The sequence below is a fragment of the Streptomyces sp. NPDC055966 genome, assembly GCF_042269865.1.
Taxonomy (GTDB): Bacteria; Actinomycetota; Actinomycetes; order Streptomycetales; family Streptomycetaceae; genus Streptomyces.
In genome coordinates, this window is record NZ_JBHJYK010000028.1 from 1 (window position 1) to 56783 (window position 56783).

Below are 56783 nucleotides of genomic sequence, written 5' to 3' on the forward strand. Positions count from 1 at the left end.
AAGAACGTGGTGGCGGCCGGGCTGGCCTCCCGCTGCGAGGTGCAGGTCGCGTACGCGATCGGCAAGGCCGAGCCCGTCGGTCTGTTCGTCGAGACGTTCGGCACCCACAAGGTCGAGACCGAGAAGATCGAGAAGGCCATCGACGCCGTCTTCGACCTGCGTCCGGCCGCGATCATCCGCGACCTCGACCTGCTCCGCCCGATCTACTCCCAGACGGCGGCCTACGGCCACTTCGGCCGGGAGCTGCCCGACTTCACCTGGGAGCGCACCGACCGCGTGGACGCCCTGCGCAAGGCCGTCGGTCTCTGAGACGAGCGGCGACACGGCTGACACCGGCTCCCGGGACCACCGTTCGGTGATCCCGGGAGCCGACGCCGTCATGCGGTACATGGATGTGAACGGCAGGCCGCGGGCGGGCCGTTGTCAGTGGCGTTTGGTAAGAATGCAAGCGTGAGCAGCGAGAACGAGCAGGGGGGCGGGGACGCCGAAGGGGCGCCGCCGGAGCAGCTCGCGCTCATCCGGGAGAGCGTGCGCAAGGCGAGGACACCACGCGCCAAGCCGCGCACCTGGCGGGGCGCCGCGCTCGCCAAGGAGCTGCCCGTCGCCCGGGTCCTGGTCGACAAGGGCGTGCTGCACCTCGACCGGTACTTCGACTACGCCGTCCCCGAGGAGCTGGACGCGCAGGCGCAGCCCGGGGTGCGGGTGCGCGTGCGGTTCGGGGCCGGCCGGCACCGGGTGCGCGAAGGGCGCCGCGAGGGCGGCGGCCTCATCGACGGCTTTCTGATCGAGCGCCGCGCCGAGTCCGACTACTCCGGGCCGCTGGCCGCACTGGCCCAGGTCGTGTCCCCGGAGCCCGTGCTGAGCGAGGAGCTGCTCGGCCTCGCCCGGGCCGTCGCCGACCGCTACGCGGGCAGCCTCGCCGATGTGCTCCAGCTGGCCGTGCCGCCGCGCAGCGCCCGTGCCGAACAGCGGCCGTCACCGGACCCGCTGCCGCCGCCGAACCCCCCGACCGCCGGATCCTGGGGGCGGTACGAGCACGGGGGCGCCTTCCTGGAGGCCCTCGCCTCCGGCGCGGCGCCCCGGGCCGTGTGGAACGCGCTGCCGGGTCCGCTGTGGAGCGAGGAGCTGGCCCGGGCCGTCGCCGCCACGCTCGCCTCGGAGCGCGGCGCCCTCGTCGTCGTACCGGACGGGCGGGCCGCGGCCCGGGTCGACGCCGCGCTCACCGCGCTCCTCGGCCCGGGCCGGCACGCGCTGCTGACCGCCGACGCGGGACCCGAGAAGCGGTACGCGCAGTGGCTCGCCGTGCGGCGCGGATCCGTACGGGCCGTCGTGGGGACACGGGCGGCCATGTTCGCGCCCGTGCGCGACCTGGGCCTCGTCGCGGTCTGGGACGACGGCGACGACAGCCTGAGCGAGCAGCACGCCCCGCAGCCGCACGCGCGCGATGTGCTGCTGCTGCGCGCCGCGCTGGACAAGTGCGCCTTCCTGCTGGGCGGATTCGGCTGCACCGTGGAGGCCGCCCAGCTCGTGGAGAGCGGCTGGGCCCGGCCGCTGGTCGCCGGCCGTGAGCAGGTACGGCGGACCGCGCCCGTGGTCCGGACGGTCGGCGACGACGACCTCGCCCGCGACGAGGCCGCCCGCGCCGCCCGGCTGCCGACCCTGGCCTGGCAGGCGGCGCGCGAAGGACTGCGGCACGGGCCGGTGCTGGTGCAGGTGCCCCGGCGTGGCTACGCCCCCCGCATGGCCTGCGACCGGTGCCGGGCGCCCGCGCGGTGCCGGCACTGCGCCGGACCGCTCCAGGGCCAGGACGCGGGAGTGCTGCGGTGCGGCTGGTGCGGGCGTGAGGAGAGCGCGTGGCACTGCCCGGAGTGCGGCGGCTTCCGGCTGCGCGCCCAGGTGGTGGGGGCGCGCCGGACGGCCGAGGAACTGGGGCGCGCCTTTCCCGCCGTACCGGTGCGGACCTCGGGACGGGAGCAGGTGCTGGACACCGTGCCGGGCACGCCCGCGCTGGTGGTGAGCACCCCGGGCGCCGAACCCGTCGCCGAGGGCGGCTACGCGGCGGCCCTGCTGCTGGACGGCTGGGCCATGCTCGTCCGCCCCGACCTGCGGGCCGGCGAGGACGCGCTGCGCCGGTGGATCGCGGCGAGCGCGCTGGTCCGGCCGCAGGGCGAGGGGGGCACGGTGGTCGTGGTGGCCGAGCCGACCTTGCGGCCGGTGCAGGCGCTGGTGCGCTGGGACCCCGTCGGGCACGCGGTGCGGGAACTGGCCGAGCGGGCGGAGCTGGGCTTCCCGCCGGTGTCCCGGATGGCGGCTGTCACAGGAGCGCCGGCGGCCGTCGCCGGCTTCCTGGCGTCGGCCGAACTGCCGCCGGACGCCGAGGTGTTGGGGCCGGTTCCGGTGCCGCCCACGCCGCCCGGTCGGCCTCGCAGGCCCGGCGCCCCGCCGCCCGGCGAGCACTGGGAGCGGGCACTTGTGCGGGTGCCGCCGGGGAGCGGGGCGGCGCTGGCCGCCGCGCTGAAGGCCGCTCAGGCCGCGCGGATGGCGCGGGGCAGCGGGCACGCCGGCGGGGCCGCGGAGGCCGTGCGGGTGCGGATCGATCCGCCGGACATCGGGTGACGTGCGCTCCCCGGGAGACATGTGAGTGCCCTCCCGGACGTGGTGCCGGGAGGGCCGGGCGGCGCGGGCCGGGGCGCGTCGGCGCGTCGGCGTCAGCCGTTGCGCGGCCCGGGGAACGCCGTCGGGCGGGCGTCGTCGCGCAGGGCGGGGCTGCCCGCGGTCGGCTGGGTGGGCATGGAGCGGGCCGCGGGGACCGTGGGCACCGTCGGCAGGCCCGTGTTCACGCCGAGCGTGCGCGCGGCGGACGGCTCCGGCGTCCGTTCGGTCTCGGCGGTGGCCGCCTGGGCCGCGGCGCGGCGGGCGCCGTAACGGCGGTGCACCGCCTGCTTGGTGACTCCGAGCGCCGAGCCGACCGCGTCCCACGAGAAGCCGAGTGAGCGGTCGAAGTCCACGGCGGCCGTGACCAGGGTCTCGACGCTGTCGCGGAGTTCCTGGGCCAGGCGGACCGTCGGGGCGGGGGCACGTCCGTAGACGACGAAGCCCGTGGACGGGCCGGAGCGGCGCGGGCGGTAGACGTTGCCCAGCTGGGCGGTGAGCGTGCGCAGCGCGTCCACCTGTCGGCGGACCCGCTCGATGTCCCGCACCAGCAAGTGCAGGCTGGCCCGGGCCTGGGCGTCGTGGGTTGCGTGGTCGGCCATGAACAAGCCTCTCGAACCGGCGTTGAAAGGAATTGGGCCGCGAAAGCGGCCCGTTGTGGTCAACTCTTTCTTGACCAACGCGTGTGCGCGCCGCTGGTCACGGGGTGGGGGCGTACGGGCATATGCGTACGCCGGTCGGGCGGGCGCCCGCGCCCGGCAGCGGTGCGGGACCCCTGCCGCGCCCGCGCACCGCCCGTGTCTCCCGGCCGCGACGCCGACCTGTGCGGCTTCGGCCGTCGGCGGCCTTTCCCCGGTGGTCATAGACTGGTGCGCTGCCCGTCCAACCCCCGCCAGAGAGGCCCGATCCCGCCCATGAAGCTCGTCTTCGCCGGTACCCCCGAGGTCGCCGTTCCCGCTCTGGACGCCCTGATCGCCGCCGGGCGGCACGAGGTCGCCGCCGTCGTCACGCGGCCCGACGCGCCGGCCGGGCGCGGGCGCAGGCTGGTCGCGTCGCCCGTGGCCGAGCGGGCGCAGGAGGCAGGGATCGAGGTGCTCAAGCCCCTCAAGCCGCGCGACCCGGAGTTCCTGGAGCGGCTCACGCAGATCGCCCCGGACTGCTGCCCGGTCGTCGCCTACGGCGCCCTGCTGCCCCGGGTCGCCCTCGACATCCCGACGCACGGCTGGGTCAACCTGCACTTCTCGCTGCTGCCCGCCTGGCGCGGGGCCGCGCCGGTGCAGCACTCCATCATGGCGGGCGACGAGATCACCGGCGCCTCCACCTTCCTCATCGAGGAGGGCCTCGACTCCGGGCCCGTCTACGGCACCGTCACCGAGGAGGTCCGGGCCACCGACACCAGCGGCGACCTGCTCACGCGGCTGGCCTTCGCCGGCGCCGGGCTGCTCGCCGCGACCATGGACGGCATCGAGGACGGCACCCTGAAGGCCGTACCGCAGCCGGCCGACGGCGTCACCGTCGCGCCGAAGATCACCGTCGAGGACGCCCAGGTGGACTGGACCGCCCCCGCGCTGCGCGTCGACCGGGTCGTGCGCGGCTGCACCCCGGCGCCCGGCGCCTGGACCACCTTCCGGGGCGAGCGGCTGAAGCTCATCCAGGTCACGCCCGTGCCGGAGCGGACCGACCTCGCGCCGGGGCGGATGGCGGTCGGCAAGAACAGCGTGCACGTCGGCACGGGTTCGTACGCCGTCGAGCTGCTCTGGGTGCAGGCCCAGGGCAAGAAGCCGATGCGGGCGGCCGACTGGGCCCGCGGGGTGCGCATCACCGAGGACGAGACCCTCGGGGGCTGAGCGCCCCGCCGGAGGTGCCGCAATGCGCCGTCGGTCGTCTGCGGGTCCGCCGCGGCCGGTCTACCCGCGCGGCGGAGGTGACGGTGCGCGGACGTAGGCTGGAGACCGCACCTCCTTCCTCGTATCCGGAGCACCTTTTTCGTGAGTGAGCAGTCCCGGCGGCCCCATAGGCCCGCCAAGCCCTATCGCCGTCCGCAGAAGGACCCCGTCCGCATCCTGGCCTTCGAGGCGCTGCGCGCGGTCGACGAGCGGGACGCGTACGCCAACCTCGTGCTGCCGCCGCTGCTGCGCAAGGCGCGCGAGAAGGAGGGGCCGGAGAAGTTCGACGCACGGGACGCGGCCCTCGCCACCGAGCTGGTGTACGGCACGCTGCGCCGGCAGGGGACGTACGACGCCGTCATCGCCGCCTGTGTCGACCGGCCGCTGCGCGAGGTCGATCCGCCGGTGCTCGACGTGCTCAGCCTCGGTGTGCACCAGCTGCTCGGGACCCGGATCCCGGCCCACGCCGCCGTGTCCGCCTCCGTGGAGCTGGCCCGCGTGGTGCTCGGCGACGGACGCGCCAAGTTCGTCAACGCCGTGCTGCGCAAGGTGACCCAGCACGACCTCGACGGCTGGCTGGAGAAGATCGCGCCGCCCTACGACGAGGACCCCGAGGACCACCTCGCCGTCGTGCACTCGCACCCCCGCTGGGTCGTCTCGGCGCTCTGGGATTCGCTCGGCGGCGGGCGCGCCGGGATCGAGGACCTGCTGGAGGCCGACAACGAGCGGCCCGAGGTGACCCTCGTCGCGCGGCCGGGGCGGGCCACCGCCGACGAACTGCTGCGCGAGGAGGCCGCCGTGCCCGGGCGCTGGTCGCCGTACGCCGTGCGGCTCGCCGAGGGCGGTGAGCCGGGCGCGGTGGAGGCCGTCCGCGAAGGCCGGGCCGGGGTGCAGGACGAGGGCAGCCAGCTGGTGGCCCTGGCGCTCGCCAACGCGCCCGTCGAGGGATCCGACGCCCGGTGGCTCGACGGCTGCGCCGGCCCCGGCGGCAAGGCCGCGCTGCTCGCCGCCCTCGCCGCCGAGCGCGGCGCCACGCTGCTCGCCTCCGAGAAGCAGCCGCACCGGGCCGGACTGGTCGCCAAGGCGCTGGCCGGCAACCCCGGGCCGTACCAGGTCATCGCCGCCGACGGCACCCGGCCGCCGTGGCGGTCCGGGAGCTTCGACCGCGTGCTGATGGACGTGCCGTGCACCGGGCTCGGCGCGCTGCGCAGGCGGCCGGAGGCCCGCTGGCGCCGGCGCCCCGAGGACCTGGAGAACTTCGCGCCGCTCCAGCGCGCCCTGCTGCGCACCGCGCTCGACTCGGTGCGTGTCGGCGGCGTCGTCGGGTACGCCACCTGCTCGCCGCACCTCGCCGAGACCCGGGCGGTCGTCTCCGACGTGCTCAAGCAGCACCCGCAGACCGAGCTGATCGACGCGCGCCCGCTGCTGCCCGGCGTACCGGCGCTCGGCGAGGGGCCGGATCTCCAGCTGTGGCCGCATCTGCACGGCACCGACGCGATGTACCTGGCGCTCATCCGTCGTACCGGCTGAGGTCACGCGTTCACCGGGAGTCATCCACAGGCGGCCGCGTCAGTATGATGAACGGCCCCGCCTGTGGACGGACGCGAACATCAGTGCTCCGGACATGGCAGTCTTGGGGCATGGCCCAGATCAACCCCAGCATCCTGTCCGCCGACTTCGCCCGCCTCGCGGAGGAGGCCAAGGCGGTCCAAGGCGCCGACTGGCTCCATGTCGACGTCATGGACAACCACTTCGTCCCGAACCTCACGCTCGGCGTGCCGGTCGTGGAGTCCCTGGCGCGTGCGACGGACACCCCGCTGGACTGCCATCTGATGATCGAGGACCCCGACCGCTGGGCTCCCCAGTACGTCGAGGCGGGCGCCTCCTCGGTCACCTTCCACGTGGAGGCGGCCGCCGCTCCCGTGCGGCTCGCCCGGGAGATCCGCGCCAAGGGCGCCCGTGCCTCCATGGCGCTCAAGCCGGCGACGCCGATCGAGCCGTTCGAGGATCTGCTGCCCGAGCTCGACATGCTGCTGATCATGACGGTCGAGCCCGGCTTCGGCGGCCAGGCCTTCCTCGACATCATGCTGCCGAAGATCCGCCGCACCCGGGAGCTGATCGCCAAGCACGGCCTCCAGATGTGGCTCCAGGTGGACGGCGGTGTCTCCGCCTCGACGATCGAGCAGTGCGCGGAGGCGGGCGCGGACGTCTTCGTGGCCGGCTCGGCGGTCTACGGCGCGGCGGACCCGGCGGAGGCGGTGCGTGCCCTGCGCGCCCAGGCGGACGCGGTCACCGCCCGGTCGTCCTGGGCATGCGACCACTGAGCCACAGATACATGAACGGTTAAGTGAACGGCGCCCATCAGGGCAGATCAGTCGCCCCGAATCTGCAAGGATGAACGGCGAATCCAGAGTGTGAACAGCAGTGAGGAGATCGCCGTGTCGGGTATGTCGGCGGGCCGGTCAGCCATGCGGATGGGACCCGCTGAGCTGGTCCAGGCGGCGGCCATGGCCCGCCGCTTCTACCTTGAGGGGAAGTCCAAGATCCAGATCGCCGAGGAGTTCGGCGTCAGCCGCTTCAAGGTGGCCCGGGTCCTGGAGACGGCCCTCGAACGGGATCTCGTCCGCATCGAGATCCGCGTGCCGGCCGAGCTGGACGCCGAGCGCTCCGACGCGCTCCGCGCCCGGTACGGCCTGAGGCACGCCGTCGTGGTCGAGTCCCCGGCCGAGGCCGAGGAGACCCCCGACCCGGAGAACCTCGGCGAGGTCGCCGCCGACCTGCTCGGCGAACTCGTCGACGAGGGGGACGTGCTGGGGCTGGCCTGGGGCCGGTCCACCATCCACATGGCGGCGGCGCTCGACCGGCTGCCGCCGTGCACGGTGGTGCAGCTGACGGGGGTGTACGACGCCGGGACCGCCGAGCGCGGATCGGTGGAGGCGGTGCGCCGCGCCGCGCAGGTGTCCGGCGGGGACGCGCACCCCATCTACGCGCCGATGCTGCTGCCGGACGCGGCCACCGCGGCGGCGCTGCGCCACCAGACCGGGATCGCCCGGGCCTTCGAGTACTTCGACAAGGTCACGGTCGCCTGCGTCTCCATCGGCTCCTGGGAGCCGGGCATCTCGACGGTGCACGACATGCTCAGCGACGAGGAGCGGGCGCACTACGCCTCGCTCGGTGTCGCCGCCGAGATGTCCGCGCACCTCTTCGACGCCGAGGGGCGCCGGATCGGGCGGGACCTGGGGGAGCGGTGCATCACGGTCAAGACCGACCAGCTGCGCCGTATCCCGGAGGTCGTGGCGATCGCGGGCGGGCAGCGCAAGGCTCCCGCGATCGACGCGGTGCTGCGCTCCGGGCTGGTCACCAGCCTGGTCACGGACACCTCGGCCGCGGACTACCTGATGACGGCGGGACCGACCCCGAAGCCGGCCCTGAGCCGCGCGGACCCCGACGGTTCCTGACCGGCCCCTGCCCCGGGCCCGGCAGATCCGGCCCACTGGCCGACTCCGGTCGCCGGGCGCGGAGTTCGTGGCGGTGGGACGGCCGTGGCAGCATCATCCGCATGTTGCTGCGGTTCGTCCCCCCACCGTCCCGACGACGGGCGGTGCCCCGCCTGTTCGCGGGGCTGCTCGTCGTCCTCGCCGTCCTGCTGACCGGCTGCTCGTCGCACCACGCGAGCACCGGCACCGGCAGGAGCTCCGGTATCGGCAAGAGTGCAGGCCCTGCCTCGCACGCCCCTGCCGCCCCCTCGGCCACGCCCGGCTGGGCCAAGGGCATGGCCACCGTCCAGGCATCCGCGCTGCCCGCCGAGGCCCGGCAGACCCTCGCCCTCATCGACAAGGGCGGCCCCTATCCCTACGCCCGGGACGGCATCGTCTTCGGGAACGTCGAGCGGCACCTGCCGGGGCACCAGCGCGGCTACTACCACGAGTACACCGTCAAGACGCCCGGCTCGCGCGACCGCGGCGCCCGGCGCATCATCACCGGCAAGGCCGGGGAGATCTACTACACCGATGATCACTACAACTCGTTCCGGGCGGTGCTGAGATGAGCGAAGACCTGGCAGGGCGGCTCGTCGTCACCCTGGACCTCGACGGAGTCACCGACAAGGCCGGTCTGATGGACCGCGCCGCCCGGGCCCTGGCACTGCCCGACTGGTTCGGCCGGAACTGGGACGCGCTGGCGGACTCCCTGTCCGACCACACCGTGTGGCCCGAGGGGGCCGTCGAGCAGGGGCTGCTGATCGTCGTACGCGGCTGGCAGCCGTACGCCGAGGCGCGGCCGAAGGAGTGGCGGATCGCGCAGGACGTGTTCACCGAAGCGGTGGACCGGACTCCCTCGCTCACCGTCGCCCTCGCTGTTGGAGGATCCTCCTAGCTGATCCGCGGCGGGCCTGGATGTTCTGTGGGGGCATGACCCGGCCTCCGACATGGGACAATGAAGTACGTGCTCTTTCCCCCCGGCACACCTGTCGGGGGGTCACCTCTGATCGACTGGGATGTGCGGCACGTGCGTTTCCTCAATGACATCCAGCCCCCGTACGACCTGACGTACGACGACGTGTTCATGGTGCCGAGCCGCTCCGCGGTCGGTTCGCGTCAGGGCGTGGACCTCAGCTCGCCGGACGGCACGGGCACCACCATCCCGCTCGTCGTCGCCAACATGACCGCCATCGCCGGCCGCCGTATGGCCGAGACCATGGCCCGCCGCGGCGGCCTGGTGGTCATCCCGCAGGACATCCCGATCGACGTCGTCACCGACGTCGTCTCCTGGGTCAAGAGCCGCCACCTGGTGCTCGACACCCCGATCGTGCTTGCCCCCCACCAGACCGTCGCCGACGCGCTCGCGCTGCTGCCCAAGCGCGCCCACAACGCCGGTGTCGTCGTGGACGAGAACCAGCGTCCGGTCGGCGTCGTCACCGACGAGGACCTGACCGGCGTCGACCGCTTCACACAGCTCGAAGTGGTCATGTCCAAGGACCTGCTCCTCCTCGACGCGGACATCGACCCGCGCGAGGCCTTCAACACCCTCGACCAGCACAACCGGCGCTACGCCCCGGCCGTCGACAAGGACGGCAAGCTGGCCGGCATCCTCACCCGCAAGGGCGCCCTGCGCGCCACGCTGTACACGCCGGCCGTGGACGCGAACGGCAAGCTGCGCATCGCCGCCGCCGTCGGCATCAACGGCGACGTCGCGGGCAAGGCCAAGCAGCTGCTCGACGCGGGCGTGGACACGCTCGTCATCGACACCGCGCACGGCCACCAGGAGTCGATGATCAGCGCGATCAAGCTGGTGCGCGCGCTCGACCCGCAGGTGCCGATCGCCGCGGGCAACATCGTCTCCGCCGAGGGCGTCAAGGATCTCGTCGACGCCGGCGCGGACATCATCAAGGTCGGTGTGGGCCCCGGCGCCATGTGCACCACCCGCATGATGACCGGCGTGGGCCGGCCGCAGTTCTCCGCGGTTCTGGAGTGCGCCGCCGAGGCGAAGAAGTACGGCAAGCACGTGTGGGCCGACGGCGGTGTCCGCCACCCGCGCGACGTCGCCATGGCCCTCGCGGCCGGTGCGTCCAACGTGATGGTCGGCTCCTGGTTCGCGGGCACCTACGAGTCCCCGGGCGACCTCCAGCACGACGCCAACGGACGCGCCTACAAGGAGTCCTTCGGCATGGCGTCCGCGCGTGCGGTGGCCAACCGCACGTCGGAGGAGTCGTCCTACGACCGCGCCCGCAAGGCGCTGTTCGAGGAGGGCATCTCCACCTCCCGCATGTTCCTCGACCCGACCCGCCCGGGCGTCGAGGACCTGATCGACTCGATCATCGCGGGCGTCCGCTCGTCGTGCACCTACGCCGGCGCGGGCTCCCTGGAGGAGTTCGCCGAGAAGGCCATCGTCGGCATCCAGAGCGCCGCCGGTTACGCCGAGGGCAAGCCGCTGCACGCCAGCTGGAGCTGACCCTCAAGTCCATCGGGTCCCTCAAGTCCCTTCCGCACGGCCCCCGTTGATCCCGCCCCCGGGATCGACGGGGGCCGTCGGCGTGTTCAGGACTTCGCAGAGCGGACCGGTGGGGCCGCCGCGCAACGCTCGTCGCTCCGGGTGCAACGAATTGGCGTTCTGGGCGGATGAACGCAATGATCATCCGGGGACGCGCAAGGTTGCTGCATTACGCCCGTGAAGGCCGCCCCCGTAGGGTGCTGCGCTGTACGTGGCGTGGCGGGGACCCCGCTCGGTGGGTTCCTGCCCTGGCAGGGCTGCACCGGGTCCCCGTCCCGCAGTGACCGGCAGCGATAAGGAGCCAGCGCGTGCTCGACCAAGGCGCACCCCCGCACGACCGCCCAGCGACCGCCCCCGCGTCCCCGGGCGTCGCCGCGCGCCTCATGCGGCGCAAGCCTGTGGAACGCCTGGTCGCGGAGGGCGGCCAGGGTGAGGGAGGGCAGCTTCGGCGCTCCCTCGGGCTGTGGCAGCTGACCATGATCAGCATCGGTGCCACGCTCGGCACCGGCATCTTCGTCGTCCTCGGCGAGGCCGTCCCCAAGGCGGGTCCGGCCGTCACCCTCTCCTTCGTGATCGCCGGTCTCACCGCGCTGTTCTCGGCCCTGTCCTACGCCGAGCTGGCGGGCACCATCCCGGTCTCCGGTTCCTCGTACTCGTACGCATACGCAACCATGGGCGAACTGGTCGCCTGGGTCTGCGGCTGGTGTCTGCTGCTGGAGTACGGCGTCTCGGTGGCCGCCGTGGCCGTCGGCTGGGGCCAGTACCTGAACGAGCTGCTGGACGGCACCATAGGCGTCACCATCCCGGACGCCCTGTCGGCGCCGCCCGGCCAGGGCGGCATCTTCAACCTGCCCGCCCTGATCGTCGTCCTGCTCGGCATGGTGTTCCTGCTCGGCGGCGCCAAGGAGTCCGCGCGCGCCAACACCGTCATGGTGAGCGTGAAGATCGCCGCGCTGATCCTCTTCTGCGCCATCGGCTTCATGGGCTTCAAGTCCGGCAACTACGCCAACTTCATGCCGCTCGGCATGGCCGGAGTCAGCGCGGCCGGTGCCACGCTGTTCTTCTCGTACATCGGCTTCGACGCCGCCTCCACCGCCGGTGAGGAGGCGAAGGACGCACAGCGCGACCTGCCGCGCGCGATCATGCTGTCGCTGGTCATCGTGACCGCGCTGTACGTCCTCGTCGCGGCCGTCGCCGTGGGTGCCTGGCCCTGGAAGAAGTTCAAGGACTCCGAGGCCGCGCTCGCGCAGATCATGACCGACGTCACCGGGCAGAGCTTCTGGGGCACGCTGCTCGCGTTCTGCGCGGTCATCGCCATCGCCAGCGTCGTGCTGACCGTGCTCTATGGCCAGACCCGCATCCTGTTCGCGATGTCCCGCGACGGCCTGGTGCCCAAGATCTTCTCCAGGGTCCACCCGAAGACCGGCGCGCCGCGCGCCAACACGATCATCGTGTCCGTGTTCTGCGGTCTCCTGGCCGCCGCGATCCCGCTGGGCCAGCTGGCGGACGCCACCAGCATCGGCACGCTGTTCGCCTTCGCGTTGGTCAACATCGCCGTCGTGGTGCTGCGCCGGACCCGCCCGGCCATGCACCGCACGTTCCGCGTGCCGCTGTCGCCGGTGCTGCCCGCGCTGGGCTTCCTCTTCTGCATCTGGATGATGGGCAGCCTCTCCGAGGTCACCTGGATCGTGTTCGGTGTCTGGATGGCCGTCGGGCTCGTGTTCTACTTCGTATACGGCTATCGCCGTTCCCGTCTCGCGACGGCAACGGATCTCGCGGTGGCGGCAGAGAAGTGATCGAACCGAAGAAGTGAACCACCCCCTGTGCTGAACGATCTCGACGAACGCATCGTGCACGCCCTCGCCGAGGACGCCCGCCGTTCCTACGCGGACATCGGGCAACTGGTCGGACTGTCCGCCCCGGCCGTCAAGCGGCGCGTGGACCGGCTGCGCGCGACCGGAGCCATCACCGGGTTCACCGTCCGGGTGGACCCGGCGGCGCTCGGCTGGGAGACCGAGGGCTACATCGAGATCCACTGCCGGCGCAACACCTCGCCGGAGACCATTCAGCGGGGGCTGGAGCGGTACCAGGAGGTCGTGGCCGCGTCGACCGTCACCGGCGACGCGGACGCGATCGCCCAGGTCTTCGCGTCCGACATGCGTCACTTCGAGCGGGTGCTGGAGCGCATCGCCGGGGAGCCGTTCGTCGAGCGGACCAAGTCGGTGCTGGTGCTGTCGCCGTTGCTGCGACGCTTCTCCTCCGGGGCGCCGGGGTAGGGGGCAGTCCCCGAACCCCCGCTTCAGGGGGTTCGACTACAACCCCCCCCAAGGGGCGCGGGGAACTGCGCGAGAAACCACGACGGACCCGCACCCGGCAACGGCGAATAGCCCCGCCGAGCTCTATTCCGCCGTCTTCCGCGCCAGCGCATTGTTGCCGATCGAGTTCCGCACGCTGAAGCTCACCGCGTCCGAGCGGTACCGGTCGTCCGACCACTCCACCGGCCGCCCCTCGCGGGTCGTGGTCACGCGCCGCACCCGCAGCAGCGGACTCGTCCGGCGCACCCCGAGCAGCTCGGCGTCCTGCGCGCCGCAGGCGACCGCGTCGATGATGTGCTCGCCGTACGCGAAGACGAGGCCCGTCTCGTCGTACAGGCGCTGGGTGACGGACGGGCAGTCCGGTTCGATGGACTCGACCGCGGGGGAGATCCAGTCGGCGTACACGGTGCGTTCCAGGAGCACCGGCTCGCCGTCCAGGCCGCGGACCCGCAGGACGTGCAACACCTGTGTGCCGACGGGGAGTTGGAGGCGTACCGCGTCCTCCTGGGTCGCCGGGCGGTACTGCTGGGCGACCACCCGGCCGGTGGCCTCGCGGCCCATCGCGCGGGCCCACTGGGCGAAGCTGCGCAGTTCCTCGAAGCTCTGGCTGCGGCGGCTGGCCAGGACCACCCGGCGGGCGCCCTGGCGGGAGCCGATCAGGCCCTCGGACGTCAGGGTCGCGACGGCCTGGCGGACCGTGCCGCGCGAGACGCCGTAGTGCGCGGCCAGCTCCGACTCCGAGGGCAGCCGGCTGCCGACCGTGTACTCCTCGCGGTCGATGGCCCGCCGCAGCTCGTCGGCGATCTCCTCGTGGCGCGCGGTCATGCTTCCCCTCTGCTTAGGTCGCTGTGCACAGCGTGACCAGCCTAATCGACGTTTCTGGGTGATCCGTGTCAACTGTAAGTGTGCAGGGAAACTCGGGTTTGTGTTCGGCTGGTGTTTACGGAACGGTCATCAGGGGCGGGCGTACTGGGGCCGACTTGTTCAGACAAGTTCTCCCACCCTCGCCATGTGTCCCCCTGGAGAGACCGTGACCGTGTCCCTGCCGAGAAACGCCGTCCTCGGCGGTTCCCTCGCCGTCGTCGCCGCGCTCGCCCTGAGCGCCTGCGGTGCCGCCCCCGACAACGCGTCGACCACCACCAAGGACGGCAAGAACGCCGCCACCGCCACCTCCGCCGCCGCCTTCGGCGGCATGGACGCCCTCGTCAAGGCGGCCAAGAAGGAGGGCACGCTGCACATCATCGCGGTGCCCCGCGACTGGGCCAACTACGGCGCGATCATCGACGGCTTCCAGAAGAAGTACGGCATCAAGATCGAGGACGAGAGCCCCGACGGCACCAGCCAGGACGAGATCAACGCCGTCACCTCCCGCAAGGGCCAGGACCGCGCCCCCGACGTGCTCGACCTGGGCTCGTCGTTCGCGCTGAGCGCCGCCCAGCAGGGGCTGCTCGCGCCGTACAAGGTGACCTCCTACGCCGACCTCCCCGAGGCCCAGAAGGACCCGCAGGCCCGCTGGTACAACGACTACGGCGGCTACATCTCCATCGGCTGCGACGACAAGCGCGTCAAGGACTGCCCGACCAGCTTCAAGGACCTGCTCAAGCCGGAGTACAAGGGCCAGGTCGCCCTCAACGGCAACCCCACCAAGTCCGGCTCCGCCTTCGGCGGCGTCTACGCGGCCGCCCTCGCGAACGGCGGCTCGTTCGACAACATCCAGCCCGGCCTGGACTTCTTCGCCAAGCTCAAGCAGAACGGCAACTACACGCCCGTCGAGTCCACCCCGGCCACCGTCGAGAAGGGCGAGACGCCCATCTCCATCGACTGGGACTACCTCAACGCCGGGTACGCCGACGAGTTCAGGTCCAAGGGCCTGGACTGGAAGGTGAACATCCCCACCGACGGCCAGTACGCCCAGTACTACTCCCAGGCCATCAACAAGGACGCCCCGCACCCGGCGGCCGCCCGCCTGTGGCAGGAGTACCTCTACAGCGCCGAGGGCCAGAACCTGTGGCTCAAGGGCTACGCCCGCCCGGCCCTGATGGCCGCCCTGGAGAAGGCCGGCACGCTGGACAAGACGGCCGCCGCCAAGCTGCCCAAGGTCAGCGGCACGCCCTCCTTCCCGACCGAGACCCAGCAGAGCAAGGCCAAGACGGTCATCGCTCAGGGCTGGGGGAAGGCCGTCTCCGGATGACCGCCGCTCTCACGCGTGCGGACGTGGCGCCCGTCGCTTCGGCGAAGCGGCGGCGCCGCGCCCCCGGCTGGCTCGCCGTCGTACCGCTGCTGGTCTTCGCGGCCGTCGCCTTCGGCCTGCCCGCCTTCGCCATCCTCGACGGCGCCTTCACCGTCGAGGGGCACTACGGGACGAAGAACCTGACCGACTCGCTCCAGGGGCCGTACCTCACCTCCCTGCTCGGCAGCGTCAAGCTGTCCGCCCTCGCCGCCGCGCTCGGCGCGCTGCTCGGGCTGCCGCTCGCCCAGGCCGTGGTCGGCTCCCGCTCCCGCTGGCTGCGCGAGGCCGTGCTGACCGCCTCCGGCGTGCTCGCCAACTTCGGCGGCGTCCCGCTGGCCTTCGCCTTCGTCGCCACCCTCGGCAACGCGGGCGTCCTGACCGTGCACCTCGGCCTGAAGGACAGCGGCTGGAACCTCTACAGCTTCTGGGGTCTGGTCCTCGTCTACCTGTACTTCCTCATCCCGCTCATGGTCCTCACCATCACCCCCGCGCTGGACGGCCTGCGCACCCAGTGGCGGGAGGCCGCGCTGAACAACGGCGCCACCGGCGTGCAGTACTGGCGCCATGTCGCCCTGCCCGTCCTCGCGCCCTCGCTGCTCGGCGGACTCGTGCTGCTCTTCGGCAGCGCCTTCGCCGCCTACGCCACCGCCGCCGCCATGGTCGGCAGCGCGGTCCCGCTGGTCACCCTCCAGATCGCCGACGCGCTGTCGGGCAACGTGCTGGTCGGCCAGGAGAACATCGCGCTCGCCCTCAGCCTCGACATGGTCCTGGTGGCCGGCCTGGTGATGGCCGTGTACCTGCCCCTGCAACGCCGGAGCGCCCGATGGCTCGACGCCTGACCCCCTGGCGCTGGGCCGTCCTCGGCCTCGCCGCCCTGTACTTCCTGGTGCCGCTCGGCGCGTCCGTCGTCTTCACCGTCGACGAGCCCGGCCGGGGCGTCTCCTTCGACGCCTACACCAAGATCCTGTCCACCGACGGCTTCGTCTCCAGCCTGCTGCTCTCGCTGGAGCTGGCCCTGGCCACCATCGCGGCCGTCCTGCTGCTGATGGTGCCCGCCATGGTCGCCCTGCGGCTCGGCGCGCCCCGGCTGCGGCCGGTGGTGGAGATCGTCTGCTCGCTGCCGCTGGTGGTGCCGCCGATCGCGTTCGTGGCGGGCATCGTCAGCGTGCTGAAGTGGGGCCCCGACCATCTGTCGCGCACCCCGCTGTTCGAGACGTTCGTCGCGATCCAGAACCCGAGCTTCCCGGTCGTGCTCGTCCTCGCCTACGTCGTCATGGCGCTGCCCTTCGTGTACCGGGCGCTGGACGCGGGCCTGCGCGCCATCGACGTACGCACCCTGGTCGAGGCCGCCCGCAGCTGCGGCGCCTCCTGGCCGCAGGCGCTGGTCCGGGCCGTGCTGCCCAACATCCGCGGCGCGCTCCTCAACGCGGGCTTCCTCACGCTGGCCCTGGTGCTCGGCGAGTTCACCGTCGCCCAGCTGCTCGGCTACCAGCCCTTCGCCGTGTGGATCTACAACGTCGGCGGCTCGCAGGCCCAGATGTCCGTCGCCGTCTCCGTGCTCAGCCTGCTCGTCACCTGGGCCCTGCTCCTCGCGCTCGCCGGCGTTGGCGGCGGACGCAACCGAACCGCGAACTCCCGGGGATGACACCGACCATGACCGCCACCACCCTTGAGAAGGCCACGGCCGAGAAAGCCGCGACCGTCGAATTCCGTTCCCTGCGGCGGGAGTTCGGGGCCACCGTCGCCCTCGACGGACTCGACCTCACCGTCCGCCCGGGGGAGTTCCTCGCCCTCCTCGGCCCCTCCGGCTGCGGCAAGACCACCGCACTGCGCATGCTCGCCGGGTTCGAACACCCCGACTCCGGCGCGGTGCTGGTGGACGGCGAGGACGTCACCCACGTCCCGGCGCACCGCCGCGACGCCGGGATGGTCTTCCAGTCGTACAGCCTCTTCCCGCACCTGAACGCCGTCGACAACGTCGCCTTCGGACTGCGCATGCGCGGCGTCCGCACGGGCGAACGGCGCTCCCGCGCCGCCGAGTTGCTGGACCTGGTCGGCCTCGGCGACAAGGGCGAGCGCTATCCGCACCAGCTCTCCGGCGGCCAGCAGCAGCGCATCGCGCTGGCCCGCGCCCTCGCGCTGCGCCCGCGCGTGCTGCTCCTGGACGAGCCGCTGTCCGCGCTCGACGCCAAGGTGCGGCTCACCCTGCGCGAGGAGATCCGCCGGCTCCAGCAGGAACTCGGCATCACCACCCTGTTCGTGACGCACGATCAGGAGGAGGCCCTGTCCGTCGCCGACCGGGTCGCCGTGATGCGCGCCGGGCGCCTCGAACAGTGCGCCGAGCCCGCCGAGTTGTACGGCCGTCCCGCCACCGCCTTCGTCGCCGAATTCGTCGGCACGATGAGCCGGATCCCGGGCGAGCTGGCCGACGGCACCGTCCAGGTGCTCGGGCAGCGGCTGCCCGCCGACGGCGACGGCGACGTGCCGGACGGTCCGGTCGACGTGCTGGTGCGCCCCGAGGCCGTCCACGTCTCGGCCGACGAGCAGGGCGCCGCCCGCGTCGTCGCCACCGCCTTCCTCGGCGCGGTCGTCCGGGTCACTGTACGGCTCGCCGACGGCACCGAGGCCAAGGCCGACCTGCCCGCCCACGAGGCCGCCGGACTCGGCGCCGGGGCCGCCGTCACCGTGTCGCTGCCCGAGCGGGCCGTGCTGGTGGCCGAACGTATCCAGAAGTGAGGAATGACCCGAACGTGACCCCCCACACCCCCCAACTCCCCCCGCAGGCAGTCCTGTTCGACATGGACGGCACGCTCGTCGACACCGAGCGGCTGTGGTGGGAGGCGGTCGAGCAGGTCGCCGGACGGCCGCTGACCGAGGCCGACCAGCCCGAGGTCCTCGGCCGGCCCGTCGAGCACACCGCCGAGTGGCTCGGCGCGGCCACCGGCCGGTCCGCCCGGGACCTCGCCGCCGACCTGCACCGCGAGTTCGCCGACCGCGTCCGCACCGGCATCGTGCCCCGCCCCGGCGCCCTTGACCTGCTGGCCGCGCTGGCCGCCGCCGGCGTCCCCACCGCCCTGGTCACCGCGTCCCCGCGCGCGGTCGCCGACGTCGTCCTCGACGCGCTGGGCGCCGGGTGGTTCGCGGCCTCCGTCACCGCCGACGACACACCCCGCACCAAGCCCGCCCCGGACCCGTATCTGGCCGCCTGCCGTGCGCTGGGCGTCGAGCCCACCGCCTGTGTGGCCGTCGAGGACACCGAGACCGGGGTCGCCTCCGCCGAGGCCGCCGGCTGCGCCGTACTCGCCGTGCCGTCGCTCGCCCCGATCGGTGCGGCACCCGGCCGGACCGTGCGGGAGAGCCTGGCGGGGGTCACGGTCGAGGAGCTGGGGCGGATGGTGACGCCCGAACTGCGCGTGATGAGCTGGAACCTGTGGCTCGGCGGCATCATGGTCGACGACCACCGGGCCAAGCAGCTCAAGGTCATCCTGGAGAGCGGCGCCGACGTCGTCGGGCTCCAGGAGACCGGCGGCACGGCCGCCCAGGAGCTGGCCGAGGCGCTCGGCTGGCACCACCACCGGGCCGGCGAGAACCTCGGCGTCCTCAGCCGCCACCCGATCACCGCCCGCCTCGGCGACCCCGACGTCGGCTTCTACGGCGCGGCCGGCGTCCGCATCGCCGTCGCGCCCGGCCGCGAGGTCGACGTGTGGACCGCGCATCTGCACTACACGCCGTACGGGCCCTACGAGTCCGCCTTCGACGGGCTGCCGGCGGCCGAGCTGATCGCCCACGAGGGGGTCCGGCTCTCACAGATGCGGGACACCCTGCGCCGGATCGCCGAGTCGTGCGCCGACGGCGTCCCGGTCGTCCTCGTCGGCGACTTCAACTGCCCCTCGCACCTGGACCGGACGGACGTGGTCTGGCCGGTCACGAAGGCGGCCGAGGAGGCGGGCTTCGCCGACTCCTACCGCGAGGCCCACCCGCACCCCGCCGCCGCGCCCGGGCACACCTGGTCGCCGATCCACACCGTGCACGAGGACGGCAGCGGGCGGCCCGAGCCGCAGGACCGGATCGACTACGTCCTGCACCGGGGCCTGACCGTACGGGACGCGCGCACCCTCGTCACCGGCAGCCCGCGTCCCTGGCCGGACGTGGCGGACAACGACTGGCCCTCGGACCACGCGGCGGTCGTCACGACCTTTGCCCCGGCCCCGAGGTGACTCGGGGTTACCGCAGGTCACCATTGCGGCACGGAGATCGATCCCGTAGGGTCTGCCGCGCTCTCTACTGACTGGTAACACCGGCAGGTACTTCATGCGCTGGCCACTCCGCCGCCCCACCACCGTCCGCACGCGGATCGTGGCGCTCGCGCTCGCCCCGGCCGTCGCGCTGATGGCGCTGTGGAGCTTCGCCATGTGGTCCGTCACCGGCGAACTGCGCGCACTGGTCCGGGTCCAGGGGGTGTACGACGACTTCGGCACCCCCGTGGACACCGCGATCGGGCAGCTCCAGATCGAGCGCCGGATGTCCGCCGCCTACCTGGGCAGCCGCCTCGACACGGCCGCCGCCGGGCAGTTGCTCGGCCAGCAGCGCCGTACCGACCAGGCCGTCGAGGCCATGAAGCGGGCGGTCCAGGGCGGGGACCGCAGCCGGCTCACGGCACGGCAGCGGCAGGCCCTGGACTCCGTGGTCGCTGCCACCGGCCGGCTGGAGGTGCTGCGCGAGCGCGTGCTGAACCGGCAGATCACCTGGGACCAGGCCGTCACCCGGTACAGCGCGCTCGTCGAGCCCGGCTTCGACGTGCAGTCCACGCTCACCGCCCTCCAGGCCGGCCAGCTCGCCCGCGAGGCCCAGGTCGTCATCGAGCTGGTGCGGGTGCGGGAGTTCGTCTCCCGCGAGGACGCGCTCGTCGCCGGGGCGCGGGCGGCCGGCACGCTGACCGGCGGGCAGTACGACACGCTGACCGCGACCATCGAGGACCGGCGCGTCTTCGAGCGGACGTACGTACCGGACCTGCCCGCCGACTCGCGCGGCCTGTTCGAGGACTTCCAGCGCGGCGACCTGTACCGCTCGCTGACCCGGGGCGAGGACGCCCTGCTGCGGGCCGGTGCCGCCGGTGCCGGGAAGGCGGTCGCCGCGAACACCTGGCGCTCGACCGTCGACCGGGCCGTCGTCCGCTACCGCGAGCTGTGCACCAGCTCCGCCGAGAACTCCGCCGCGCGCGGGCGCTCCTTCGCCTACCGGGAGCTGATCAAGGCGGCGGTGGTCGGCGGGGTCGGGCTGGCCGCCGCCGGGGTGTCGCTGTGGTTCGCGGTGCGCGGCGCCCGGCGCATCTCGCGGCGCCTGGAGACCCTGCGGGACGCGGCCGACGTCCTCACCCGCGACCAACTCCCGGACGTCATGCGGAGGCTGAGCGCCGGGGAGGACGTGGACGCGGGGGCGGCGGCGCCGCCGCTGGCCGCCGACGCGCTCCACGACGACGAGATCGGGCAGGTCGGCCGCTCGTTCAACACCGCCCGGCTCGCCGCCGTCGAGGCCGCCGTCCAGCAGGCCGGGCTGCGGCGCGGGCAGTTCGCGGTGCTGCTCACCATCGCGCGCCGCAACCAGGCGCTCGTGCACCGGCAGCTCAAGCTCGTCGACACGCTGGAGCGGCGCACCGAGGATCCGGACGTGCTGCGCGAGCTGTTCCGCATCGACCACCTCACCACCCGCATGCGACGGCACGCGGAGAGCCTGATCATCCTCTCCGGTGCCGCACCCGGCCGCCGCTGGCGCCGGCCGGTGCCGCTCGCCGACGTCGTCGCCTCGGCGGTCGGGGAGATCGAGGACTACGCGCGCGTGGTGGTGCCGCCGATGCCCGAGGTGGGGGTGGCCGCGGACGCCGTCGCCGACGTCGTCCACCTCGTCGCCGAACTCCTGGAGAACGCCACGGTGTTCTCGCCGCCGCACACCCAGGTCACCCTGCGCAGCGGGCGGGTCGGCAGCGGGTTCGTCCTGGAGATCGACGACCGCGGGCTCGGCCTCGACGCCGACGCCCGCGACGGGGCGTACGCCACCCTCACCGCCCCCGACGCCTTCGACCCCACCCGCCACGACCGGCTGGGCCTCTACGTCGTCGGCCGCCTCGCCGCCCGCCACGGCATCGAGGTCAGCCTCCGGGACTCGCCCTACGGGGGGACGACGGCGCTGGTGCGGTTGCCTGCGGCGCTGCTCGCGGAGGTCACCCCGGCGCAGGCCGCCACGGCGGAGCCCGCCCTGGCCGCGGACGAGCCGGTGCCGGCGGGCGGCCGGCGGGCCGCGGGAACGCTGGGCGCGGTACGGGAACTGCCGGTCAGGAACGCCACGGCACGCGGCCGGTCGGCCGAGGACGCGGTCGTACAGGAACTGCCCGCCAGGGGCCCGGCCCTGCGGGGACTGCCTCCCGGGGACGGGGACGGGGACGGGGACAGCGACGGCGACGTGCGGCGGCTGCCGTCCGGGGACGGGAGCACACGGGGACTGCCCACCGGGTACGCGGACGTACCCGCGCTGCCGGCCAGGAGGCGGACCGGACCCCCGGCCGCCGGGCGCCCGGCACCGGCGCGGGAGCCGTCCGCCGCCGAACCTGCCGCGGAATCCGCCGCCGCGCCGGAAGCCTCGGCCCGGCCGGAACAAGGCCCCGCCCCCGCCCTCCCCACCCGTACCCGGCAGGCCTCCCTCGCCCCCGAGTTGCGGGACGACGCGCCGGCGCGCCCGGACACGCCCGAGCGCCCGATGGACGCCGAGGAGATGCGGGCGATCTTCGGCGCCTTCCAGCGAGGGCTCGACCGCGGCCGCAAGGGCCTGCCCGCACACCACGAGACGGCCCCCGGCCGGGAGACCCCCGGCACCGAAGGCACCACCCCCCACGCAGGCGAAGCAACGACCGACGCCCACGAAGGGACGGAGACCGACGATGACCGGTGACGAACAGCCCGGTGACGACCACGGGCCCGAGCGGTCCGCCGCGCCCGGCGGAGCGGTCGGCACGGATCTCGGCTGGCTGCTGGACGACCTCGTGGCGCGCACCGGGGACGTCCGGCAGGCCGTGCTGCTCACCGCCGACGGACTGCCGCTCAGCAGCTCCGACGGCATGCGCCGGCGCGACATCGAGCATCTGGCCGCCATCTGCTCCGGCTTCCACGGCCTCGCCCGCTCGGCGGGCGAGCGGTTCGCCGCGGGCGCGGTGCGCCAGACCATGGTGATGCTCGACGACGCCTACCTCTTCATCACCCCGGCCGGCCACGGCACCCGGCTCGCCGTCCTCAGCGAGGCCCGCACCGACGTCGGCCAGCTCGCCCACGAGATGGCCCTGCTCGTCCGCCGTCTCGGCCGCCACCTGGACACGGCCGCCCGCACGGGCTCCTGATCCCACCGTGAGTGACGAGCACTGGTACGAGGACGAGACCGGGCAGATGGTGCGGCCCTACACCGTGACCCGGGGCCGCACCCGGCCCTCCGGTGCGCACGCCATCGACCTGATGTCCCAGGTCAGCGCGGTGGAGACCGAGGGGCCGGGGCCGGACATCGACCACGCCGGTGCCGCCCTGCTCGACCTGGTCCGCCGCGGCCGGCGCCCCGTCGTGGAGCTGGCCGCGGACGCCGACCTGCCCCTGACCGTGCTGCGGGTCCTGCTCGGCGACCTGGCCGAGGCGGGCCTGATCCGCATCGACGCGCCCCGCCGCGCCCCGGCGGGCGCTCCGGGCGCCGACCCGGGGCTGCTGCGCGAGATCGTGGCACGGTTGCGTGAGATATGAGCAGGTCCGGGGACTCATGTAACAGGCATGTACGAGGCGGGTGACCGGCGGAACGGCACGGGTGCCCGCGGCGGTCTCACCGGGTGGCACGTGACCAGTGCCGCTCACGCTCGTTGCGTGAGGCGACAACGCCTTGAAGGGGAACCATGCGCGTCCAGAAGCTCTCGCTGCTCGCCGTCGCCGCCGTCGCGGGTCTGTCGCTCACCGCCTGCTCGGGAAGTGACAGCGGCTCCTCCGGCAGGAGTGACTCCTCCACCCCGGGCCGGGGCGCCGCCTCCCAGGGCTCCGGCGCCCAGGACTCCGGCACGCAGAGCACCGGCGGCAGCGGCGCGGCCTCCGGCAAGGGGACCAGCACCGGCACCGGCCAGGCGGGTACGAACGGCGGTGCCGCCGTGGGCGGCGGCGCGGGCGTCTGCAAGACCTCCCAGCTCGCCTTCAGCACCTCCGGCGGCATGGCCGAGGGCGAGCTGATCGTGAACCTGAAGAACACCGGCTCCGCCACCTGCGCCCTCAAGGGCTTCCCCGGCGCCGACCTGAAGAGCAAGGACGGCAGGATCAGCGCCAGGCGCAGCTCGGTCGCCCCCGTGCCGGTGCGCGTCAAGCCCGGCGAGGAGACCCGGTTCACGCTGCACTACCCGCCGAACAACTCCGGCGGCACCGGCGAGACCTTCACCACCCTCGTCGTCACCCCGCCGGGCGAGACCCACTCCCACAGCCTGCCGGTCGGCGTCAACGTCCCCGTCACGGACGGCGCCGGCGGCGCGATCACCGTCGACCCGGTCGGCACCGGGAAGTAGTACCTGACGTCACCCGTGCCCCGTCCACCACCTGCGCCGCAGGGGACGGGGCACCGTCGTGCGGGCGCGCAACGAATCGCCGTATCGCCCCCGTCGCACGCAACGAACCGCGCACAGGCGCGCAACGGCTCCTTCTTGTCCGGCCGAGCGCGCCGACCGTACCGTCTTCGTGGCCCCCAAAGTCCCTTTCCGGTGAGGATCACGCATGCGCACCGCCCTGCTCCAGAGCTCCGGCCGCCCCGGCTCGACCGTCGAGAACCTGAAGGTCCTCGACGCCGCCGCGGGCCGGGCCGCCGCCGCGGGCGCCGCGCTGCTCGCCGCCCCGGAGATGTTCCTGACCGGCTACGCGATCGGCGACGACATCGGCCGCCTCGCCGAGCCCGCCGACGGCGACAGCGCCGACGCGATCGCCGAGACCGCCGCCCGGCACGGCATCGCGATCGTCTACGGCTACCCGGAGCGCGACGGCGAGAGCGTCTTCAACTCCGCCCAGCTGATCTCCGCCGACGGCACCCGCCTCGCGAACTACCGCAAGACCCACCTCTTCGGCTGCTTCGAGCGGGACCACTTCACGCCCGGCGACCAGCCGGTGGTCCAGGCCGAGCTGAACGGCCTCACCGTGGGCCTGATGATCTGCTACGACGTCGAGTTCCCGGAGAACGTCCGCGCCCACGCCCTGGCCGGCACCGACCTCCTGGTCGTCCCGACCGCGCAGATGCACCCCTTCCAGTTCGTCGCCGAGTCCCTCGTGCCGGTGCGGGCCTGGGAGAACCAGATGTACGTCGCGTACGTCAACCGGGTCGGCCGGGAAGGGGAGTTCGAGTTCGTCGGGCTGTCCGTCCTCGCCGGTCCCGACGGGGTCGCCCGCACCCGGGCCGGCCGCGGCGAGGAGCTGGTGTTCGCCGACGCCGACCCCGCCTTCCTCGCCGCCTCCCGCGAGGCCAACCCGTACCTGGAGGACCGCCGCCCCGGTCTGTACGGGTCCCTGACCTGACGCACCCCTGAGCCTTCCCCCTGAGCTTCCCCCGAACTTCTGAACTTCCCCCGAGTTCTTTCGCGCAAGGAGTCCGCACCCCATGACGTCCACGGTGCCCAACGCCGTCGAGCACACCGACGGGCAGCAGCCGCCGATCACCATGTTCGGCCCGGACTTCCCGTACGCCTACGACGACTTCCTCGCCCACCCGGCGGGCCTCGGCCAGATACCCGCGACCGAGCACGGCACCGAGGTCGCGGTCATCGGCGGCGGGCTGTCCGGCATCGTGGCCGCCTACGAGCTGATGAAGATGGGCCTCAAGCCCGTCGTCTACGAGGCCGACCGGATCGGCGGGCGGCTGCGCACCGTCGGCTTCGAGGGCTGCGACGAGTCCCTGACGGCGGAGATGGGCGCGATGCGCTTCCCGCCGTCCTCGACCGCCCTCCAGCACTACATCGACCTGGTGGGCCTTGAGACCCGGCCCTTCCCCAACCCCCTTGCCGAGGCGACGCCGTCGACCGTCGTCGACCTCAAGGGCGAGTCGCACTACGCCGAGACGATCGACGACCTGCCCCAGGTGTACCGGGACGTCGCCGAGGCCTGGAACAAGTGCCTCGAAGACGGCGCCGACTTCTCCGACATGAACCGCGCCATGCGCGAGCGGGACGTGCCGCGCATCCGTGAGATCTGGGCGAAGCTGGTCGAGAAGCTCGACAACCAGACCTTCTACGGCTTCCTCTGCGACTCCGAGGCGTTCAAGTCCTTCCGGCACCGCGAGATCTTCGGCCAGGTCGGCTTCGGCACCGGCGGCTGGGACACCGACTTCCCGAACTCCATCCTGGAGATCCTGCGCGTCGTCTACACCGAGGCCGACGACCACCACCGCGGCATCGTCGGCGGCTCCCAGCAGCTGCCGCTGCGCCTGTGGGAGCGCGAGCCGGAGAAGATCGTCCACTGGCCCTACGGCACCTCGCTGAAGTCCCTGCACCCGGACGGCGAGCCGCACCCGGCCGTGACCCGGCTGCACCGCACCGCGGGCGGCCGGATCACCGTGACCGACGCGAACGGTGACATCCGCACCTACCAGGCGGCCGTCTTCACCGCCCAGTCGTGGATGCTGCTGTCCAAGATCGCCTGTGACGACTCGCTCTTCCCGATCGACCACTGGACCGCCATCGAGCGCACCCACTACATGGAGTCCAGCAAGCTCTTCGTCCCCGTCGACCGGCCCTTCTGGCTGGACAAGGACGAGGAGACGGGCCGGGACGTCATGTCGATGACGCTCACCGACCGCATGACCCGCGGGACGTACCTGCTGGACGACGGCCCGGACAAGCCGGCCGTGATCTGCCTGTCCTACACCTGGTGCGACGACAGCCTGAAGTGGCTGCCGCTGTCCGCGAACGAGCGGATGGAGGTCATGCTGAAGTCGCTCGGCGAGATCTACCCGAAGGTCGACATCCGCAAGCACGTCATCGGCAACCCGGTGACCGTCTCCTGGGAGAACGAGCCCTACTTCATGGGCGCGTTCAAGGCCAACCTGCCCGGCCACTACCGCTACCAGCGGCGCCTGTTCACGCACTTCATGCAGGACCGGCTGCCCGCGGACAAGCGGGGCATCTTCCTCGCCGGCGACGACATCTCCTGGACGGCCGGCTGGGCCGAGGGCGCCGTCCAGACCGCGCTGAACGCGGTCTGGGGCGTCATGCACCACTTCGGCGGCACGACCGACGCGGCGAACCCCGGCCCGGGCGACGTCTACGACGAGATCGCCCCGGTGGAGCTTCCCGAGGACTGACCGGGTCCGGCGGGAGCAGTGACCAAGGCGCGGCCGGCCGGCCTCAGACTCCGGCCGCCCGCGCCTTTTCGAACACCTCGGCGGCGACGTCCTTCAGCTCCTCGGCGTCCCGCGCGCCGCTCTGCACGTCGATCAGGAACTCGTCCATGCCCATCTCGGTGAACGGCACGAGGTCCGCCACGATCTGGTCGACGCTGCCCTGGAACATCCTGCGGTCGGCGCCCTCGTGGGGCTTCGCCTCCAGGGCGGTGTTCACCCGCAGCACCGTCCGGATCGGCTTCGTACGGCCGCGCTCCTCGGCCAGCTCCCGCAGCTGCCGCCACTGGGCCGCGACCTGCTCGACGCTGAAGCCCGCAGGCAGCCAGCCGTCGGCGTGGTCGACCAGCCGCCGGAACGCCCGCTGGTTGCTCGCGGCCAGCAGGATCGGAATCGGGCGCGTGGGCTTGGGCCCGACCACCGCGGAGGCGATCTTGGTGAGCGAGCCGTCGTAGACGACCGGATCCGGGCCCCACACCGCCCGGCTCACCTCGATGATCTCGTCCAGCACCTTGCCGCGCTCCGCGAAGGGCCGCACGGAGGAGGCCGCGTACTCGTCGAGGGACCAGCCGGTGCCGAGGCCCGCGAGGACCCGGCCGCCGCTCGCCGCGTCCAGCGACGCGAGGGCCTTGGCGAGCTGGAACGGCACGTGCAGCGGCGCCACCAGGACGCTGGAGCCCAGCTCCGCCCGCTCGGTGGCCGCCGCGGCCAGGGTGAGGGTGACCAGCGGGTCCGCCACGTTGCGGTACTCGTCCGGCCAGGGCACGCCGTCCATGCCGTACAGCCCCTGGGTGGCGGGCTCGGGGAACAGGGCCCGCTCGAAGACCCACAGGCTTTCGTAACCGGTCCGTTCGGCGACGCGGGCCACGTCGGGCACGTCCGAGCCGAGGGAGTACTGCCGCATCTGGGGAAGACCGAGACCGAGCCGTGCTGCCATGACCGCTCCTTGTGACGGATGACCGGGGGTACCGGACGACAACGTACGGAGCGGACACGGCTGTTCCACGGCGGCTCGCGCGAGGGTCCGGATCCGGCCAGTTCCGCCGGGCGGTCGGCTGTCGGATCGGCCTGGGGTCAGATCAGCTCGGGGAGCGGGGTGAGCAGCATCCGGCCCGCGAACCCCACGGCCGCGTCGAGCCGTTCGGTGAACGCGTCGGCGACGTCGCCGCAGTGGCGCAGTGCCCACAGCGCCCGCGCCGCCACCCAGGTCGCCTCCCGGGCCCGCTCCAGACTCCAGGAGCCCAGCAGATGGGTGAGCGGATCGGCGACCTGGAGCAGATCGGGGCCCGGCATCAGATCCTCGCGGACACGCTCCTCCAGCGATACGAGGAGTTCGCCCACGCGGTCGAACTCGTCCTCCAGATCGGCCGGTTCGCAGCCGAGCGCACCACAGGCGTCCACCACGGCGAGCGCCAGGTCGTGCCCGATGTGCGCGTTGATGCCCGCCAGGGCGAACTGCAGCGGCCGTACCCCGGGATGGCCGCGGAGCTGGAACAGCGGGCGCCAGCAGGCGGGCGGACGGCGGTCCGCCGACGCCGCGTCGACCGCCGCCAGATAGCGCCGCGCGAACCGCACGTCCAGCGTGACCGCCGCCCGCGGGTCCTCGAACTCCCCGGCGTCCAGGCGCCGGTCGACCTCCTCGGTGACAGTGAGGTAGACGCGGTTGAACACGGCGACCCCGTCGTGCTCGGGCAGGGCCGCGTCGATCGCGCGCATCCGGGCGATCACCGCGTCGACGGGAGTGGTGAAGTGTTCCAACTGCGCCATGGGGGAAGGGTCCCAGTCCTGCGCCGGGCGGCGAGCCGACCGGCCCGGCGCTTCGCCGGAACGGGGGAACGGCACGGTGCCAGGCGCCTCGCGGACCGCCGGGCCGCGCCCCGGCTCCCGGGCCCGTCCCGCGCCTACGACGTGGCGCGCGGCTCGTCCGCGTCGTAGCTGGAGGTGCCCTCGTCCAGCAGAGGACGCTGCGTCTTGAGATGGGCCGGGGCGAAGGCGCGCAGGGCGTGGTAGCCGGTGATGACGACCAGGGTGCCGAGGGCGATGCCGCTGAGCGAGAAGTTGCCGGTGAACTTCACGCTGACGTTGCCGACGCCGATGATGATGCCCGCGGCGGCCGGCACCAGGTTCAGCGGGTTGCGCAGGTCCACCTTGGCGTTGAGCCAGATCTGGGCGCCCAGCAGGCCGATCATGCCGTAGAGGATGACGGTGATGCCGCCGAGGACACCGCCCGGGATCGCGGCCACGATCGCGCCGAACTTCGGGCAGAGGCCGAAGAGCAGGGCGAAGCCGGCGGCGGCCCAGTAGGCGGCGGTGGAGTAGACGCGGGTGGCGGCCATGACGCCGATGTTCTCGGAGTACGTGGTGTTCGGCGGGCCGCCGACGGCCGTGGACAGCATGGAGGCGACGCCGTCCGCCGAGATCGCCGTGCCGAGCTTGTCGTCCAGCGGGTCGCCGGTCATCTCGCCGACCGCCTTGACGTGGCCCGCGTTCTCCGCGACCAGGGCGATGACGACCGGCAGCGCGACCAGGACCGCGGACCACTGGAAGGACGGCCCGTGGAGGTGCGGCAGGCCGATCCAGTCGGCCTTGGAGACGCCGGAGAGGTCCAGGCGCCAGTGGTCGGTGACCGTGCCGCTCGCGCTCACCGAGTGGATCTTGCCGAAGACCCGGTCGAACGCCCAGGAGATGCCGTACCCGAAGACCAGCCCGAGGAAGATCGCGATCCGGGACCAGAAACCGCGCAGACAGACCACGGCCAGCCCGGTGAACAGCATGACGAGCAGGGCGGTCCACTGGTCCTGCGGCCAGTAGGTGGAGGCGGTGACCGGGGCGAGGTTGAAGCCGATCAGCATGACGACCGCGCCGGTGACGATGGGCGGCATGGCCGCGTGGATGATCCGCGCGCCGAAGCGCTGCACCGCGAGCCCGACCAGGAACAGCGCCACGCCGACGACGAACACCGCGCCGGTCACCGTGGCGCTGGTCCCGCCCTGGGCGCGGATGACGGCGGCCACCCCCACTAACGACAGGGAGCAGCCGAGGTAGCTCGGCACCCGGCCGCGCGTGGCCAGCAGGAAGATCACGGTCGCCACGCCCGACATCATGATCGCGAGGTTCGGGTCCAGGCCCATGAGCACGGGGGCCACGAAGGAGGCGCCGAACATCGCGACCACGTGCTGGGCGCCGAGGCCCACGGTCCGGGGCCAGGTGAGCCGTTCGTCGGGGCGTACCACCGCTCCGGGCGCGGGCGTGCGCCCGTCACCGTGCAGTTTCCAGCGCACGCCGAGGTCCATGGTGGGGTTTCGCTTTCTTGCGTACATGAAGACGGTCCGCACCATTGTCACGGGTGACGAGCGGTCCTACGCTCACACGGTCCTACTCGTGAACCAAGTTCAGGTATCTGACCGGTTCGACTGGCTCGGATGGGAGCCCCGGATGAGTGGAAGATCCCGTGCGGCCGTGCTGCTCGCCGCCGTGGTGGCGTTCGGCGCGGTGCTCGTCCCGGCCGCGCACGCCGCGCCGAAGGCCCCGCGCGCCGTCGTGCTCGACGGCGCCCGCCTCCAGCAGACCCGGGCCCGGCTGGGCCACGACCCCCAACTCCGGCGCGCGCTCAAGGAGTTGACCACCCGTGCTGACACCTGGCTGGACCAGGGCCCCTGGACGGTCGTCGACAAGCCGAGGCCCGCGCCCGGCGGCGACGTCCACGAATATCTGAGCCAGGCCCCCTACTGGTGGCCCACGACCACCCCCACCGCCGACAACCCCTGGGGCTGCCCTTACGTCCAGCGTGACGGACAGCGCAATCCCGAGGTCGACAGCGGCACCGACCGGCAGGACGCCGAGAAGGTCTTCGACTCGACGTACGACCTCGCACTCGCCTGGTACTACACCGGCAGGCAGGCCTACGCCGAGAAGGCCGGGCAGATCCTGCGCACCTGGTTCCTCGCCCCGGCCACCCGGATGAACCCCGACCTCGACCACGCCCAGTTCATCCCGTGCACGTACGACGGCCGGGCCATCGGCATCATCGACTTCTCCCAGTCGTACACCAGCGTCCTCGACGCCCAGGCGATCCTGGCCACCGGCGCACCCGGCTGGAGCGCGCGGGACCGGACGGCGATGGGCGCGTGGAACGCCGGCTTCCTGGACTGGCTGAAGAACAGCGCCTTCGGCAAGGAGGAGGGCGCCGCCGCCAACAACCACGGCACCTTCTACGACATGCAGCTCGCCGCCCTCGCCCTCGCCACCGGCGACACCGCGCTGGCCCGGCGGACCGTGCTGGACGCGCGCGCCCGGCGCATCGACCCGCAGATCGCGGCCGACGGCGGCCAGCCCCAGGAACTCGCCCGCACCCGCAGCTGGCACTACTCGACCTTCGACCTCGTCGCCCACACCCGGCTCGCGGCCATCGGCCGGCACCTGGGCGTGGACCTCTGGTCGTACCGGGGTCCGGACGGGCAGGGCCTGGTCAAGGCGGTCGACTACCTGCTCCCGGCGGCGACGGGCGCCGCCGCCTGGTCGCATCCGGAGCTGGAGTTCCATCGGTACGCGGCCACCGACGTCGTCCACGCGGCGGCCGACGCGGGGGACCGGGCGGCCGCGAAGGCCGTCGCCGCACTGGAGGCGCCGCCCGGCGGCGACCTGTGGGCGCTGCGTCCCGCGGCCGAGCAACTGGACTCCATCGCGGGCTGACCTCTGCCCGACGGGCTCCGGCCAGGGCTCCTGAGCGGTCGCTTAGTATGTGGTTGTCCTTGCAACCATGTTCAGGAGCCCCACCCGTGACCGCCGAAGCCCCGAGCGCGCCCGTCCTCTCCTACGGTCGGCTGATCCCCGTCACCGTCCACTTCGACGACCTCGACGCCCTCGGACTCCTGCACAACGCCCGCTACCCGCTGCTGGTCGAGCGCGCCTGGACCGAGCTGTGGAACGAGCACGGCGTCCGCTTCGACGGCGACTGGCACGCGGCGGGTGACGCCTGCAACGCGGTGCGCGAACTGCGCATCAGCTACGAGGCACCCGTGACCAGCCCCGGTGGGTACGCCGTCCACCTCTGGCTGGACCGGCTCGGCACCACCGGCCTGACCTACGGCTTCCGCTTCTGCTCGGCCGACGGCACGCGGACGTACGCCGAGGGCGCCCGGGTGCTGGTCCGGCTCGACGCCGGCACCCTGCGCCCCACGCCCTGGACGGACGGCTTCCGGGCCGTCGGCCGGGAACTGCTGCGCCCGGCGGGCTGACGTTCCGCGGGGGCGTCTGCCGGGGCGTCTCTCAGGGGCGCGGGTCGGGTACGGCGGCGGGGCGCACGCCGGCCTTCGGGCGGCCGCCGCGCTCGGCGGTGCGCAGCACTCCCGCGAACACCGCGAGCCCGCACGCCAGCGCCGTCACCACGCCGAACGACACCACCAGGCTGGTCGCCTGGGCCACCCCGCCGATCAGGCTCGGCGCGATCAGCCCCGAGGTGTAGGTGATCGTCGCCACGCCCGCTATGGCCTGGCTGGGGTTCGGCCCCGCGTGCCCGGCCGCCGCGAAGCACAGCGGTACGACCACCGCGATACCGAGCCCCATCAGCCCGAACCCGGCCATCGCCACCGCCTGTTGCCCGGCGGCGACGATCAGCAGGCCGCCCAGCACGGCCAGCACCCCGCCGGCCCGGACGGTACGGACCGCGCCGTACCGGTTCACCACCGCGTCCCCGGCGATCCGCGCCACCGCCATGGTCAGCATGAACCCGGTCGTACAGGCCGCTGCCACCCCGGCCGAGCTGTCCAGCCGGTCCCGCAGGAAGACCGCCGACCAGTCCAGGCTCGCGCCCTCCGCGAACACCGCGCAGAAGCCGACCGTGCCGATCAGCAGCGCCGAGCGCGGCGGCAGCGCGAACCGCGGCGGCGGCTCCTCGTCCGCGGCCGGCTGGAGGTCCGGCACCCAGGAGCAGGCCACCGCTCCGAGCACGGTGAGCACGGCGGCGGCCAGCAGGAAGTGCACGCGGGCGTCCGCCCCCAGATGTGCGGCGAGCGTGCCGGCCGCCGAGCCGGTCAGCGCCCCCGCGCTCCACATGCCGTGCAGCCCCGACATGATCGACTTGCCCAGCAGCCGCTCGACCTCGACACCGAGCGCGTTCATCGTGACGTCGGCCGTCCCCGCGCTCGCGCCGTAGACGAACATCGCCAGGCACAGGGTGTACAGGTTCGGCGCCAGCGACGGCAGGACCAGCGACATCGTCCACAGCGCGAGCAGCCCGCGCAGCGCCGTACGGCTGCCGAAGCGGTGGCTGATCCGGCCCGCGAGCGGCATCGCGCACGAGGCGCCGAGCGCCGTGAACGCCAGCGCGAAGCCCAACTGGCCCGCGCCGAGCGAGGCATGGTCCTGGATCCACGGCACCCGGGTGGCGAAGGAGCCGGTCACGGCGCCGTGCACGGCGAACACCGCCGCCACGGCGTACCGGGCGCGCCTCACCCCGCCGGGTGCGTGTCCCACGTCACTCATGTTCCCGTCCCTCCCCGGTCCGGTCTCACCTCCGGGCGACTGGGCGCCCCTGCGGCACGCGGCGTAAACTATCAGGGACCCTTCCTGATAGATAGACGGTTCTAGGATTCCCGTCATGCCCGCATCGCCCAGCACCGCCCGGGCCATCAACGACCGCCTCGCCCTGCGGCTGCTCCAGCAGGAAGGCCCGCTGACGGCAGGGCAGTTGAAACAGCTGACCGGGCTGTCCCGGCCGACGGTCGCCGACCTCGTGGACCGGCTCGCCGACGCCGGGCTGATCACGGTGGTCGGCGAGTCGGGGGAGCAGCGCCGCGGCCCGAACGCCCGGCTCTACGGCATCGTCGCCGACCGCGCCCACCTGGCCGCGCTGGACGTCCGTACCGAGGGTGTCTTCGTGCTGGTGTCGGACCTGGTCGGGCGGGTGCTCGCCGAGGCGTCCGTGCCGATCGGCGGGGACACCGGCACCGGGTCCGCCGTGGAGCAGGCGGTGGCCGCGGTGGAGCGCGCCGCCAAGGAGGCCGGTGCGGACCGGCTGCACACCGTCGGCATCGGCGCGCCGGGCCTCGTCGACCCGGCCACCGGCGACCTGCGCGACTCCGGCGGGCTGCCCGAGTGGCACCGCAGCCTGTCCGCCGCCCTCCAGGAACGCCTCCCGGGCGCCCGCGTCACCGTGGAGAACGAGACCAACCTCGCCGCCCTGGCCGAGCAGCGCGAGGGCGCCGCCCGGGACCGGGACACCTTCGTCCTGCTCTGGCTGGGCCACGGCGTCGGCGCGGCGGTCGTCCTCGACGGCACCCTGCGCCGCGGTGCCTCGGGCGGCACCGGCGAGATCGGCTTCCTGCCCGTCCCGGGCGCCGGCGCACTGCCCTCGGCGCAGGACTGCGACGGCGGCTTCCACTCCCTGGCCGGAGCGGCGGCGATCGGCGCCCTGGCGACGTCCTGCGGCCTGCCGGCACCGCCCCGCCCGGACGGCCCGGGCGCGGCGGAGATCGTGCGGGCGGCGGTGGCGGCAGAGGGTCGCGAGGAAGCGGTCGATACGGGTGCCGGTCCGCCCGCCACCCGCTTCCTGCACACCCTCGCCGATCGGCTCGCGGTCGGGGCCGCCTCCGTCGTGGCCGTCCTGGACCCCGGCTGCGTGGTGCTCGGCGGGGAGGTCGGGCGGGCCGGGGGTGCGGTGCTCGCGGGGCTGGTGGCGGAGCGGCTGCGCGGGATGTCACCGCTGCGCACGGAGGTCCGGGCCGGCACCCTCGGCGGCACGGCCGTCCTGCGCGGTGCACTCCTGACGGCCCGGGACCGCGCCCAGGACGACCTGTTCAGACCCCCGGGCCTGACCTGACCCCTCCCCGTCTGGATACGGCCCCGCGTGCCGCACCCCTCCCGAACGGCCCCCGCTTCTCCGTCAGTTGCCGAAGCGGCGCTCCAGGTACTCCTCGAACGTCACCTGGCCCACCGCCCGCTCCGGTGCCAGGTGCCCGCCCGCGCGGAAGGCGCGGTACGTCCGGCCGGGCAGCGGTACCCGGACCACGCCTCGGCGGCGGCCGGTCGCCTTCAGATAGGCGCGGGCCAGGGAGTCGAAGGAGCGGACCTCGGGGCCGCCCATGTCCGGGACCCGTCCGGCCGGTGCGGCGAGTGCCAACTCGGCCAGCCGGTCGGCGACTTCGGTCACCTCCACCGGCTGGTCCGGCACCCCGGCCGGGAGCGGCAGGACGGGCGACCTGGCCAGTGCGCCCAGCACCGTCGCCACCAGGTCGTGGAACTGGGTGGCGCGCAGCAGCGTGAAGCCGAGCCCCGACTCCTCGATCAGCCGTTCCACGGCCAGCTTGGACCTGTAGTAGCCGAGCGGCACCCGGTCGACCCCGACGATCGAGATGTACACCAGGTGGGTCACCCCGGCCCGCCGCGCCGCCGAGACGAGACGGCCGGCCGCCTGCTCGTCGCCGCCGCGCGGGCTGCTCGCGCAGTGCACCACCGTCCCCACACCCGCCAACGCGGCGTCCAGGCCCGCTCCGCCCGCGCGCAGATCGACGGCGTACGGCTGCGCGTGCCGGCTGAGCACCCGCACCACCTGCCCGTCCGCCCGCAGCCGTTCCGTCACACGGCGGCCGAGCGTGCCGGTCCCGCCGGTCACCAGGATCGTGGTCATGCTGTTCCCGTTCCTCCGGACTCCGGGTACCCCCGGTCGGAGCACCCCTCGCCAATGGAAACCGGACGGCCGCGGGAATCGTGACATCGCGGCGACGGACGTCGCGCGCCCTGGCGGTCCGGCGGCGGGCAAGGGCCGTCGTCACCGCCACCGGACCCGTCCGCACCCTAAAAGGACTAGACCAGTACGGTCAATGGTCCGGGCCACCATCCGGGGCACCGTCAACCGGACGTCCCCGAACGGCAGTTGTCCCGTGCGGCTGCGCCGCGCAAGGGTGCCGGCACACACTGTGAGGGAGGCCACACGCTTCGCCTGTCTGGATGCCGGTCCGGCGTGGCACACTGGCCCTGTACCAGAAGCAGCGCACTCCGGGGTCGGTGAAAGTCCGAACCGGCGGTTACAGTCCGCGACCCGGCCGCTTCCAGCGGCCGGTTGACCAGGTGAAATTCCTGGACCGACGGTTAAAGTCCGGATGGGAGGCAGTGCGCGGCGAGCGGGCACGTCTGTCGTGTGCGCCGTCGTATCTGGGCTCGTCCGTACCCGGACGGGTCCTTGTCGGCGTCGTCCCTTCGTGCTCACTCGTACCTGCTGTCGTCATCGACAGGCCCCGGAGTCCGTGCCCGAAGAGGCAGGAGGACCCGGGAAGTGTTCACCGGAATCGTCGAAGAGCTGGGTGAGGTCACCGCCGTCGAGAACCTCGGCGACGCCTCCCGCTTCAAGCTCCGTGGTCCCGTCGTGACCGAGGGCGCGCAGCACGGCGACTCCATCGCCGTGAACGGCGTCTGTCTCACCGTCGTCGAGCACGAGGGCGACGAGTTCACGGCCGACGTCATGGCCGAGACCCTGAAGCGCTCCAGCCTCGGCGCGCTCACCGTCGGCTCCCGCGTCAACCTCGAACGCCCCACCGCCGTGGGCGCCCGTCTGGGCGGCCACATCGTGCAGGGCCACGTCGACGGCACGGGCCAGGTGCTCGCCCGCACGCCCTCCGAGAACTGGGAGATCGTGAAGATCTCCCTCCCCGCGGACCTCGCCCGCTACGTGGTCGAGAAGGGCTCCGTCACCGTCGACGGCATCAGCCTCACCGTCGTCGAGGCCGGCCCGGACTACTTCACCGTCAGCCTCATCCCGACCACCCTCGACCTGACCACGCTCGGCGTGAAGCAGGCCGGCGACCCGGTCAACCTGGAGGTCGACGTCATCGCCAAGTACGTCGAGCGCCTCCTCGGCGACCGCGCCCAGGGAGCCGGCAAGTGAACTGGCTGAACTCCGAGGCCTTCACCCTCTTCGGCCAGCGCATCATCTGGTCGGACATGGTCGGCAACATCCTCGGCCTGATCACCCTCGCCCTCGGCTGGCGCCGCTCCCTGTGGACCTGGCCCGTGCAGTTCCTCTCCGGCCTCGTCCTCTTCGCCGCCTTCTACGGCCATCTGACCGGCAGCGCCGGCAAGCAGGCCGTCGTCATGGCCGTTGCCCTGTACGGCTGGTGGCAGTGGCAGCGCACCAGGGACCGCGCCGGCGACGGCCACATCACGCCCCGCTTCGCCACCTGGCGCGAGCGCGCGGCCATGCTCGCCGCGGCCGCCGTGGGCACGGTCGCCGTCGCCCTGTTCTTCCAGGCGTACCCGAGCCTGTCCTGGGACCCCTGGCCGGACGCGTACATATTCGTCGGCACCGTCGTCGCGATGTACGCCCAGGCCAAGGGCATGGTCGAGTTCTGGATCGCCTGGCTCCTCGTCGACGTCGTCGGCGTTCCCCTCAACTTCACCAACGGCTACGCCTTCTCCGGTTTCGTCTACGTCATCTACGGCGCGCTCGTCCTGTGGGGCATGCGCGACTGGTGGCTGCGCTCCCGCAGGCGTCCGCAGCCCGTCCTGGAAGGAGCTCCGGCATGACCGCGGCACCTCTGCTCCACGACATCGATCCCCTTGAGGACTTCCTGCTCGACCCCGTCGAACAGGCCATCGCCGACATCGCCGCGGGCCGCCCGGTCGTGGTCGTGGACGACGAGGACCGGGAGAACGAGGGCGACCTCGTCATCGCCGCCGAGAAGGCGACCCCCGAGATCGTCGCCTTCATGATGAGCGAGTGCCGGGGCCTGATCTGCGCCCCCATGGAGGGCGAGGAACTCGACCGGCTGCGGCTGCCGCAGATGGTCGAGGACAACACCGAGTCGATGAAGACCGCCTTCACCGTCTCCGTGGACGCCTCCGCCGCGCACGGCGTGACCACCGGCATCTCCGGCGCCGACCGCGCCACCACGCTCCAGCTGCTGGCGAGCGGCACCGCCGAGCCGACGGACTTCGTCCGCCCCGGCCATGTCTTCCCGCTGCGCGCCAGGCCCGGCGGTGTCCTCGTGCGCGACGGCCACACCGAGGCCGCCGTCGACCTCGCCCGGCTCGCGGGCCTGCGCCCGGCCGGCGCCATCGTGGAGATCGCCGGCGAGGACGGCCGGATGCTCCGGCTGCCCGAGCTGGTCCCGTTCGCCCGCAAGCACGGCCTCACGATCATCTCCATCGAGGACCTGATCGCCTACCGCCGCAGCAGCGAGCCCACCGTCCGCCGCGAGGCCGAGACCCGGCTGCCCACCGCCCACGGCACCTTCACCGCCTACGGCTACCGCGCCGTCGCCGACGGCGTCGAGCACGTCGCCCTCGTGCACGGCGAGATCGGCGACGGGGAGGACGTCCTGGTCCGCGTCCACTCCGAGTGCCTCACCGGCGACGTCTTCGGCTCCCTGCGCTGCGACTGCGGCCCCCAGCTGGACACCTCGCTGGAGCGCATCCAGAAGGAGGGCCGGGGCGTCGTGGTCTACCTGCGCGGACACGAGGGCCGCGGCATCGGCCTGCTGTCCAAGCTCCGGGCGTACGAACTCCAGGAACAGGGCCGCGACACGCTCGACGCCAACCTCGAACTCGGCCTGCCGGCCGACGCCCGGGACTACGGCGCGGGTGCGCAGATCCTGGCCGACCTCGGCGTGCGCAGCGTCCGGCTCATGACCAACAATCCGGACAAGACGGACGCGTTGCGTAGCCACGGCATCAAGGTCACCGACCGCGAGCCGATGCCGGTCCAGGCCGGGGAGCACAATCTGCGGTACCTGCGCACCAAGCGCGACCGGATGGGCCACGACCTGCCCTGGCTCGACACGCCCGCCGTGGCGGCCTGCGGCAACCAGTAAGCAAGAAAGCACTGAGGAGAAACGTGAGCGGCAAGGGTGCACCGGAGCTGTCCGTACGGGGCGCGAGCGACCTCAGGGTCGCCGTCATCGCGGCGCAGTGGCACGAGAAGGTGATGGACGGTCTGGTGAACGGCGCCCTGCGCGCCCTGCACGACCTGGGGATCGACGAGCCGACCCTGATCCGGGTCCCCGGCAGCTTCGAGCTCCCGGTCGCCGCCAAGGTCCTCGCGGGCCGCGGCTACGACGCGGTGGTCGCCCTCGGCGTCGTCATCCGCGGCGGCACGCCCCACTTCGACTACGTGTGCCAGGGCGTCACCCAGGGCCTCACCCAGGTCAGCATCGAGACCGGCGTCCCCGTCGGCTTCGGCGTGCTCACCTGCGACACCGAGGAGCAGGCCCTGGACCGGGCCGGCATCGAGGGCTCCAACGAGGACAAGGGGCACGAGGCGGTGACGGCGGCGGTGGCGACGGCGGCCACGCTGCGCTCAGTATCCGAACCCTGGCACTAGGTCGGCCACCACAGCGGCTAGGGTGGGGCACACCATGTCCAAGAAGACGTTCGAGGAGCTCTTCACCGAGCTCCAGCACAAGGCCGCCCACGGCGATCCCGCCACCTCCCGCACCGCAGAGCTGGTCGGCAAGGGTGTCCATGCCATCGGCAAGAAGGTCGTCGAGGAGGCCGCCGAGGTCTGGATGGCCGCCGAGTACGAGGGCAAGGAAGCCGCCGCCGAGGAGATCTCGCAGCTGCTCTACCACGTCCAGGTGATGATGGTCGCCCGCGGGATCTCCCTGGACGACGTCTACGCCCACCTGTGAACAGCCTGCCGTACCAGCCGTAAAACCCCTTCACGCAAAGGAAGCCGACCTCATGCTGCGCATCGCCGTCCCCAACAAGGGTTCCCTGTCCGGCCCTGCGGCGGAGATGCTGCATGAGGCCGGCTACCAGCAGCGCCGCGAGTCCAAGGAGCTGCGGATCGTCGACCCGGAGAACGAGGTCGAGTTCTTCTACCTCCGTCCCCGCGACATCGCGATCTACGTCTCCTCCGGCCGCCTCGACATCGGCATCACCGGCCGCGACCTGCTGATCGACTCCGGCGCCGGCGCCGAGGAGATCCTCCCGCTCGGCTTCGCCCGCTCCACCTTCCGCTTCGCCGCCAAGCCCGGCACGGCGAACGGCATCGCGGACCTCAAGGGCAGGACGGTCGCCACCTCCTACGAGGGCATCGTCGCGGGGCACCTCGCGGAGCGCGGCGTCGACGCCTCCGTCGTCCACCTCGACGGCGCCGTCGAGACCGCGATCGAGCTCGGCGTCGCCGAGGTCATCGCCGACGTCGTAGAGACCGGCACCAGCCTGCGCAACGCCGGCCTGGAGGTGTTCGGCGAGCCCATCATGAAGTCCGAGGCGATCGTCATCCGGCGCACCGGCGCCGACGCCGCGGAGGCCGCCGAGCCGAAGGTCCAGCAGTTCCTGCGCCGCCTCCAGGGCGTCCTGGTCGCGCGGACGTACGTGATGATGGACTACGACTGCCGCGTCGAGCAGCTGGAGAAGGCCGTCGCGCTCACCCCCGGCCTGGAGTCCCCGACCGTCTCGCCGCTGCACAACGAGGGCTGGGTCGCGGTCCGCGCCATGGTCCCCGCCAAGGAGGCGCAGCGGATCATGGACGACCTCTACGCCATCGGCGCCCGCGCCATCCTCACCACGGCCATCCACGCCTGCCGCCTGTAAGAGGGGTACGCCGACCGATGTCCGACCCGACCTCCCTTCCCGACCTCCCCGTCACCTTCCGGCCGGGCCACACCCGGGCCATCCTGCTCACCGCCGGTGTGGCGATCTTCCTGACCATCACGGCGGTCGGCCTGCTGCTGGAGCAGCTGGGCCCGGGCGAGCGGCTCAGCTTCGTCGTGACCGGAGGGCTCGTCTTCTGGGTGCTCGCCGTGCTGGCCCGGATCAGGGTGGTCGCCGACGACTCCGGCGTCACCGTGGTCAACATCGCCAGCAAGCGGCGCCTGGAATGGGCGGAGATCGTTCAGGTGAACCTCCGCCCGGGCGACCCGTGGGTGTTCCTCAACCTCAGCGACGGCACCAGCCTGCCGGCGCTCGGCATCCAGCCGGGCCTCGCCAAGCAGCGTGCCATCGCCGACGCGCGGGCCCTGCGGGCGCTCGCCGAGGCCCGCTCGACGGTCGACGGCGCCCACGACCGGGGCTGACCCGGCTGCCGAGCACGGCCCTCAGGGGCCCGTCGCGGCTGCCTCGGGGGCGGCTCCGGGCTCACTCGGGGGCAGATCGGGGCCGACTCCGGGGCGCCCACCCTGCCCGAGCGGCCCTTGTCTTGATTAATCTGGTGGCGGAGGCCTTTTCGCTGCGCCTCCGCCCCTGCGCGCCGCCCCGGTGCCCAGGGGTTCCTGCTACCCGAGGAGTGACTCCCTCCAGCGATGGACGGATCGTCCTGTAGTACCTGCGCCGCCCCGACCCGACATACCGGGAAGGCGGCGGCATCGTGACCACCTCTCTGCTGCTCCTGGCAGCCGCCCTCCTGCTGATTCTCGCCAACGGATTCTTCGTGGCGGCCGAGTTCGGCCTCGTGACGGTCGAGCGCCCGGAGGCCGAGAAGGCCGCCGCCGACGGCGACCGACGCGCCCGTACGGTCGTCGAGTCGCTGAAGGAGCTGTCCTTCCAGCTCTCCGGCACCCAGCTCGGCATCACCATCACCTCCCTGGTCGTCGGCATGCTCGCCGAACCGGCCCTGGCCCGGCTGCTGCACGGCCCGTTCGCCGCACTCGGCCTCCCGGGCGGTGCCGTCTCCGGTATCGCCGTGGTCGTCGGCATGCTGCTGGCCTCCGCGATCCAGATGGTCATCGGCGAACTCGTGCCCAAGAACTGGGCGGTGTCCAAGCCGCTCCAGGTCGCGCGCTTCGTCGTCGGCCCGCAGGCCCACTTCTCGCGGCTGTTCCGCCCGGTCATCGCCGCGCTCAACACCGTGGCCAACCGGCTCGTCCGGGCCCTCGGCGTCGAGCCGGCCGAGGAGCTGGCCTCCGCCCGCACCCCGGGCGAGCTCGTCTCCCTGGCCCGGCACTCCGCCCAGGCCGGCGCCCTGGAGCAGGACACCGCCGACCTGTTCGTGCGCACCCTGTCCCTGGGCGAGCTGACCGCGCAGCACGTCATGACCCCGCGCGTGAAGGTCAGCGCCCTCCAGGACTCGGCCTCCGCCGAGGACGTCGTGAACCTCACCCGGGCCACCGGCCTGTCCCGTTTCCCCGTCTACCGGGAGAAGATCGACGAGATCGTCGGCATGGCCCACCTCAAGGACGCCCTGGCCGTCCCGGTCCACGACCGGCTGCGCACCCCGGTCAGCCGCATCGCCCGCAAGGCGCTGCTCGTCCCCGAGACCCTGCCGGTCCAGCCCCTCCTCGCCCGGCTCCGCTCCGAGCAGCCCATCGCGGTCGTCGTCGACGAGTACGGCGGCACGGCCGGCGTCGTCACCCTGGAGGACATCGTCGAGGAACTCGTCGGCGAGGTCCGCGACGAGCACGACCGCCCGGACACGCCGGAATTCGCCGTCGCCCCGCCGCAGGACGGCAAACCGGCCTGGGACGTCGACGGCAGCGTCCGCGTCGACATCCTCCAGCGCATAGGACTCGACGTGCCCGAGGGGCCGTACGAGACGGTCGCCGGCCTGGTCGCGGACCTGCTCGGCAGGATCCCTGCCCCCGGCGACCGGGCCGAACTGCCCGGCTGGCGGCTCTCGGTGCGCCGCGTCGGCCACTACCGCGCCGAACGGGTCCGCCTGGTCAGGACGGCCCCGGCGGCGAACGTGATGGAGGCCGCCCGATGAGCCTCCTCCAACTGGCCTTCGCCGCGCTGCTCGTGCTCGCCAACGGCTTCTTCGTCGGTGCCGAGTTCGCGCTCGTCTCCGTGCGCCGCAGCCAGATCGAGCCGCTCGGCACGGCACGCGCCCGCCAGGTGCTCTACGGTCTGCAGCGCCTGCCGCAGATGATGGCCGCCGCCCAGTTCGGCATCACGGTCTGCTCCCTGACCCTCGGCGCGGTCGCCGAGCCGACGGTGGCGCATCTGCTGGAGCCGGTGTTCGCGGCGGTCCGGCTGCCGGACGGCATGATCCACCCGCTGGGTTATGCGATCGCGCTGATGGCGGTCGTCTTCTTCCACCTCGTGATCGGCGAGATGGTGCCGAAGAACCTCGCGATGGCGGCCCCCGAGAAGGCGGCGCTCTGGCTCAGCCCGGGCCTGGTGGCGTTCGCCCGCGTGTGCAAGCCGATCACGGTCGCCCTCGGCGCCTGCGCCCAGGCCATCCTGCGCCTGTTCCGGGTCGAGCCGAAGGACGAGGTGGAGGCGGTCGTCACCACCGAGCAGCTCAACCGCCTGCTGGAGGACTCCGGCCAGGCGGGCCTGCTCGGCCCCGAGGAACGGGAGCGCCTGGAGGACGCCCTGGAGCTGGGCTCCCGCCCGGTGACGGACGTCCTGCTGCGCCGGGAGTCCCTGGTCGTCGTGGCGCCGGCGGTCACCCCGGGCGAGATCGTCGACCTGACGGCCCGCACCGGCTACTCCCGCTTCCCGGTCGCGGCGACGGACAAGGGCGCCTTCATGGGCTACGTCCACGTCAAGGACGTCCTGGACCTGGAGAGCTCCGACCGTGCCGTCCCGCAGCACGTCTGGCGGCCCATGACCACCCTGCGGGCCGAGCTGCCGCTCGACGACGCCCTCACGGTCATGCGCCGGGCGGCCACGCACCTGGCCCAGGTGGCCGACGCCTCCGGCAAGGTGCTGGGTCTGGTGGCCCTGGAAGACGTACTGGAGCTGCTGGTGGGAGAGGTACGGGACCCGGCCCACCGCGAGATGCCCGAGCCGAGAGCCAGCGACGAGCCGGAGGGCGCGCTCGCCAACTAGCCCGGACGGCGGGGAGCCGCGTGACGGCGGGCCGATGATCGGCCGTCACGCAGCTCCCCGTGTCCGTTCCGGTTCCCCGTGTCCGTTCGGGGGAGGGCGCTCACACACCCGGCGGATCCTGGGGGCCCCGCCCCGACAGCACCTCTCCGTACGCCTGCATCAGGTCGGGCAGCCGCAGCGTCGCCAGGTCGTCCCGGGAGAGCGCGCCCAGGTAGGCGGAGAGCCGCAGGTCCCGGTACGCGCAGCTCTTCTCGTACAGCGTCCGCAGGAAGCGGCCGTTGCCCAGCTCGTCGATCCACCCCTGATCGACCACGTGCCCGGCGATCGAGCGCAGCTCCTCCAGCGCTTCCTCGTCCCACACGTCCCCGTTCTCCGCCGCCAGCACCTTGCCGATCTCGGTGAGTTCCTGCGGCCGGTAGGAGGGGAAGTCGACACGGGTCGTGAAGCGCGAGGACAGCCCGGGGTTCGCCGCCAGGAGCCGGTCCATGCCCTCGGGGTAGCCGGCCAGGATCACCACCAGGTGGTCCCGGTTGTCCTCGGCCCGCTTCAGCAGCACCTGCAGGGCCTCGTCGCCGTACGCGTCCCCCTTGCCGTACCCGGAGTTCGACAGCGCGTACGCCTCGTCCACGAACAGCACCCCGCCGATCGCGGAGTCGATCAGCTCGTTGGCCTTCACGGCCGTCTGCCCGAGGTACTCGCCGACGAGATCCGCCCGTTGGGCCTCCACCAGGTGGTCCCCGCCGAGCAGGCCGAGCGCGTAGAAGACCCGGCCGAGGATCCGGGCCACCGTGGTCTTGCCGGTCCCCGACGGGCCGGAGAAGACGAAGTGCCGCTTCGGCGGCTGCACCGGCAGCCCCTGCCCGGCCCGCAGCCGGGCCATGTTCAGCTGTGCGGACAACGCCTTCACCTGGCGCTTGACCGGCTCCAGCCCCACCATGCGCTCCAGCTCGGCGAGTGCCTCCTCCAGCAGGGCGGGATCCGTCGGCCCGGCCGGGATCGGGGAGGAGGGGACTCCGGTCTTCGCGCGCACTGCCGGGTCGGCCACCGAGGGCAGGGGCCCGGTCGGCAGATCCGGCTCCGGCAGCCGAAGATCACGGCCCTCGGTGCCGAAGAGCGCGTCGAAGCCGTCCGGTCCGTCGACGCTGTCCTGCCCGGCGCCGGTCAGACTGATCGCGGCGAGGCCGGCGGCGTCGTCGTACCCGTCCCCCTCGGCGATCGCCGCGAGGCGCGCCGAGGTGTCCATGAACGCGGGGTCGACGCGGTGCACGGCCCGGTACAGGGGGAGCGCCGCCGCCGAGCGGCCCGTGCCCTCGTGCGCCCGCGCCAGCCAGTAGCGCAGCTCCTTGCGCTGCGGCTGCTCGCTGCGGCAGCGCATCAGCGCCGCCGACAGCAGCGGCTCGGCCTGGCCGTACATCTCCAGCCGGACCCGGGCCATGCCGCCGAACAGGCCCGCCTCGATGCCGAGCAGCGGATCGTCCAGCAGCGGGTCGGTGTGCCGGACCAACTGCTCCCAGTCCTTGACCAGATAGGCCCGGCAGGCGTGCAGGAAGCGCACCTGGGGGTCGGTGTCGACGGGGGGCAGTCCGGCGAGCGCCCGGTCCAGCTCGGGCACGTGCCGGCCGTCCAGCCAGTGCGAGGCGTGCGCCAGCAGCAGATCGCGCGGGCTCTCCAACACCGGCTGCACCCACCAGCCCAGCCAGTACCAGGAGTTGAGGGGCCTGCGGTGCCGGGTGCGCTGCTCGCCGAAGCGGTCGCGGTGCCGGAACATTCTGAGCAGCGCGGTCGTCGTGTCGACCCGGAGCGCGTGCAGCCCGAGCCAGCCGTCCGCCATGCCCGGGTCCATCCGCACCGCCGTGCGGAACTCCTCCTCCGCCTGCGGATAGGCCCCCATCGTGTACGCGTCGACACCTCGCAGCCAGGCGAGGTCGGCCGGGGCGTCGGGGCCCTGCGTGCCGAAGTCCATCCGTCCCCCCACAGACCGTGCCCCCGTGGTTCACCACCGGGCGGACGCCCGGGGCCGCCGCGGTCGAACCGCCGTGCCGCGGACCGGAGTTGCAGTGTGCGAGGCAGCCGCTCGTCGCTCGCACCGATGGCATCGTACCCGCGCCGGGACCGCCTGCCGAAGGGTGCCGTAGGGGCCGTTTGACGAGGTGGGAGCGGACGGGGCGGACAGGCTTCGTGACCGAGGGTGAGCGGCTCGGTGCGCGGAGCGCCCGGAAAGCGGCATTAGGGCAGTACGAAGCCCCCGGTCACGGGGGAACAACCGGGGGCTTCGCGTTGGTGGGCGGTTCCGATTGACCGCACATTGAGAACGTAAGACCTGTACGGGCCCCCGGTCAAGCAGAGTTGAGGCACTCGGAGAAGTTCACCCGCAGGGGCCTTCACAGGTTCACCACATTGGCGATGGTCCGTCACTCAGGGTCACGGCCTGGTCCGGTCCAGGGGTTGACCCGGGTCCCGGCAGCACCTCGTACCCCATCGGTGTCTGTGTCACCAGGAGATCGGCATGGGGGTACGAGGGGTCGGCGGCGAAGTGCGCGCGCTCCGCCTCGACCCAGCCGTCCCAGAACTCCCGCTGTTCCGCCCCGTCCCGCAGCCGGCCGCGCGCCCAGGACTCCTCCCGGGGCAGCTCCATCCACAGCAGCCGCGCCAGATGCGGCCGCAGCTCCCGGCGGCCGGCGCCGACGCCCTCCAGCAGGATCACCGGAGCGGCCGGCAGCGGCCGCGGCGCGCCGAAGGCGCGGGCCCGCCAGTCGTAGGGGGTGTAGTGCCCGCTCTCGCCGCGGGCGAGCGGGCCGACCACCTGGGCCATGAGCCGGTCGGTCCAGGCGAAGAGCTGCTCGTGGCTCGCGATGTCGTCGAGGTGCAGCACCGGCGCCCCGTCCAGCGCGGCGGCCAACTGCCCGGCGAACGTGGACTTTCCGGAGCCGGCGTGCCCGTCGACGCCGATCAGCCGGACCGGCCCGAGGGAGGGCGGGAGCCGGCGCAGCCGGGCGGCGAGGTCGCGAATGACGGTTCCCGAGGTGTGCGGCGGTGTGGGTGGATTTCCGGAAACAGTCTAGTAGAGGTTTGAACCATCGGCTGGCGGCCAGTCAATGGCCCGGAAAAACATTCGGGAAATCACCTGACCGATATGTCGAATTCGGCGTTCCGGGGGTGCCCGCCCGTGAGTAGGGTGCCTCCAGCGCAACTGACCATGCGTCGTACGGGGACTGGTAGGGGGACATGGCCGCGGAGTTATTCGAAGGGCAGTATGTGTGGCATCCGGCCGCCGACGACCGTGTGCTGGCGAGTGTATGCGTCGATGTGCGCGCCGGTCGTTATCGATACGCGTACGAGGCGCTCGCCGAGACGCGTTCCGACTTCGGCCTGCGCGCCCATCGCTCGCTGGTTATCGCCTCCGAGGCCGCCGGCACCGATCTGGTCGAGCGCTGGCTCGACGAGGAGCCGACCCCCGAGGCCGCGCTGATGTGGGCCCGGGTCGCGGTGCAGCGCGCGCTGCGGGCCGCGGACGCCCACGACGAGCGCGCCGAGGCACTGGAGCGGATCGCCCTGAGCGCCTGCGACCGGGCCGCCGCCCTGGCCCCCGCGGACCCCACCCCCTGGGCGGCCAAGCTCGCCATGGCCCGGCTGCACCGGCTGCGCGACCCGGCCCCGCACGGCCTGCTCACCGCCCCGCCCGGCCCCTGGCGGCTGTTCGCCCACGTCCTCTCGCTGGACCCCTGGCACCGCGAGGCCCACCACCGCTTCCTCTCCTTCTTCTTCACGCGCCACGGCGGCTCCGTCAACGCGGCCTGGGACGTGGCCGCCTTCCTCAGCCAGCGGGCGCCCGCCGACTCCGCCCTGCGGCTGCTGCCCCTGGTGGCCCTGGTGGAGAGCTACAACCCGACCCAGTTGCTCGCCGACCAGGTCTGGGAGCAGCCGCAGTGGCGTGCCACCGCGCTCGCGATCTACCAGAACTGGCTGCCCGCGGTGGCCGGATACCGCTTCACCCCGGTGCTCGACCTGGCCTACCTCGCGCACGCGCTGGTCATGGGCCAGCGCGAGTTCGAGGCCCGGGCGGTGTTCACGGCCATGGGCCCGTACGCCTCGCGCATGCCCTGGAGCGCCTTCGGTGACCCCGCCGAGCAGCTCTCCCGGGCCCGGCGCGCCTGCGGCCTGCCCGTCCCGGGGCCCGCCTGACCCCGCACGGTCTCCGCCCCCGGGAGACGCGTGCTCCGCCCCCACCGAGAGAAAGGCGAACAGTGTCGGAACGGATGTCGGCTCCACGGGCGAAGGCCCGTGCGGGCGAAGAGGCGGTCGCGCTCGACGACGATGCGACCCTGCATGCGATGGGCTATCCGCGTAAACTCACCCGGCGCTTCCAGGCGTTCGACAATTTTGCGATCTCCTTCACCATCATCAATATCCTCTCGGGCATTTTCTCCTCCTTCGGATTCGGAATGGGTGCGGGTGGCCCCCGCATTCTCGTTTTCGGCTGGATCGGCGTGTCCGTGATGGTGCTGCTCATCGGCGCGGCCATGGCGGAAGTCGCCTCGGCCTATCCGACGAGCGGCGCCCTGTATTTCTCCGCCGGTAAACTCGCCAAGCGGCACAAAGGGGCCTGGTCCTGGTTCACGGGCTGGCTGAACTTCGTCGGCCAGATCGGCGGCACCGCCGCCACGGGCTATGCGGCCGCCACCTTCATCCAGGCCTTCGTGAGCCTCCAGTGGCCGTCCTACCAGCCGACCACGCATCAAACGGTGCTGATCACAGCGCTGGTCATCGTGGTGCAGGGGCTCGCCAACACCTACACCGTGCAACTCGTCGCCGTACTGAACCGCATTTCCGTGTGGTGGCTGCTGATCGGACTGGTCGTGATCGTGGGCGCACTCATAGTGATCCCCGATCACCATCAACCGGCTTCGTTCGTGACGCATTTCGAGAACAACACCGGCTTCACGAGCGGGCTTTACGGCGGCATGCTAGGTCTGCTGGTGACCAGCTGGACCTTCACCGGCTTCGACGGCAGCTTCCACATGTCGGAGGAAACGGTCCGCGCGACGGTCAACGCGCCGAGGGGGATCACCCGCGCCATCGGCTATTCGGCGATCACCGGCCTGATCCTGATGCTCGCATTGGTCTATAGCATTGGCGACTACGCCAAGGAAGCCGGCGCGGGCGCGCCGCCCGTGCAGATCCTCATCGACGCACTCGGCCTCGGCACCGCCAAGGTCATGCTCCTCATCGTCATCGGCGCGATGCTCTTCTGCGGTCTCGCCAACCTCACCAGCAACACCCGGCAGATCTTCGCCTTCTCCCGGGACGGCGCGATGCCCGGCTCGCGCTGGTGGCACTCGGTCTCGACGCGCACCCGTACGCCCGTGAAGGCGGTCTGGCTCGCGGTCGTCTGCTCGCTGGCCCTCGTCGTGCCCGGCTGGTGGTCCCACACGGCGTTCACCGCGATCGTCAGCGTCAACGTGGTCGGCCTCTTCCTCGCCTACGCCGTACCGATCTTCCTGCGGCTGCGGCTCGGGGACGGGTTCGAACCGGGCCCCTGGCACCTGGGCCGCTGGGGCCGGCCGGTCGGCTGGCTCGCGGTGGTCTGGATCCTGCTCAGCAGCGTGCTGTTCATGCTGCCGCAGGCCTCGCCGATCACCGTCGACTCCTTCAACTACGCGCCGATCGCGCTCGCCGCCGTCCTGCTCGTCGCGACGGTGTGGTGGTTCGCGACGGCCCGCCGCCGCTTCCAGGGGCCGGTCAGCTACGGCGGCCCCGACGAGGTGGCGGCGATGGACCTCGTCTGACCGCCCGTGCCCCGCACCCCGCGATCCCAGGGGCGCGGGGCACGCCGCCAGAGGCGCAGACCAATATTCATCGCGCGGCATGCGCCGAAGCGCTGGCAGGGGCATGGCGCCTGCCTCATAGTTGGCGCAGACCACCTACCGGACCAGCCCCGACCCGGACACCTGGGGGTAACCGCGCCCATGAGCAGAGCCCAGCAGCCGTCCCGCAGAACCGTCCTCACCGCAGCCGCAGTGGTCGCCGCAGCCGCGGCCGGCGCCGCGCCTCCCGCTGCCGCCGCCGCGCAGCGGCCGTCCGCCGGGGCCGGCGGGCCCGCCCGGGCGCAGGCCCGCCCCATCGACTACCGGGCCTGGACCACGTACGGCCAGTGGCGCCTCGGCGCCGCCGAGGGCGTCCGGGCCGTCTCCGGCGTGCGCCCCGGCGTCGTGATCGGCATCCCCGCCGGCCGCACCGACTACACCGACCCGCACACCGGCACGACCGCCACCTGGGAGTACGCCGTGTGGACCGGCCCGGTCCACCTGCTCGCCGTCCCGGCCACCGAGGTCGTCGCCTCCTGGAACGCCCACACCCCCGAGGGCACCTGGCTCCAGGTCGAACTGCGGGGCACGTACTCCGACGGCACCGCCACCCCCTGGTACGTGATGGGCCGCTGGGCGGCCGGCGACCAGGACATCAAGCGGACCTCGGTGGACGGCCAGGGCGACGGCAGGAGCGGCATCTCGACCGACACCTTCGCCATCGCCGACGCGAGCACCGGTCTGCGCCTGGTCTCGTACCGACTGCGCCTGACCCTCTACCGCAGGCCCGGCACCGAGCTGACCCCGACCGTCTGGCGGCTCGGCGCCATGGGCTCCGACGTCCCCGACCGCTTCACGGTCCCGGCCTCCGCCCCCGGCCTCACCCACGAACTGACCGTCCCGCGCTACTCGCAGGAGATCCACAAGGGCCAGTACCCGCAGTACGACAACGGCGGCGAGGCCTGGTGCAGCCCCACCTCCTCGCAGATGATCGTCGAGTACTGGGGCGGCCGGCTCACCCCCGAGCAGCTGGCCTGGGTGGATCCGTCCTACGCCGACCCGCAGGTCGACAACGCGGCCCGGTTCACCTACGACTACCAGTACGAGGGCTGCGGCAACTGGCCGTTCAACGCCGCCTACGCGGCCACCTTCGACGGCATCCAGGGCGTGGTCACCCGGCTCGCCTCGCTCACCGACGTGGAGACGCTGGTCGCGGCCGACATCCCGGTCATCACATCCCAGTCCTTCCTGGCGAGCGAGCTGACCGGCGCGGGCTACGGCACCTCCGGCCATCTGATGACCGTCATCGGCTTCACCGCGGAGGGCGACGTCATCGCCAACGACCCGGCCTCGCCGGACGACGCCGCGGTCCGACGGGTCTATCGCAGACGGGAGTTCGAGAACATCTGGCTGCGGACCAAGCGGTACAACGCCGCGGGCAAGGTCGTCTCCGGCAGCGGGGGAGTGTGCTACCTCTACTTCCCGGCGCGTCCGGGCCCGCGCCGGCGCGAGGCGCTCGCGGCGGTGGGCGTGCGCTGACCGTGTGAGCAAGCTCATCAACGCACAGGCCGTCGCGGGTGGCAAGGTGGACAAACGGGAGGGGAACCTGCTCTGTACGTCCGACCTCTGCGAGTAACTCCATGACCGCACACCCGGCCACCGCCACCCGCGCCCGCACCGGAGGGCCCCGCGACGACGGCCCGAAGATCGTCGAGCACGCCATGGGATGGGTCCTCGTGGCCGTCGTCGCGATGCTCGTGACCCAGCTCGGTCTGCTCTGATCCGACCCGCTCACGCGTGCGGCTTGTTCTGACATACTGCGGATGTCCCGCCGACCGCCTGGAACAGGGTCGAAATTGAACATGCCGCACCAGCGTGCCGCCGTCCGTCCCCGGATGCGCGGCACCGAGCGCTCGGTCGCGCGTCGCGCCGAACTCATCGCCATCGGGCGGAAGTTGTTCGCCGACACGTCCTACGACGCGCTGTCCATGGACGACATCGCCCGCCAGGCGCATGTCGCCAAGGGGCTGATCTACTACTACTTCCAGTCCAAGCGGGGCTACTACCTGGCGATCATCCAGGACTCCGTGGCCGACCTGGTCACGTTCGCGGCGAGCGGGCTCGACCTGGCCGCCGTCGACCGCGTCCACCGCACCATCGACAGCTACCTGCGCTACGCCGAGCACCACCAGGCCGCGTACCGCACGATCGTCAGCGGCGGCGTCGGCTTCGACGCCGAGGTGCACGCCATACGGGACGGCGTGCGCGAGGCGATCGTCGACACCATCGCCGAGGGCGCCTACGGCCGCCGGGACATCTCCGCTCCGGCCCGGATGGGCCTGCTGTCCTGGGTGTGCAGCGTCGAGGGCGCGACCCTGGACTGGATCGACCGCCCCGGGCTGTCCCGCGACCTCATGCGCGAGCTGCTGGTGAAGACGCTGGGCGGCGTCCTGCGCGCCGTCGAGGAGCTGGATCCGGCCCACCCGGCCCCGCAGCCGGCCCGCCGCGACACCTGAGAACCGGTCGTCCCGCGTACGTCCGGCACGGCACAGACCCCCGTCACTTTCTGTTGAAAGTTGCGTGCGCCGAGTAGCACTGCTTTCTTGAAGTAAGCGGTCGTTAACTGGTGACGGGAGGTCCCTGATCGGGCATACTCACAGCGCAGAGCCGCTGGTCAGCAACTCCTGAGACCCAGGAGCGGGCGCCCGCGGCCATCCAGAACGATCAGGCGGAGCAGCTCCCACCCCACGGGCCACCCGCCTGTGCCCGACAGGGAGGAGACCGACGCCATGTCCGACCGCGACCCGCAGCCGGTGGAGCGTCAACTGCCCACGGAAGAGGCGAGGGACCTGCTCGCGCTCGTCCGTGAGATCGCCCAGCGCGAGATCGCGCCGACGGCCGCCGAGGAGGAGGAAGCGGGCCGCTTCCCGCGCGAGGTCTTCACCCTGCTCTCCCGGTCGGGACTGCTCGGCCTGCCCTACGGCGCCGAGTACGGCGGCGGCGACCAGCCCTACGAGGTCTACCTCCAGGTCCTGGAGGAGCTGGCCATGGCCCGGCTCACCGTGGGCATAGGCGTCAGCGTGCACACGCTCGCCTCCTACGCCCTCGCCACCTACGGCACCAAGCAGCAGCAGGTCGAGCACCTGCCCGCGATGCTCGGCGGCGGTCTGCTCGGCGCCTACTGCCTCTCCGAGCCGTCCTCCGGCTCGGACGCCGCGTCCCTGCGCACGAAGGCCGTGCGGGAGGGCGAGGAGTGGGTGCTGAACGGCACCAAGGCCTGGATCACCCACGGCGGGATCGCCGACTTCTACACCGTGATGGCCCGCACCGGCGAGGACGGCCCGCGCGGCATCACCGCCTTCCTGGTCCCCGGCGACACCCCCGGCCTCGGCGCGGCCGTGCCCGAGAAGAAGATGGGCCTGAAGGGCTCACCCACCGCACAGGTCCACCTCGACGGCGTCCGCATCGGGGACGACCGGCGGATCGGCGATGAGGGCCAGGGCTTCTCCATCGCCCTGTCCGCCCTCGACTCCGGCCGGCTCGGCATCGCGGCCTGCGCGATCGGTCTCGCCCAGGCCGCCCTGGACCAGGCGGTCGCCTACGCCACCGAGCGCCGCCAGTTCGGCCGCCCCGTCGCCGACTTCCAGGGGCTGCGCTTCATGATCGCCGACATGGCCACCCAGATCGAGGCCGGCCGCGCGCTCTACCTCGCGGCGGCCCGGCTGCGCGACGCGGGCAAGCCGTTCGCCCGGCAGGCCGCCATGGCCAAGCTGCACTGCAGCGACACGGCCATGAAGGTCACCACGGACGCCGTGCAGATACTCGGCGGCTACGGCTACACCGCCGACTTCCCGGCCGAGCGCTATATGCGCGAGGCCAAGGTCCTCCAGATCGTGGAGGGCACCAACCAGATCCAGCGGATGGTCATCGCCCGCCATGTGGCGGGACCCGAGGGTCGCTGAACTGTCCCCTGAGGACCGTAGGGGCCGCCAGCCTGAGCCACTCCGGGTCGTGGCGGCCCGGCAGGGTGCGGCCCCGGTCGGCCCAGGCCCGCATGAGCGCGCGGTAGATGGGCGGATCCTGCGGCGCCGGCGGTGGCGGAACCGATTCCGCGGGGCGCGGGACGAAGAGTCGGCGCTGACGCCCGGTGTCCTCGTACATGAGGGTCATACCCGGGCAACGCCGTCCAGGCCGGACGGGTCACCGCCCCGCAGAATCGGGCGTCAGTTCACGCACGTCCGGTTCCCGCTCTGGCCACCTCCCCCCGCCTGACGTACCGTCAGCGAACCGTCCACCAGGGGGTGTCCGTGGCCGACGACCGTCCCGTACCGCTCGACGAGTACCCCGTGCACCAGGTGCCGCTGTCCATGAAGCACGTGGCCACCGGGGACCGCAACGCCTACGACCGCTGCATCTTCCACGTCTTCGACCACGCCGGACGCGCCCTGCTCATCCTGGGCCTCGGCGTCTACCCCAACCTCGGCGTGATCGACGCCTACGCCACCCTGCGCACCGGCGACACCCTGCACGCCGTCCGCGCCTGCGACGCCCTCGGCGAGGACCGCATGCGGCTCGCCGTCGGCCCGCTGCGCATCGAGGTCGCCGAGCCGCTGCGCCGGCTGCGTCTGATCTGCGCGGACGAGCAGCTCTCGTACGACCTCACCTGGACGGCCGCCTTCCCCGCGCTGTGGGAGCCGCACCACCTCCAGCGCCGGGGCGACCGGCTCACCCTGGAGGGCCGCCGCTTCGTGCAGGCCGGCACCGCCGAGGGCATGATCCGGGCCGGGGGAGAGGAGTTCCGGGTCACCGCAGCGGACTGGACCGGCACCCGGGACCGCAGCTGGGGCGTGCGGCCGGTCCCGGGCGAGGACGGCGGACCGCTCGCCGAGAACCACCCCACCGAGGGCTTCCACTGGATCTGGTGCCCGGTCCGCTTCGAGGACCGCTTCCTGATGGTCGTCACCCAGGAGGACGCCGACGGCCACCGCTCCCTGAACGACGCGACCCTCGTCCGCCCCGGCCACCGCGACCGCCAACTGGGCTGGCCCCAGGTCGAGATCAGCTACCGCTCCGGCACCCGCCACCCGCAGCGGGCGGTCGTCCACCTGGGCGACGCCCGCAGCTCCCGCCAACTCGACGTCGAGATCCTCGCCTCCTCGCCGCTCGCCGTCGGCGCCGGCTACCCGCCCGCCGACGACTGGCAGCACGGCACCTGGCGCGGACCGGGCTGGACCGACCGCCGCACGTACGACATGACGGCGCCGCACCCCCTCGCCGCCTACGGCGTCACCGACCACTCCGCCCGCTTCCGGCTCGACGGACGCACCGGGTACGGCATCTTCGAACACGGCTCGTTCGGCCGGCACGACCCGAGCGGCTTCACCGGCTTCGACTCGGTCGCGCCTTGAGGGAGGAGCCCCGCATGCGCCCCCGCACCAGCACCCGCGACCCCGAGGAACTCGGCCGCCGCCTCACGGCCTGGCTCGGCACCCGGCTGCCCGGCGCCAAGGCCACCGGGATCACCGTCCCGGCCTCCAACGGCATGTCCAGCGAGACCCTGCTGTTCGACATCGAGCACCCCCGACCATCGCTGCGCTCCTGCGCGTTGCGGCTGGCCGCGGACCCGTCGGCGTACACCGTCTTCCCGGAGTACGACATGGCCCGCCAGTACCGCACCCTGCGCCTCGTGGCCGAGCGCACCGACGTGCCCGTGCCCCGGGTGCTGTGGCTGGAGGAGGACCCGGGGCCGCTCGGGGCGCCGTTCTTCGTCATGGAACGCGTGGCGGGCCGGGTGCCGCCGGACGTCATGCCGTACACGTACGAGGGCAGTTGGCTGCACGCGGCGAGCGAGGCGGAGCGCGAGCACCTGGAGGCGGCGACCATCGGGCTGCTGGCCCGGCTGCACGACCAAGTCCCGGCCGGGGAGGCCGACTTCCTGTCCCTGCCCGGCGACGGCGACGCGCTGCACCGCCATGTGTCGGCCCAACGCGCCTACTACGCCTGGGTGATCGACGGACTGCCCCGCTCGCCGCTGATCGAGGCCGCTTTCGACCGGCTGGCCCGCATCTGGCCGGGCGAGCCCGGCCCACCCGTCCTCACCTGGGGCGACGCGCGCATCGGGAACGTGGTCTACGACGGCTTCGACCCCGTCGCCGTGCTCGACTGGGAGATGGCGGCGCTCGCCCCGCGCGAGGTCGACCTCGGCTGGACGGTCTATCTGCACCGCTTCTTCCACGACCTCACGGTCGGCTCCGGACAGCGCGGCTTGCCCGAACTCCTGCGCCGCGACCGGGTCGAGGCCCGCTACGCACGCCTGACCGGGCACACCCCGCGCGACATGGAGTTCTACCTCCTCTACGCCGCCCTGCGGCACGCGATCGTCATGCTGCGCGTCGCCTACCGCCAGGTGCACTTCGGGGAGGCCGCCGTGCCGGCGGACCCGGACACACTGATCCTGCACCACGCCGACCTGCGCGCCATGGTGCGGGGCACGTACGGGAGTTGAGCCGGCCGGGCGGCGGGAACCGCGGTGGCTCAGGCGGCCTGGTGGCGCATCTCCGGCACGCGCATCGGGCGCGAGCCCGGGCCGCCGACGTGCGAGAAGGGCTGCGTCCGCCAGTTCAGACCCTGGGGGAGCGTGAGCAGCAGGGCGGTGTCCTGCTCCTGCGGCTCGGCGGACTCGTCCGCCGAGCGGGCGTCGGCCGCGGCGCGGCCCGTACCCGCACAGACCGTGAGCCCGAACGGGTTCCACGGCGAGACGCACAGCGCGTGCTCCGGCAGGATCTCCTCGCCCGCCAGCAGCGCGATCGGCTGCGCGCAGTCCGGGCAGATCACCCGGTACATCTCGAAGGTGTCGTAGGCGTCCGGTTCGTCGTCGAGGGCGTCGGGTTCGACGTACTCCGGCTCGGGCTCGACGACCGGCTGCTGCCGCTTGGACGTGGTGCGACCAGGGCGATGGACACTCTGCATGGGATTCTCCCCCTAAGGCTGGGCCGTGAAGGCGCTGCGGCCTCGACCACAGCAAGCACTTCCCGTCCGGTCCCGGGGGTAATCACGAGAACATCACGGAGACCGTTCGAGGCGTGTGTCGTTCGTCACATGCCGCGTGCAGGTGCGTGCGCGGGGCGATTCCCGGTGCTTTTCGTCGCGAACCGGCCATGACCTGCGCTCTCGGCTACCCCGGGAGATCAGGCGCACGGTAGGTTTTGGCGCCATGGAGGAGCTGGACCGACAGATCGTGCAGCTGCTCGTCAAGGACGGGCGGATGAGCTACACCGACCTGGGCAAGGCCACGGGCCTGTCCACGTCGGCCGTGCACCAGCGGGTGCGGCGGCTCGAACAGCGGGGCGTCATCCGCGGCTATGCCGCGGTGGTCGACCCCGAGGCCGTCGGGCTGCCGCTCACCGCCTTCATCTCGGTGAAACCGTTCGACCCCAGCGCCCCCGACGACATCGCGGACCGCCTCGCCGGCGTCCCCGAGATCGAGGCCTGCCACAGCGTCGCCGGCGACGAGAACTACATCCTCAAGGTCCGCGTGGCCACCCCGCACGAACTGGAGGAGCTGCTGGCCAGGCTGCGCAGCCTGGCGGGCGTCTCGACCCGGACGACCGTGGTGCTGTCGACGCCGTACGAGGCGAGACCGCCGAAGATCTGACCCTTCGGCGGCGGGCACGCTGAGAGGTGCCCCTGGTGCGGCGGCGCCGCCGTGGCGAGAGAAACTGTCGGCTATGAGTGAGCGCACCGCCGAGCCCCCCCAGACCGTCCTCCTGCGCCGCGGCGAGGTGCACAGCCCCGCGGACCCCTTCGCGACGGCGATGGTCGT

54 protein-coding genes and 1 riboswitch (1 of these 55 running past the window's edge) are annotated in these 56783 nt (G+C 72.7%); of the genes, 44 read left to right on the forward strand and 10 right to left on the reverse strand.

Annotated features, from left to right (window positions below; translation table 11 throughout):
* Positions 1-309, forward strand: a 309-nt coding sequence (locus ACFC8N_RS41135) for a methionine adenosyltransferase domain-containing protein (protein WP_376294568.1), incomplete at its 5' end; no start/stop codon positions are given.
* Positions 310-450: 141 nt separating this feature from the next.
* Positions 451-2616, forward strand: coding sequence for a primosomal protein N' (locus ACFC8N_RS41140; RefSeq protein WP_356032694.1), 2166 nt, complete (start codon positions 451-453; stop codon positions 2614-2616).
* A 92-nt stretch (positions 2617-2708) separates the two neighbouring features.
* Here ACFC8N_RS41140 and ACFC8N_RS41145 read toward each other — a convergent pair whose 3' ends face one another.
* Positions 2709-3254 carry a hypothetical protein gene (locus ACFC8N_RS41145; RefSeq protein ID WP_356032696.1) on the reverse strand — a complete coding sequence of 182 codons (546 nt, stop codon included), beginning with the start codon at positions 3252-3254 and terminating at the stop codon, positions 2709-2711.
* 312 nt (positions 3255-3566) lie between these two features.
* Between ACFC8N_RS41145 and fmt the strand changes: the two genes are divergently transcribed.
* From fmt to ACFC8N_RS41190, 9 genes are all read left to right on the forward strand, one after another.
* A complete protein-coding gene (gene fmt / locus ACFC8N_RS41150; protein ID WP_356032699.1) occupies positions 3567-4499 on the forward strand; it encodes a methionyl-tRNA formyltransferase in 933 nt (310 codons plus the stop codon).
* A gap of 141 nt (positions 4500-4640) precedes the next feature.
* The gene (locus ACFC8N_RS41155) at positions 4641-6068 is read left to right on the forward strand and encodes an RsmB/NOP family class I SAM-dependent RNA methyltransferase (protein ID WP_376294572.1); all 1428 of its coding nucleotides are present in this window, start codon (positions 4641-4643) and stop codon (positions 6066-6068) included.
* Positions 6069-6178: 110 nt separating this feature from the next.
* Positions 6179-6862 (forward strand): ribulose-phosphate 3-epimerase, encoded by a 684-nt coding sequence (gene rpe / locus ACFC8N_RS41160; protein WP_376294575.1) that lies wholly within the window; start codon positions 6179-6181, stop codon positions 6860-6862.
* Between the two features lie 90 nt (positions 6863-6952).
* Positions 6953-7996 carry a sugar-binding domain-containing protein gene (locus ACFC8N_RS41165; RefSeq protein ID WP_356032707.1) on the forward strand — a complete coding sequence of 348 codons (1044 nt, stop codon included), beginning with the start codon at positions 6953-6955 and terminating at the stop codon, positions 7994-7996.
* 101 nt (positions 7997-8097) lie between these two features.
* Complete coding sequence (locus ACFC8N_RS41170; protein WP_376294578.1) at positions 8098-8586, forward strand: ribonuclease domain-containing protein; 489 nt, start codon at positions 8098-8100, stop codon at positions 8584-8586.
* Entirely contained in the window at positions 8583-8912 is a 330-nt protein-coding gene (locus tag ACFC8N_RS41175) for a barstar family protein (RefSeq protein WP_356032713.1), read from the forward strand. The genes ACFC8N_RS41170 and ACFC8N_RS41175 overlap by 4 nt, the downstream gene beginning before the upstream one ends.
* A gap of 132 nt (positions 8913-9044) precedes the next feature.
* Positions 9045-10487 (forward strand): GuaB1 family IMP dehydrogenase-related protein, encoded by a 1443-nt coding sequence (locus tag ACFC8N_RS41180; RefSeq protein ID WP_356032715.1) that lies wholly within the window; start codon positions 9045-9047, stop codon positions 10485-10487.
* A 347-nt stretch (positions 10488-10834) separates the two neighbouring features.
* Positions 10835-12322, forward strand: a complete 1488-nt coding sequence (locus tag ACFC8N_RS41185) for an amino acid permease (protein WP_356032717.1) — start codon at positions 10835-10837, stop codon at positions 12320-12322.
* A 27-nt stretch (positions 12323-12349) separates the two neighbouring features.
* Entirely contained in the window at positions 12350-12802 is a 453-nt protein-coding gene (locus tag ACFC8N_RS41190) for an Lrp/AsnC family transcriptional regulator (protein ID WP_067129751.1), read from the forward strand.
* Between the two features lie 123 nt (positions 12803-12925).
* Here ACFC8N_RS41190 and ACFC8N_RS41195 read toward each other — a convergent pair whose 3' ends face one another.
* Positions 12926-13666: a GntR family transcriptional regulator gene (locus ACFC8N_RS41195; protein ID WP_356032720.1), complete on the reverse strand. Its 741-nt coding sequence runs from the start codon at positions 13664-13666 to the stop codon at positions 12926-12928.
* Positions 13667-13871: 205 nt separating this feature from the next.
* On the opposite strand from ACFC8N_RS41195, the gene ACFC8N_RS41200 reads away from it, so the two are divergent.
* The 11 genes from ACFC8N_RS41200 to ACFC8N_RS41250 all read left to right on the forward strand — a co-directional run bounded on the left by ACFC8N_RS41200 (position 13872) and on the right by ACFC8N_RS41250 (position 26414).
* Positions 13872-15032 carry an extracellular solute-binding protein gene (locus tag ACFC8N_RS41200; RefSeq protein WP_356032723.1) on the forward strand — a complete coding sequence of 387 codons (1161 nt, stop codon included), beginning with the start codon at positions 13872-13874 and terminating at the stop codon, positions 15030-15032.
* On the forward strand, positions 15029-15910 hold the full coding sequence (locus ACFC8N_RS41205) for an ABC transporter permease subunit (protein WP_356032726.1): 882 nt from the start codon (positions 15029-15031) through the stop codon (positions 15908-15910). Before ACFC8N_RS41200 ends, ACFC8N_RS41205 begins: the two co-directional genes overlap by 4 nt.
* On the forward strand, positions 15895-16716 hold the full coding sequence (locus ACFC8N_RS41210) for an ABC transporter permease subunit (RefSeq protein WP_356032728.1): 822 nt from the start codon (positions 15895-15897) through the stop codon (positions 16714-16716). Before ACFC8N_RS41205 ends, ACFC8N_RS41210 begins: the two co-directional genes overlap by 16 nt.
* An 8-nt stretch (positions 16717-16724) precedes the next feature.
* Positions 16725-17807, forward strand: coding sequence for an ABC transporter ATP-binding protein (locus tag ACFC8N_RS41215; protein WP_376294586.1), 1083 nt, complete (start codon positions 16725-16727; stop codon positions 17805-17807).
* 14 nt (positions 17808-17821) lie between these two features.
* The gene (locus ACFC8N_RS41220; protein WP_376294589.1) at positions 17822-19288 is read left to right on the forward strand and encodes an HAD-IA family hydrolase; all 1467 of its coding nucleotides are present in this window, start codon (positions 17822-17824) and stop codon (positions 19286-19288) included.
* 94 nt (positions 19289-19382) lie between these two features.
* On the forward strand, positions 19383-22013 hold the full coding sequence (locus tag ACFC8N_RS41225) for a nitrate- and nitrite sensing domain-containing protein (RefSeq protein ID WP_376294592.1): 2631 nt from the start codon (positions 19383-19385) through the stop codon (positions 22011-22013).
* Positions 22003-22455, forward strand: coding sequence for a roadblock/LC7 domain-containing protein (locus ACFC8N_RS41230; protein WP_356032739.1), 453 nt, complete (start codon positions 22003-22005; stop codon positions 22453-22455). The genes ACFC8N_RS41225 and ACFC8N_RS41230 overlap by 11 nt, the downstream gene beginning before the upstream one ends.
* Before the next feature lie 7 nt (positions 22456-22462).
* Entirely contained in the window at positions 22463-22843 is a 381-nt protein-coding gene (locus ACFC8N_RS41235) for a DUF742 domain-containing protein (RefSeq protein WP_356032742.1), read from the forward strand.
* Between the two features lie 146 nt (positions 22844-22989).
* On the forward strand, positions 22990-23640 hold the full coding sequence (locus ACFC8N_RS41240; protein ID WP_376294596.1) for a DUF4232 domain-containing protein: 651 nt from the start codon (positions 22990-22992) through the stop codon (positions 23638-23640).
* 205 nt (positions 23641-23845) lie between these two features.
* On the forward strand, positions 23846-24634 hold the full coding sequence (locus ACFC8N_RS41245; protein WP_362821997.1) for a carbon-nitrogen hydrolase family protein: 789 nt from the start codon (positions 23846-23848) through the stop codon (positions 24632-24634).
* 82 nt (positions 24635-24716) lie between these two features.
* On the forward strand, positions 24717-26414 hold the full coding sequence (locus ACFC8N_RS41250; protein ID WP_376294600.1) for a flavin monoamine oxidase family protein: 1698 nt from the start codon (positions 24717-24719) through the stop codon (positions 26412-26414).
* 43 nt (positions 26415-26457) lie between these two features.
* Here ACFC8N_RS41250 and ACFC8N_RS41255 read toward each other — a convergent pair whose 3' ends face one another.
* From ACFC8N_RS41255 to ACFC8N_RS41265, 3 genes are all read right to left on the reverse strand, one after another.
* A complete protein-coding gene (locus ACFC8N_RS41255) occupies positions 26458-27387 on the reverse strand; it encodes an LLM class F420-dependent oxidoreductase (RefSeq protein ID WP_376294603.1) in 930 nt (309 codons plus the stop codon).
* Between the two features lie 137 nt (positions 27388-27524).
* Positions 27525-28217 (reverse strand): DUF5995 family protein, encoded by a 693-nt coding sequence (locus tag ACFC8N_RS41260; protein ID WP_356032754.1) that lies wholly within the window; start codon positions 28215-28217, stop codon positions 27525-27527.
* 134 nt (positions 28218-28351) lie between these two features.
* Complete coding sequence (locus ACFC8N_RS41265) at positions 28352-29743, reverse strand: uracil-xanthine permease family protein (protein ID WP_376294695.1); 1392 nt, start codon at positions 29741-29743, stop codon at positions 28352-28354.
* A gap of 142 nt (positions 29744-29885) precedes the next feature.
* Between ACFC8N_RS41265 and ACFC8N_RS41270 the strand changes: the two genes are divergently transcribed.
* Positions 29886-31142, forward strand: a complete 1257-nt coding sequence (locus tag ACFC8N_RS41270; protein ID WP_376294606.1) for an alginate lyase family protein — start codon at positions 29886-29888, stop codon at positions 31140-31142.
* Positions 31143-31228: 86 nt separating this feature from the next.
* Complete coding sequence (locus tag ACFC8N_RS41275) at positions 31229-31687, forward strand: acyl-CoA thioesterase (protein WP_376294609.1); 459 nt, start codon at positions 31229-31231, stop codon at positions 31685-31687.
* A gap of 31 nt (positions 31688-31718) precedes the next feature.
* Here the strand turns inward: ACFC8N_RS41275 and ACFC8N_RS41280 are convergent, their stop codons facing one another.
* A complete protein-coding gene (locus ACFC8N_RS41280) occupies positions 31719-32933 on the reverse strand; it encodes an MFS transporter (RefSeq protein ID WP_376294612.1) in 1215 nt (404 codons plus the stop codon).
* Positions 32934-33048: 115 nt separating this feature from the next.
* Between ACFC8N_RS41280 and ACFC8N_RS41285 the strand changes: the two genes are divergently transcribed.
* A complete protein-coding gene (locus ACFC8N_RS41285; protein WP_376294615.1) occupies positions 33049-34269 on the forward strand; it encodes an ROK family transcriptional regulator in 1221 nt (406 codons plus the stop codon).
* A 63-nt stretch (positions 34270-34332) separates the two neighbouring features.
* Here the strand turns inward: ACFC8N_RS41285 and ACFC8N_RS41290 are convergent, their stop codons facing one another.
* Entirely contained in the window at positions 34333-35076 is a 744-nt protein-coding gene (locus tag ACFC8N_RS41290; protein ID WP_376294618.1) for an SDR family oxidoreductase, read from the reverse strand.
* 359 nt (positions 35077-35435) lie between these two features.
* Positions 35436-35566: riboswitch (FMN riboswitch) on the forward strand.
* 155 nt (positions 35567-35721) lie between these two features.
* On the opposite strand from ACFC8N_RS41290, the gene ACFC8N_RS41295 reads away from it, so the two are divergent.
* From ACFC8N_RS41295 to ACFC8N_RS41335, 9 genes are all read left to right on the forward strand, one after another.
* On the forward strand, positions 35722-36330 hold the full coding sequence (locus tag ACFC8N_RS41295) for a riboflavin synthase (RefSeq protein ID WP_356032770.1): 609 nt from the start codon (positions 35722-35724) through the stop codon (positions 36328-36330).
* On the forward strand, positions 36327-36968 hold the full coding sequence (gene pnuC / locus ACFC8N_RS41300) for a nicotinamide riboside transporter PnuC (protein ID WP_356032773.1): 642 nt from the start codon (positions 36327-36329) through the stop codon (positions 36966-36968). Before ACFC8N_RS41295 ends, pnuC begins: the two co-directional genes overlap by 4 nt.
* Entirely contained in the window at positions 36965-38254 is a 1290-nt protein-coding gene (locus ACFC8N_RS41305) for a bifunctional 3,4-dihydroxy-2-butanone-4-phosphate synthase/GTP cyclohydrolase II (protein WP_356032775.1), read from the forward strand. Before pnuC ends, ACFC8N_RS41305 begins: the two co-directional genes overlap by 4 nt.
* 23 nt (positions 38255-38277) lie before the next feature.
* Complete coding sequence (gene ribH / locus ACFC8N_RS41310) at positions 38278-38763, forward strand: 6,7-dimethyl-8-ribityllumazine synthase (protein ID WP_071375103.1); 486 nt, start codon at positions 38278-38280, stop codon at positions 38761-38763.
* A gap of 34 nt (positions 38764-38797) precedes the next feature.
* Complete coding sequence (locus tag ACFC8N_RS41315) at positions 38798-39070, forward strand: phosphoribosyl-ATP diphosphatase (protein ID WP_007491392.1); 273 nt, start codon at positions 38798-38800, stop codon at positions 39068-39070.
* Positions 39071-39122: 52 nt separating this feature from the next.
* Positions 39123-39980, forward strand: a complete 858-nt coding sequence (gene hisG, locus ACFC8N_RS41320) for an ATP phosphoribosyltransferase (RefSeq protein ID WP_356032778.1) — start codon at positions 39123-39125, stop codon at positions 39978-39980.
* Positions 39981-39997: 17 nt separating this feature from the next.
* Positions 39998-40462 (forward strand): PH domain-containing protein, encoded by a 465-nt coding sequence (locus ACFC8N_RS41325; RefSeq protein WP_356032780.1) that lies wholly within the window; start codon positions 39998-40000, stop codon positions 40460-40462.
* A 290-nt stretch (positions 40463-40752) separates the two neighbouring features.
* Positions 40753-42087 (forward strand): hemolysin family protein, encoded by a 1335-nt coding sequence (locus ACFC8N_RS41330; RefSeq protein ID WP_356032783.1) that lies wholly within the window; start codon positions 40753-40755, stop codon positions 42085-42087.
* Positions 42084-43157, forward strand: coding sequence for a hemolysin family protein (locus ACFC8N_RS41335; RefSeq protein ID WP_356032786.1), 1074 nt, complete (start codon positions 42084-42086; stop codon positions 43155-43157). The genes ACFC8N_RS41330 and ACFC8N_RS41335 overlap by 4 nt, the downstream gene beginning before the upstream one ends.
* A gap of 100 nt (positions 43158-43257) precedes the next feature.
* On the opposite strand, the gene ACFC8N_RS41340 is transcribed toward ACFC8N_RS41335, so the two are convergent.
* Positions 43258-45120, reverse strand: a complete 1863-nt coding sequence (locus ACFC8N_RS41340) for an AAA family ATPase (protein ID WP_356032788.1) — start codon at positions 45118-45120, stop codon at positions 43258-43260.
* Positions 45121-45546: 426 nt separating this feature from the next.
* The gene (locus ACFC8N_RS41345; protein WP_356032870.1) at positions 45547-46167 is read right to left on the reverse strand and encodes a hypothetical protein; all 621 of its coding nucleotides are present in this window, start codon (positions 46165-46167) and stop codon (positions 45547-45549) included.
* 215 nt (positions 46168-46382) lie between these two features.
* Here ACFC8N_RS41345 and ACFC8N_RS41350 point away from each other — a divergent pair, with 215 nt between their 5' ends.
* The 8 genes from ACFC8N_RS41350 to ACFC8N_RS41385 all read left to right on the forward strand — a co-directional run bounded on the left by ACFC8N_RS41350 (position 46383) and on the right by ACFC8N_RS41385 (position 55466).
* Positions 46383-47339, forward strand: a complete 957-nt coding sequence (locus ACFC8N_RS41350; protein WP_356032791.1) for a hypothetical protein — start codon at positions 46383-46385, stop codon at positions 47337-47339.
* A 62-nt stretch (positions 47340-47401) separates the two neighbouring features.
* Positions 47402-48943 carry an amino acid permease gene (locus tag ACFC8N_RS41355; protein WP_356032793.1) on the forward strand — a complete coding sequence of 514 codons (1542 nt, stop codon included), beginning with the start codon at positions 47402-47404 and terminating at the stop codon, positions 48941-48943.
* A gap of 180 nt (positions 48944-49123) precedes the next feature.
* The gene (locus tag ACFC8N_RS41360; protein WP_376294627.1) at positions 49124-50500 is read left to right on the forward strand and encodes a peptidase C39 family protein; all 1377 of its coding nucleotides are present in this window, start codon (positions 49124-49126) and stop codon (positions 50498-50500) included.
* Between the two features lie 101 nt (positions 50501-50601).
* Positions 50602-50742, forward strand: a complete 141-nt coding sequence (locus ACFC8N_RS41365) for an SCO1431 family membrane protein (protein WP_356032799.1) — start codon at positions 50602-50604, stop codon at positions 50740-50742.
* An 81-nt stretch (positions 50743-50823) separates the two neighbouring features.
* Entirely contained in the window at positions 50824-51477 is a 654-nt protein-coding gene (locus tag ACFC8N_RS41370) for a TetR/AcrR family transcriptional regulator (protein WP_376294630.1), read from the forward strand.
* A gap of 273 nt (positions 51478-51750) precedes the next feature.
* Positions 51751-52923, forward strand: coding sequence for an acyl-CoA dehydrogenase family protein (locus tag ACFC8N_RS41375; RefSeq protein WP_376294633.1), 1173 nt, complete (start codon positions 51751-51753; stop codon positions 52921-52923).
* Between the two features lie 345 nt (positions 52924-53268).
* Entirely contained in the window at positions 53269-54369 is a 1101-nt protein-coding gene (locus tag ACFC8N_RS41380; RefSeq protein WP_376294636.1) for a hypothetical protein, read from the forward strand.
* A gap of 14 nt (positions 54370-54383) precedes the next feature.
* A complete protein-coding gene (locus ACFC8N_RS41385; protein WP_376294639.1) occupies positions 54384-55466 on the forward strand; it encodes a phosphotransferase family protein in 1083 nt (360 codons plus the stop codon).
* Positions 55467-55495: 29 nt separating this feature from the next.
* Here ACFC8N_RS41385 and ACFC8N_RS41390 read toward each other — a convergent pair whose 3' ends face one another.
* Positions 55496-55930 carry a hypothetical protein gene (locus tag ACFC8N_RS41390; RefSeq protein WP_356032812.1) on the reverse strand — a complete coding sequence of 145 codons (435 nt, stop codon included), beginning with the start codon at positions 55928-55930 and terminating at the stop codon, positions 55496-55498.
* 244 nt (positions 55931-56174) lie between these two features.
* Here ACFC8N_RS41390 and ACFC8N_RS41395 point away from each other — a divergent pair, with 244 nt between their 5' ends.
* Entirely contained in the window at positions 56175-56615 is a 441-nt protein-coding gene (locus tag ACFC8N_RS41395; protein ID WP_067046457.1) for an Lrp/AsnC family transcriptional regulator, read from the forward strand.
* 73 nt (positions 56616-56688) lie between these two features.
* Positions 56689-56783, forward strand: partial view of an amidohydrolase gene (locus ACFC8N_RS41400; protein WP_376294643.1) — the beginning only. The gene runs 1522 nt beyond the window's last position; only the first 95 of its 1617 coding nucleotides appear in the window; its start codon is at positions 56689-56691; its stop codon lies off the right edge, out of view.

What these genes read in the sequence shown, in the direction of transcription:
- fmt (WP_356032699.1), top strand. Translation starts at nt 3,567, where the DNA reads ATGAAGCTCGTCTTCGCCGGTACCCCCGAGGTCGCCGTTCCCGCTCTG.
- ACFC8N_RS41230 (WP_356032739.1), top strand. Translation starts at nt 22,003, where the DNA reads ATGACCGGTGACGAACAGCCCGGTGACGACCACGGGCCCGAGCGGTCC.
- ACFC8N_RS41225 (WP_376294592.1), top strand. Translation starts at nt 19,383, where the DNA reads ATGCGCTGGCCACTCCGCCGCCCCACCACCGTCCGCACGCGGATCGTG.
- ACFC8N_RS41290 (WP_376294618.1), bottom strand. Translation starts at nt 35,076, where the DNA reads ATGACCACGATCCTGGTGACCGGCGGGACCGGCACGCTCGGCCGCCGT.
- ACFC8N_RS41260 (WP_356032754.1), bottom strand. Translation starts at nt 28,217, where the DNA reads ATGGCGCAGTTGGAACACTTCACCACTCCCGTCGACGCGGTGATCGCC.
- ACFC8N_RS41385 (WP_376294639.1), top strand. Translation starts at nt 54,384, where the DNA reads ATGCGCCCCCGCACCAGCACCCGCGACCCCGAGGAACTCGGCCGCCGC.
- ACFC8N_RS41360 (WP_376294627.1), top strand. Translation starts at nt 49,124, where the DNA reads ATGAGCAGAGCCCAGCAGCCGTCCCGCAGAACCGTCCTCACCGCAGCC.
- ACFC8N_RS41365 (WP_356032799.1), top strand. Translation starts at nt 50,602, where the DNA reads ATGACCGCACACCCGGCCACCGCCACCCGCGCCCGCACCGGAGGGCCC.
- ACFC8N_RS41205 (WP_356032726.1), top strand. Translation starts at nt 15,029, where the DNA reads ATGACCGCCGCTCTCACGCGTGCGGACGTGGCGCCCGTCGCTTCGGCG.
- ACFC8N_RS41370 (WP_376294630.1), top strand. Translation starts at nt 50,824, where the DNA reads ATGCCGCACCAGCGTGCCGCCGTCCGTCCCCGGATGCGCGGCACCGAG.
- ACFC8N_RS41270 (WP_376294606.1), top strand. Translation starts at nt 29,886, where the DNA reads ATGAGTGGAAGATCCCGTGCGGCCGTGCTGCTCGCCGCCGTGGTGGCG.
- hisG (WP_356032778.1), top strand. Translation starts at nt 39,123, where the DNA reads ATGCTGCGCATCGCCGTCCCCAACAAGGGTTCCCTGTCCGGCCCTGCG.
- ACFC8N_RS41175 (WP_356032713.1), top strand. Translation starts at nt 8,583, where the DNA reads ATGAGCGAAGACCTGGCAGGGCGGCTCGTCGTCACCCTGGACCTCGAC.
- ACFC8N_RS41240 (WP_376294596.1), top strand. Translation starts at nt 22,990, where the DNA reads ATGCGCGTCCAGAAGCTCTCGCTGCTCGCCGTCGCCGCCGTCGCGGGT.
- ACFC8N_RS41170 (WP_376294578.1), top strand. Translation starts at nt 8,098, where the DNA reads ATGTTGCTGCGGTTCGTCCCCCCACCGTCCCGACGACGGGCGGTGCCC.
- ACFC8N_RS41375 (WP_376294633.1), top strand. Translation starts at nt 51,751, where the DNA reads ATGTCCGACCGCGACCCGCAGCCGGTGGAGCGTCAACTGCCCACGGAA.
- ACFC8N_RS41325 (WP_356032780.1), top strand. Translation starts at nt 39,998, where the DNA reads ATGTCCGACCCGACCTCCCTTCCCGACCTCCCCGTCACCTTCCGGCCG.
- ACFC8N_RS41215 (WP_376294586.1), top strand. Translation starts at nt 16,725, where the DNA reads ATGACCGCCACCACCCTTGAGAAGGCCACGGCCGAGAAAGCCGCGACC.
- ACFC8N_RS41390 (WP_356032812.1), bottom strand. Translation starts at nt 55,930, where the DNA reads ATGCAGAGTGTCCATCGCCCTGGTCGCACCACGTCCAAGCGGCAGCAG.
- rpe (WP_376294575.1), top strand. Translation starts at nt 6,179, where the DNA reads ATGGCCCAGATCAACCCCAGCATCCTGTCCGCCGACTTCGCCCGCCTC.
- ACFC8N_RS41210 (WP_356032728.1), top strand. Translation starts at nt 15,895, where the DNA reads ATGGCTCGACGCCTGACCCCCTGGCGCTGGGCCGTCCTCGGCCTCGCC.
- ACFC8N_RS41250 (WP_376294600.1), top strand. Translation starts at nt 24,717, where the DNA reads ATGACGTCCACGGTGCCCAACGCCGTCGAGCACACCGACGGGCAGCAG.
- ACFC8N_RS41255 (WP_376294603.1), bottom strand. Translation starts at nt 27,387, where the DNA reads ATGGCAGCACGGCTCGGTCTCGGTCTTCCCCAGATGCGGCAGTACTCC.
- ACFC8N_RS41350 (WP_356032791.1), top strand. Translation starts at nt 46,383, where the DNA reads ATGGCCGCGGAGTTATTCGAAGGGCAGTATGTGTGGCATCCGGCCGCC.
- ACFC8N_RS41245 (WP_362821997.1), top strand. Translation starts at nt 23,846, where the DNA reads ATGCGCACCGCCCTGCTCCAGAGCTCCGGCCGCCCCGGCTCGACCGTC.
- ACFC8N_RS41280 (WP_376294612.1), bottom strand. Translation starts at nt 32,933, where the DNA reads ATGAGTGACGTGGGACACGCACCCGGCGGGGTGAGGCGCGCCCGGTAC.
- ACFC8N_RS41395 (WP_067046457.1), top strand. Translation starts at nt 56,175, where the DNA reads ATGGAGGAGCTGGACCGACAGATCGTGCAGCTGCTCGTCAAGGACGGG.
- ACFC8N_RS41195 (WP_356032720.1), bottom strand. Translation starts at nt 13,666, where the DNA reads ATGACCGCGCGCCACGAGGAGATCGCCGACGAGCTGCGGCGGGCCATC.
- ACFC8N_RS41305 (WP_356032775.1), top strand. Translation starts at nt 36,965, where the DNA reads ATGACCGCGGCACCTCTGCTCCACGACATCGATCCCCTTGAGGACTTC.
- ACFC8N_RS41285 (WP_376294615.1), top strand. Translation starts at nt 33,049, where the DNA reads ATGCCCGCATCGCCCAGCACCGCCCGGGCCATCAACGACCGCCTCGCC.
- ACFC8N_RS41265 (WP_376294695.1), bottom strand. Translation starts at nt 29,743, where the DNA reads ATGGACCTCGGCGTGCGCTGGAAACTGCACGGTGACGGGCGCACGCCC.
- ACFC8N_RS41335 (WP_356032786.1), top strand. Translation starts at nt 42,084, where the DNA reads ATGAGCCTCCTCCAACTGGCCTTCGCCGCGCTGCTCGTGCTCGCCAAC.
- ACFC8N_RS41315 (WP_007491392.1), top strand. Translation starts at nt 38,798, where the DNA reads ATGTCCAAGAAGACGTTCGAGGAGCTCTTCACCGAGCTCCAGCACAAG.
- ACFC8N_RS41340 (WP_356032788.1), bottom strand. Translation starts at nt 45,120, where the DNA reads ATGGACTTCGGCACGCAGGGCCCCGACGCCCCGGCCGACCTCGCCTGG.
- ACFC8N_RS41145 (WP_356032696.1), bottom strand. Translation starts at nt 3,254, where the DNA reads ATGGCCGACCACGCAACCCACGACGCCCAGGCCCGGGCCAGCCTGCAC.